Below are 56,547 nucleotides of genomic sequence, written 5' to 3'. Positions count from 1 at the left end.
TGGTCTACGAGACGCACGTCAAGGGCCTCACGCACACCCACCCCGACGTGCCCGAGGAGCTGCGCGGCACGTACGCCGGGCTCGCGCACCCCGCCGTCACGGGGTACCTCAAGGACCTCGGCGTGACCACGGTGGAGCTGCTGCCGGTGCACCAGTTCGTGCAGGACTCCCACCTGGAGGAGAAGGGCCTGCGCAACTACTGGGGCTACAACTCCATCGGGTTCCTCGCCCCGCACGGGGAGTACGCCGCGGCCGGGGACGGCGGCGGCCAGGTGGCCGAGTTCAAGCAGATGGTCAAGGACCTGCACGCCGCGGGCCTCGAGGTGGTGCTCGACGTCGTCTACAACCACACCGCCGAGGGCAACGACCAGGGCCCCACCTTCAGCCTCAAGGGCATCGACAACGGCTCGTTCTACCGGCTGGTGGAGGGCGACGAGGGCCACTACTTCGACACCTCGGGCACCGGCAACAGCCTCAACGCCTCCCACCCGGCGGCGCTCGGGCTGGTCATGGACTCGCTGCGGTACTGGGTGCAGGAGATGCACGTCGACGGGTTCCGCTTCGACCTGGCCACCACGCTGACCCGCCAGGGCGGCGAGATGGACGTGCACAGCGCCTTCCTCACCCTCGTCCACCAGGACCCGGTGCTCGCGCCGGTGAAGATGATCGCCGAGCCGTGGGACACCGCCGGTTACCAGGTGGGGGGCTTCCCGGCGCGGTGGAGCGAGTGGAACGGCAAGTTCCGCGACGACGTGCGCGACTTCTGGCGCGGCGAGGAGGGCGTGCTCGGCGCCTTCGCCCACCGCCTCACCGGCTCCGGCGACATCTACGGCGGCGCCCCCGGCAGCGGCGGGCGCGACCCGCTGTGCAGCATCAACTTCATCACCGCGCACGACGGCTTCACGCTGCACGACCTCACCAGCTACGACGCCAAGCACAACGAGGCGAACGGCGAGGGGAACAACGACGGCGAGAGCGACAACAAGAGCTGGGGCTGCGGCGCCGAGGGCCCCACGGACGACGACGGCATCAACGAACTGCGCACCCGCCAGCGCAAGAACCTGCTGGCCACGCTGCTCCTCTCGCACGGCGTGCCGATGGTCCTCGGCGGTGACGAGATGGGTCGCACGCAGGGCGGCAACAACAACGCCTACTGCCAGGACAGCGAGATCTCCTGGTTCGACTGGAAGTCCGTGGACGGCGACCTGGTCGAGTTCACCAAGGAGCTCACCGCCCTGCGCCGGGAGCACCCGGCGCTGCGCCCGCGGCACTTCGGCGACGTCGACGTGGAGATGCGCCGCGCCGACGGCCCCGAGATGGGCGACGGCGACTGGGCGGAGCCGCTCAACAAGGCGCTGACGGTCCACCTCACGGGTCCGCGCTCGGACGGCGCCGACGACGTCGAGGAGTTCATGCTCATGGTCAACGGCTCCGAGGGCGTCGTGGAGTTCACGGTGCCCACGCGCACGGACTCCGGCACCGACCCGGAGCCGGAGGAGCTGCCCGGCTGGAAGCTGGTGCTCTCCACCGACCCCGAGCAGCACGTCAAGAAGCGGGGCCTGGCGCCCGGGCAGCAGATCCTCGTGCGGGACCGGTCCCTGACGCTGCTGCACCGCGTCGACTGACCACCCCCTGCGCAGCCGAGCGTCCGGTCGCTCGGCTGCGCAGGGCCCGCCGCTGCCGGGTCAGACGTGCGAGCCCCGGGCAGAGCCCGTCCACGTCGACCCGTCGGCGGTCTCGACGAGGCACTCGACGGGGTTCGACGCCGTCCAGTCACCCTCGACGGGAGCGATGGTGGTGACGTCCCACGACGAGTCGTCCTAGGCCGTGCCGACGTACGCCTGCAAGGCCGGCAGGCAGGTGGCCCGCACCCACGCCTCCATCTCGTCGTCGCTGGGGTAGTGCGACGTGGTCATGGTGCCGGTGGCGAAGACCTCGCTGACGTGGGCCTGGCTGCAGGGCACCAGCGGCACGTCGGTGAAGCCGTCCTCGTCCTGGGAGACGGTGGAGACGCAGTCCCCCACGTGCAGCGACGTCGCGTCACCGGTGCCCGCGCTCACCACGGTGCCCGACGCGTCGCGGTCGGCCGGTGCGATGAACGCGTTGTACCCCAGCACGCCCAGGACCGCCGCGGCCGCCACCGTCCCGAGCCAGGGCCCGGGACGCCGCCACGTCGTGGCGTACGAGGCCGGACCCGGCAGGGGCGTCACGACGTCCGGGTCGCGGGTCAGCCCGGTCGGGACGGCAGCGCGGTGGCGGTGGAGCCGGACGGCGTTGGAGACGAGGGCGACCGCGTTGACGACCGGGGCGACGACGCCCCACCAGCCCGCGGCGAGGTTGTGGCTCTGCGCGTCGTGGAACGCACGGTCCGCGCACAGCCGGCACAGCCCGGGGACGTCGGTGACGCTGGTGCGCCACAGCAGCACCATCCCCGTCACCCGCCGGAGCCTGACGGGGGCGGCGGGGGCCCATCCGCACAGGACGCACTCCCCCTCGCGGGCGGGCCGTCCCGGGGCGGTGCCCGGCGAGTGGTCAGGGGTGTCGGTGCTCGTCACGGAGCGGATCGTGGAGGGTGGCGGGCACGCGCGGTAGGCCCCGGCGCCGAGGCGGACCCGGACGGCCGGTCGACAGGTGGGCCGGGCGCCCCGGACCGCCACGGTGCGTGACCGCGCCCGTCCCGGACACCCCGCCGGCTCCCACGGCCCCGCCCTGTCCGCCGAACGTGCGCATCTCGTGGCCCGGGGAGCGCGCTCGCCGGGGAAAGTGCGCGAAGGGCGGGCAGGCTGGGGGACGTGCAGCTGCCCGTCATGCCGCCCGTCGCGCCGATGCTGGCCAAGGGCGTGAAGGACGTCACCACCGTCCCCGAGCCGAGCTCGGTGGCGGGCGGGCTCCTCTACGAGCCGAAGTGGGACGGGTTCCGCGACCTGGTGAGCGGCGATCCGTCGTCGGTCGCAACCGGCCAGCTCCTCGATGCGCTCAACCTCGTCCGCGGTCAGCCCTCCGTCGGCGTCCACCCCAATCGCTAGGCATGGGCCGACGTTCCGAAGCAGGACAAGATCAAGCTCGTCGTCGACGTACCCTGGAGGTCACTGGACGAACCCTCGGGGACGGAGACGCGGCGCAAGCTCGACGGGCCGCCGCCATCCGGCTGCAGGCCGAACTGGTCTCGGAACAGCTGTGGCGAACCGCCATACGTGAGGAGCACCTCGCGGGCGCCGAGGAGCTCTAGATGTACTGCCCAGACACGTTGGTCGAGCCCGTGCAGCCGTGAGGACTGACCCCGACTGACACAACGAGGACCTCCCGGGTGCGAAGTGGGACTGCTGAAGGTTCCGCACCACAACATCAGGACGTCCTCGTGACCCACGCTAATGCCGCCCTGACCCCCAAGGCCCGCCTCACCCTGGCCCGCCTGGTCATCGACGAGCACTGGCCGATCGCCCGCGCCGCGGAGCACTTCCACGTCGCCTGGCCCACCGCCAAGCGCTGGGCGACCCGCTCCGCCGCCATGGGCGAAGCCGGCATGAGCGACCGCTCCTCACGGCCGCACCGGTCGCCGAACCGCACCCCCCAGCACGCGGTCAAGCGCGTGGTGCACCTGCGCTGGAAGCAGCGCCTGTCACCGCTGGCGATCTCCTCCCGCACCGGGATACCCGCCTCCACCGTCCATGCGGTGCTGACCCGCTGTCGACTGAACAAGCTCTCCCACGTCGACATCCGCACCGGGGAGCCGATCCGGCGCTACGAGCACCAGACCCCCGGATCGTTGATCCACGTCGATGTGAAGAAGCTCGGCAATACCCCTGACGGGGGCGGGTGGCGCTACGTCGGACGAGCTCAGGGCGAGCGCCTTGGGCACGGTGGTCATCCTTCCAGTGAGGACCGCAGTCCTCACAGATCAGGAGTCAACCGGAGCAGGGGCAGTCCCGGCTCCCTGCCGGTGTGGCGGGGAGCCCTCAGCGCGCTCGTGGTGCTGTGCGGCCTAGGGCTCACCTGGCCAGGTTGGCGCTGATCGCCTCGTAGGCCTTCTCGGTGATCACCTTCTTGCCGCCAAAGGCGACCAGACGCGTGGCGCCGGTCTCGGCTACAGCACGGGTGGTCATCACCGGTACCTCGTCGACACCGGTGGCGGTCAGCAGCAGCGGTCCACCGAGGGCTGCCATAGCTGCCGCGCCAGGAAGGGCGTCCGGCCAGGAGGCACCACCGGCGAGGCCCACCGAGGAGATGTCACCGGATGAAGCGCGCATGGCCGCTGCCAGCTTCGCCGACGTCTCGAAGCGGTCGATGCCGGTGACGGCCCGGTCGGCGGCGCCGTCAAGACCGGCCTTGACGGCAGCCGCCTTCGCAGGTCCGCCGATCGCGACGGCACGGTCGCCCTGGGGGTCGTGCCTCCCGAGGTAGTCCGCCGTAGCTCTCGGCATTCGGTCGCCGTCGGTGAGCAGGACCACACCACCCGTCGACTGGGCGAAAGCCGCCACCGAGACGCCGTCGGCGAAGTCGCGTCCGGTGACGAGGTAGATGGGCCCGACGTCGCCAGCCCGCTGAGTCGTGGCGGCGGCGATCGCGACGGCGGTGGCGTAGCGGTCAGCACCTCCGGCGCGCACTACCGTGTCCCCCTGAACAAGCTCGTTGACCGCCTGTTCAACGCCCTCGGAGATGGCGGCATCCCCTCCGAGCAGGTACACCGTGCCACCCGCTCTGACAAGGCGACGGATCTGCCCAGCGGTCTCCGGGCTCAGCCGGTCGCCATCGGTCAGCAGCAGGGGACCGCCGATCTGACCGGCCAGACGGGCGCCCGCCAGCGAATCGGCATACAAACCCGCACCGCTCAGCACCACATCATGCGAGCTGCCAAGCGTGGGGGTGCTGAAGACCTCTTGAGCCACGCCCGCCGAGGTCGCGATGCGATCCGGACCTGCAAGGCGCCGAGGCCCGGAGGGAAGAGCCGAGGTGGTGCTCTCGGGAGTCGTGATGGTCACCGACAGGGCCTGGGAGGCCGCTGCCCTGGTCTCCGTGGCTGCAGCGTTGATCATGATGGAGCACGTTCCAGGAGCCAGCGCCGTGATGACACCGGCTGCGTCAACGATGCACACCGAGGGGCTGGACGAGGAGTAGGTGACCTTGCCGGCGGCGATGACGTTCAAGGCGGCCGTACGTGCCTTCAATGGCAGCATCTTGGGTGCGTTCGCCGTCAGCACCTGCGGAGGCAGGCCACTGCTCGAGGAGCCGCCTCCGCCGAGGGCCGCCGGAGTGGTCGGAGCCGAAGGGGTCGAGGCCGGCCCTGCCCCGGCGCTGTTGGCGGCAGTCACAGTGAAGGTGTACGGGATGCCGTTTGTCAGTCCACTCACGGTGCAGGGTGCAGTCAAGGCTGCGCAGGTCGCTCCCCCGGGCGTGGCCGTGACGGTGTAGCCGGTGATGGCCGCGCCGCCGTTGCTGCTCGGAGCGGACCACGTGACGGTTGCAGAGGTGTCCCCCCCAGCGGCTCTCACACTAGACGGGGCCGCGGGGGTAGTGATGACGGGGTTGACGGTGAGGTTGACAGTCTGCTCGTCGTAGCCGGCGCTGTTCGTGGCCCGCACGGTGAAGGCGGGGACGGGGCCCGTGGAGGCGGGGGCGTTCCCGGACAGGACCCCCGTGCCCGCGTTCAGCGAAAGCCACGAGGGCAAAGCCCCGGAGGCCACCGTCCAGGTGGGGGAAGGGACTCCCGAGGCGGTCAGCGTGGTCGAAAAAGCCGTGCTGACGGTGGCGCTGGTGGGCGCGGACGAGGTCACGGTAGGAACGGATCCGGCGGGCAGCGTGATCGCGTGGACACGGTTGTTGAACGTGTCGGTGGCGTAAAGCACCCCACCGGTTCCGACGCTGACGCTGTTCACCGAGTTGAAGCTCGACGCCGTGGCGGGCCCGGCAGTGGGTGACCCGCTGCTACCGGTGCCGGCGATGAAGCTCAGGTTGCCGGACGTGTCGACCTTTTCGATGCGGTGGTTGCTCGTGTCGGCGATGTAGACGTTGCCCGTCCCGTCGACCGCGACACCCTGGATGGAACTGAGGTTCGACGACAGCGCCGACCCGGCAGTTGCTGCGCCACCGGTGCCGGTACCTGCGACGAACGTGAGGTTGCCAGAGGGACTGATCTTGTAGACGCGCTTGTCCGTGCCGCCTGAGTAGATGTTGCCTGCACTGTCGATGGCGATGGCAGCGGGTGTGTTCAGCGGTGACGAGGTCGCCGCCCCAGCAGTAGGTGCGCCGCGGGTGCCATTACCGGCCACGGTCGTCAGCGTTCCGCCGGTGTCGATCTTCGCGATGCGGTGGTTGCCGGAGTCGGCGAAGTAGACGTTGCCTGCGCTGTCCACGGCCAGCGACCGCGGGAAGTTGAGGTTGGAGGTGGTGGCCGCCACGTTGCTGGTCGCCGTTGCTGCGGTTCCTTGCGTGCCCGTCCCGGCGATGACCGTCAGGTTGCCCGAGCTGTCGACCTTCTCGATGCGATGGTTGTTCGAGTCCGAGATGTAGAGGTTGCCCGAGGAGTCGGTAGCCACGCCAGAAGGGCCATTCAGCGGTGACGAGGTCGCAGGGCCCGAGACGGGGGCGCCGCTCGATCCGGTTCCGGCGACGAACGTGAGGTTGCCGGAGGTGTCGACCTTCTCGATGCGTGCGTTGTTGGAGTCGGCGATGTAGACGTTGCCGGCCGTGTCCACCGCGGTGCTCTTGGGCCACCACAGGGTCGATGACGTCGCAGGCCCCACGACGCCGGGACCTTGCACGCCGGTGCCGGCGAAGAAGGACAGGGTGGCCGGCGCGGGAGTGGGTGCAGCCGTGGACGTTGTCGTGGTCACCGGCAGCAACACGGCGACCAGCGCCCCGACGCACGTCACGGTGGCGACACGGCGGCGCCGCGACGGACCAGCAGCGGCGGGAGCTTGCGGATCCGCTTGCGCGGGAGGCGGCGTGGAGATGAGCACCCGATCATGCTGGCCCGTAGTGGATCACCGGCGGCGGATTTGCCACAGCGTGTCGTCCTCGCCCGCAGTGGGCGACGAGACCTCCGCTGGCACATCCCAGTCGCCTACTTGCTGGGCAGCCTGCTGAGGCTGTCGTACGCGTCAGCCGTGATGACGCAGCTGCCACCGAAAGCGGTCATCCGCTGTGTTCCCCCTGGCCCATCATTCCGATGGTCGCGCTGGGGACGACGTCTGACCCCGTGGGGGTCACCAGCAACGGGCCGCCCAGAGCGGCCATGGCCGCCGAGCCGGACTCGGCGTCGGGCCAGGAGTGCCGCCGGCCAGAGCGGCTGAGGCGACGGTACTGCCACTGCTCGCCTTGAAAGCGCTGGCGAGCTTGGCGGAGCTTTCATATCGGTCGGCCCCACGACAGCGCGCTCGACGGACCCGAGAAGCCCCGCATCTGCTGCGGCGGCCTGCGCTGGGCCGCCGATGGCCACGCCACGTTCCCCGCTGGAGTCGTGCGCCTCCAGGTAGGCCGATGTCGCCACGGGCATCCTCCGCCGTCGGTGAGCAGGATCACGCCGCCGGAGGACTGGGCGTCGGCGCTCATAGAGACGTCGTCCGCGAAGTCGCGAGCCGTGAACAGCCAGATCGGGCCAACGTCGCCCGGAGCGTCTGACTGTGGCGTCGGTCAAGACGGCTGCGGTGGCGCAGCGGTCGGCACCGCCGACGCGGATGTCGCTGTCGCCGGTGATGAGAGCGCTGCCGTCAGCCTGCAGGGAGGCGGGTGGGGCGTCGTGGCCGCCGAGCAGGTACACGGTTCCGCCTTTGGCGACCAACCGCTTCAGCTCAGCAGTCGTGGCGTGGTGTCGCTGAGCTGACGCCTGTCAATCAGCACCAGCGGTCCGCCGATCGGACCGACATGTCGTGCACCGGCCAAGGCGTCGGCGTAGGAGCCGGCAGCGGTGATGACGACGTCGTAGGAGCTGCTGGCTACAAGGGGCAGGGATTGTCTCCTTCGCTACGGCGGCCGAAGTGTCCACTCGGTCTGCTACGGCAAAGCGTCTCAGCCCAGCAGGCAGTGTTCTCGCTGCTGACCCGGCGCTGGTCCTGTTGTCGCACAGCGCTGAGGGCTCCCCACCGGTGTGGCGGGGAGCCCTCAGCGTGTTCGCGGTGCTGTGTGGTGCGGCGTGCTACTTGGCCAGGTTGGCGCCGATCGCCTCGTAGGCCTTGCCGGTGATGACCTTCTCGCCACCGAAGGCGACCAAGCGCTCAGCGGCGGTCTTGGCCACCGCCTCGGTGGTCACCGCCGGGACGCTGTCCGCCCCGGTGGGGGTCAGCAGCAGCGGACCACCCAGAGCGGCCATAGCCGCCGATCCGGAGAGTGCGTCGGGCCACGAAGAGCCGCCCGCCATGCCGACGGAGGTCACCTTGATGCCGTTCTTGTCCGCAGCGGCCTTGAGCTCAGCAGCCAGCTTGGCGGACGTGTCGAACCGGTCGGCCCCCACGATGGCGCGCTCGACGGCACCGGGCAGCCCCGCCGTCGCAGCAGCGTTCTTGGCGGGACCACCGATGGCGATGGCGCGGTCACCCTTGGGGTCGTGGAGCTTCAGGTAGGTCGCCGTAGCCTCGGGCATCTTGTCCCCGTCGGTCAGCAGCACCACACCCCCGGTGGACTGGGCGTAGGCACCCACCGAGACTCCGTCGGCGAAGTCACGAGCCGTGACCAGGTAGATCGGCCCGACGTCACCAGAACGCTTCACCGTGGCATCCGCGATGGCCGCAGCGGTCTCATAACGATCGTCACCAGCGACTCGGACGACGGTGTCGCCGTCGATGAGGGCATTGATGGAGTTCTCCACGTCCTCGGAGACCGCGTTCTTGCCGCCGAGCAGATAGATGGTGCCCCCCTTGGCGACCAGGCGCTTGAGCTGGTCAGCGGTGGACTCACTCAGGGTGCGCCCGTCAGTGAGCAGTAGCGGGCCACCAACCTGGCCAGCCAGGCGGGCACCAGCCAGGGAGTCGGCGTAGAAGCCGGCGGTGGTGACCACGACGTCGTAGGAGGTCCCGGCCGCGGGGGTGGGGAAGACCTTCTCGGCGGTGGCCGAGGAGGTCGCGACCCGGTCATTGCCGGCAAGGCGCTGCGGGCCGGCGGGCAGGGTCGCAGCAGCCGAAGCGGCCACGGAGACGCTGACCGTGGTCGAAGCTGCCGCACCGGTGGTGGAGGCGGCAGCGTCGACCTTGACCGAGCAGACCCCGGCCTTCAGGGCGGTGACAACCCCGGCGGCATCGACCGAGCAGATGGAGGGGGTGGCGCTGGTGTAGGTGAGCTTGCCAGCGGCCGAGGCGGTGGCGTTGATGGCCACGGTGCGGGTGTTCAGGGGCAGGGTCTTCGGAGCGGCGGTGATGATGGTCTGCACTCCCAGACCCGCACCGCCACCGAAGGACCCACCACCACCACCACCACCACTGGGGGCAGCGCTGACGTTGAGGGTGATGGTCTGCTCGTCGTACCCGGACGCATTAGTGGCCCGCACCGTGAAGGTCGGCTGTGCGCCAAGGGTGGAGGGAACGGGCCCAGAAAGAACACCGGTGGAGGAGTTCAGCGTCAGCCAGCTGGGGAGGTTGTTCGACGGCACCGACCACGTCGAGGCGTTCCCGGAGGCCGCAAGCGTGGCACTGAAGGCAGAACCAGCGGTGGCAGCGGTCGGCGCCGCAGAGGTGATGGTCGGCAGAGTGCTGTAGGGAAGGGTGATCCGGTCGATCCGGGAACCCACTCCCTCGCTCAACAGCAGATGCCCGGAGTTGTCGATCGAAAGACCGCGGACTCCTTCCAATGAACTGCTCGAGGCTAGTCCTGGAGTAGACGTCCCTGCAGCATTGGTAGGAGACCCGGCGATACGGGTCAGCATTCCGGTAGTAGAGACTCGAAGGATCTGACTAGAACCGTTGTTCCTGTCACTGACATAAACGTTGCCCTGGGCATCTACCGTGATGGCCGCCGGATCGAATAAGGGACTGGAGACGGCCGGTCCAGGTACAGCGGTAGCCTGAGTACCGTTACCGGCGATGATGGACAGCTGCCCTGTGCTGAGAACGATCTTTGCCACTCGGTCAGATCCGTACTCGGTGAAGTACAGGTTGTCGTTCGCATCGACCACCACATCGCCTGGCGATGCGGTCCGAGACGCGGCGACCGGGCCCGGAACGAGCACACCAGCTGTGCCGTCACCGAGGAGGTTGGTGAGCTGCCCAGAGGTGTCAATCTTGACGATACGGTGACCGCTCGTGTCTGAGACGTAGGCGTTTCCGGCACTGTCGAAAGCCATCTTCGTCGGGAACCGCAGACTGGTCGCCGTGGCGAGTCCAGTTGGCGCAGTGCCAGTCGCCGGAACATTGCCATCACCCGCGAAGACACTGAGCTGACCAGAGGCGTCGATCTTGTAGACGCGCTTGGCGTTGATTGAAACCACGAAAAGGTCGCTGCCCTTCCGGGCCAGCCCGGAAGGATTGGCGATAGGTTGACCGGCGGCCGCACCAGGCGAGGGGTCCGTGTTGGCTCCGGTGCCGATGACGGTGGTGACATTCCCTGTTGATGCGTCGATTCTTCCGACGCGGTTCCCGGCAGATTCGCCGAAGTAAATATTCCCAGCCGAATCACTGACGATAGCACCAGGGTAGACAAGGTCAACCGAGCTGGCGGCTCCCGTCATCGGGGTGCCGCCGACCGTTCCACGGGTCCCACTGCCCGCGATGTACGAGAGCACCGGGTCATACGCGGGAGTCGGCGTGGCGCTCGCCATGCTGGCGGCGAGGCAAGGCAGCACTGTGGCCGCAACGAGGCTGATGCCAAGGCTCCGCGTCGCGCGCCTGCGACGCGACGGGCGGACGAGAGGGGCGGGGGACGCCAGCGTGTTGCGGCGCTCAGTCAGGGGAGACATGCCGCCATGGTGGCGCGACGATGATCAAAAGTGGTGCATTGACCACGGCGTGTTGACCTTGTGGCTGAGTCGGTCCTTGAACTACATGCGCTGAACGGGTCACCATGGGCGTGCGGCCTCAAGGGCTCGACGTTGGGCCCCGAGGGACCTTGTTGGTTGAGCCCACTCGGCGGCGCCGTTGCCGGGAGCTTTTGCGCATGCATCTCGGGGTCGCTGGCGTAGCCGCGAGCCTGGCGAGAGTCATGGCCCGTGAAGTGGTGTAGATCCCGGAGCCGCTGCCGGTGATCGACGCGGTCGTCCACGTTGACGACGGCGCAGCGATCAAGTTGAGCGGTCACCGCGCGATGTCAGTGAGACCTGCCTAGGGAACGCACCGAAGGACACCACGCGATGACCGATGACCACTCTGCCCTGCTGACCCTGCTCGCCGAGCTGCACGACACGGCAGAGTCCGACCGGATCCGCCGCATCACCAAAGACGCCCTGCAGAAGCTCATCGACGCCGAAGCCGGCGCGGTGATCGGCGCCGGACGCTACGAGCGCACCGAAGAGCGCCTGGCCCACCGCAACGGCACCCGCCCCAAGACCTTCTCCACCACCGCCGGGGACCCGCAGCTGCGCATCCCCAAGCTGCGCACCGGCTCCTTCTACCCGAGCCTGCTCGAGCGGCGCCGTCGCATCGACGTGGCCCTGTTCGCGGTGGTCGCCGAGGCCTACGTCCACGGGGTCTCCACCCGCAAGGTCGACGATCTGGTGGCTGCCTTGGGTGTTGCCAGCGGGATCTCGAAGTCGGAGGTGTCCCGGATCTGCGCCGATCTGGACGTGGAAGTCGCGGCGTTCCGCGACCGGCCACTGGGTGAGCACGTCTACCCGTACGTGTTCTTGGACGCCACCTACTGCAAGGCCCGCGTCGTCAGTCGCGCGGTGGTCATCGCCACCGGAGTCACCGCCGAAGGTCACCGCGAGGTCCTCGGCGCCGACGTCGGTGACTCCGAGGAGGAGGCGTTCTGGAAGGCGTTCCTGACGTCCCTGAAGCGACGTGGGCTGTCCGGGGTGCAGCTGGTCATCAGTGACGCCCACGAGGGCTTGAAGAAGGCCCTCGCCAAGGCCATGTTGGGGCGTCCTGGCAGCGGTGTCGGGTGCACTTTGCGAGGAACCTGCTGGCCCATGTGGCCAAGGCTGACGGTGAGGTCGTCACCGCCGCCTACCGCACGGTGTTCGCCCAGCCGAGCGCGGCCGGTGTCGCCGCGCAGTGGGACTCCGTCGCGGCCACGTTCCAGGGCACGCACCCGAAGGTCGCCGCGGTGATGGACACCGCCCGTGAGGACGTGCTGGCGTTCATCGGCTTCCCGCCCAGCCACTGGAAGAAGATCTGGTCGACCAACCCGCTAGAGCGGCTGAACAAGGAGGTCAAGCGCCGCACCGACGTGGTGGGGGTCTTCCCCCACGACGCCGCCTTGCTGCGCCTGACCAGCTGTGTGCTGATCGAGGCCCACGATGAGTGGGCCGCCGGGGAGCGGCGCTACCTGTCCGAGGCCTCGATGGCCGCGCTGAACGGCACCAACGTCACGACCCTGCCGGCCATCGCCGGAGCTGTCACGGTCGGCGGCACCGGCGTCGACACCGGAGCCGCGATGACGGCATGATCCCCACCAGCTGACCCCGCACGGTGAGAACGATCTACATCACTGCAGGGGACGTGACCCTGGCGAGGCACGCTCCCACTCGACCGAACGGGTCGAGTTGCACCTGTGCGTAATGATCAAATGGCTGATGGTGCCGCACGGACGTTGGCCTGGCCGCACGGGTTTGCCGAAGGTGTGCGTGCTGCTCACCCGGTGGCACTTCGGGATACCAACGTGATGTGGAGCCTGCGTGGCACTGTCCCCGCCTTTGACCCGTTCCCGACGACGGGCGCTCGCACGAGTCACGGGAACCTCGGAGAACCACCCGCAGGCCTCGGCGGCGACGATTCCCGTCCTGGCGACAGCAGTCCTGCTGGTCCTGCCCTCGGTGGTGCTGCCTCAGCTGACCACGTGGTCGTTGCTAGCGGCCATCACGGGGCAAGCCCTGCTTTTCGTCGTCCACGTCGAGCTGCTGCAGGAACGCATCACCCGCCAGCTGCCGGGGTGGTGGGCTGAGGGTGCAGCGGGAGTCCTCGCAGCATCGGCTCTCCTGGTCACGTTCTTCGGGCAGTGGCTGCAGTCGTCTACAGCGATGGGTGCACTGCAGAGCGCGCTGCTGCTGACGCTCCTGGCCTGCGGTTCGGCGAGCACGCACTTCGCCCTACTGCTGGTGGGTGTGTGCGGCCGACGCGCGGACCGTCGACCGCTGACGCTCTTGGCGGTGGATGCACCGCTGTTCGCGGCGCATCTGCTCGCGCTGGGCCGTGTCACGACCGGGCAGGACTGGCTGCCGCCTGTAGAGGTCGTGCTGTGGGCGGGTTCAGCCGTCAGCTGCGCGGCGGTCTGCTGCCTGCGTCCGCGCGTTCAGCCCCCGCAGGTCGACCTGGGACGCTGGAAGGATGCACTGAGCACGGTTCCGTCTGTCGCCATGGTCATGGCGGTTCCCGTGCTGGGGTGGTTCATCGATGTTCCTCGCGAGGCAGCAGTACTCGCCTTTCTCGCCGGCCTGGCGCTCGTCACCAAGGTGGCACTCCTCGTCCGAGAGCTCATCGCGCTGCAGGACTCCCACGAGGCGGCCTTGACCGACGACCTGACGGGCCTGCCGAACCGCCGGGCGGCCATAGCGCACCTGAGCACGTTGGTCGAGGGAGGCAACCGCGGCGTCGCCATCGTGCTGCTCGACCTGGACCGCTTCAAGAGCGTTAACGACGCGCTGGGGCACTCAGCCGGTGACGAGTACCTGCGGCAGACCGCCAACAGCCTCAAGGGGGCCGCGCCGAAGGGGGCGCTGCTCGCCCGCGTTGAGGGCGACGCCTTCGCCATCGTGACAGCGCGTCTCCCTCTCGAGCGGGTCTTGCGCGCCGTTGCGACGACGCGTGAATCCGTAGCGGTGCTGACTGACTCCGAAGGACGCCACTTCACCATGTCTGCCAGTGCTGGAGTGGCGCTCGCCAACTACGACAACCCCGGAGGGGATACGGAGCACGTCACCGCTATCGACGGACCTGCTGAAGCGATGGATCTCCTCAGGCGAGCCGAGTCCGCGCTCCACGCCGCCAAGTCGGAGCGGTCGGGCGTTGTTCTCCACCACGACGGACTGGACGCCGAGGAGCGCCAGCAGCTGGAGCGTATAGAGGACTGGCGGCGCGCGCTGACAGAGGGCGAGCTTGAGATGCACTTCCAACCCCAGGTCGACATCGCTTCGGGTCGCACCTGTGGAATGGAGGCGCTCGTGCGCTGGCGTCACCCCCGCCGCGGCCTGCTCTACCCCGACGCTTTCGTCGCATGGGCAGAGAAGTCTGGCCTGTCCAGCGGTATGACGCGCGTGGTGCTGCAGCAGTCCGTGCGCGAAGCAGCTCGGTGGCATGCACGGGGTCATGCCGTGCCGGTCTCGGTCAACCTCACTGCGCGAGACCTTGTAGCGGACCTGGTCGAAGAGGTGGCGCAGCTCCTGGTCGGGCACGGGCTGCCCGCGCACCTTCTCGTCCTTGAAGTCACCGAGACGAGTCTGGTGGAGGACCTTCGCGGAGCAGCCGCGGTGGTGCGAGAACTGCGCCAGGTCGGTGTCCACGTCAGCATTGATGACTTTGGAACTGGTTTCTCCTCGCTGGCACTCTTGCTTAACGTGCCGTTCTCCGAGGTGAAGATCGACCGGTCTTTTGTCGCGCGGCTCGCCTCTGGCGACGTCGCCGGGACGCTCGTCGTGCGAAGCACCATCGAGCTCGCGCACGAGCTGGGAATGCGCGTGGTGGCCGAGGGGGTCGAGGACACCGCGACCCTTGCGCTGCTCGCCGATCTCAAGTGCGACATCAGCCAGGGCTACCACCACGGTCGACCCGCTCCCGCCACTGAACTGCAACCATTCTTGGTGGGCGCCTCAGGAAGTGACGGGTCACTGCCATCTCCGAGCTCTCCTGTAGCGCGGCATCCTCTTCCCGCTCAGCACTGCCACCACGACTGATCCTCGTCGCGATCGCCCGGCTCACGTCCCCTGGAGCGGTGTAGTTCATTTTCACCGTGCGGGGTCAGCTGGTGGGGATCATGCCGTCATGGCAGCTCCGGTGTCGATGCTGATGTCGATGCTGATGTCGCCAGTGGTGAGGCTTGCCCGCAGCTCGGTGATGTTGGTGCCGTTCAGCGCGGCCATGGACGCCTCGAACAGGTAGCGGCCATCCCCGGCGGCCCACTCGTCGTGGCCTCGATATGCACACAGCTGGCCTTCGGGCGGGTCATCACCGGCGTCGCTGCCCAGCTGCGCGAGGTCCGCGACGAACGCGCGGCGCTGGTCGTCGAGCTCGAGGCGCGCCTGGAGGCCCACCCTCTTTCCGAGGTCCTGACCTCGATGCCCGGCGTTGGGGTCAGAACCGCCATCAAGATCCTCACCATCGTCGTGGACGGCAGCTCCTTCGCCAGCGCTGCGCCCCCGGCCTCCCACGCCGGGCTGGCGCCGGTGACCCGCCGGTCAGGCTCGTCGATCAAGGGTGAGAGCCACTCCCAGCGCGGGCACCACGCGTTGAAGTCAGCGCTGTTCCTATGCGCGTTCGCGGCCATTGTCAGACCCCGCCAGCCGGGCCTACTACGACCGCAAGCGCGCTGAGGGACGTCGCCACAACGCCGCTCTGATCTGCCTGGCCCGCCGCCACATCGACGTCATGTTCGCGATGCTGCGCGACCACCAGCCCTATCGGCCGAGGACGAGTCCGACGACATCGCAGGTGGCCCTGGCGGCTTGACGCCGCCATAGGGACCCCCCGGCGAGCAGCTCGGCTGCTCCCACCAGGTCAACACACAACGCCTCTTGAGGATCTGCCTGGCTTCCGCACCCCAAGCCGCAGACGATGGCGCCGTGAAGCTGCCCGTCATGCCACCGGTCTCCCCCATGCTGGCCAAGGCCACCACCATGGAGAAGGTCGTTGAGCTGCTCGAACGCGGCGACGTAAGAGTTGACCCGAAGTGGGACGGGTTCCGCTGCATCGTGTTCAAGGACGGCGACGAGGTCGAGCTCGGCAGCCGCGGCTCCAAGCCCCTCACCCGGTACTTCCCGGAGCTGGTCGAGCACCTGCGCGCCCAGCTGCCCGACCGGTGCGTGGTGGACGGCGAGGTGGTGGTCCGCCGCGGCGAGCCCGGCGCCGAGCGCCTTGACTGGGAGGCCCTCGCCCAGCGCATCCACCCGGCCGCGAGCCGCATCAAGACCCTGTCCGAGGCCACGCCCGCCTCGTTCGTGGCGTTCGACCTCCTGGCCGTCGGCGACGACGACCTCACCGCCCGCCCCTTCTCCGACCGGCGCGCCGCGCTCGAGCAGGCCCTCGGCACGGTCACCGCGCCCGTCCACCTCACCCGCACCACCACCGACGCCGCCCTCGCGCAGGAGTGGCTGCAGACCTTCGAGGGCGCCGGGCTGGACGGCGTGGTGGCCAAGCCGCTCGCCGCCCCCTACTCCCCCGGCAAGCGCGTCATGCTCAAGGTGAAGCACGCGCGGACGGCGGACGTCGTCGTCGTCGGCTACCGGGTGCACAAGTCCGGCACCGGCGTGGGCTCCCTGCTGCTGGGCCTGCACGACGACGACGGCCAGCTGCGCCAGGTGGGCGGGGCCAGCGCGTTCACCGACAAGGTGCGCCTGGAGCTCGAGCAGGAGCTGCAGCCGCTGGTGCTGCGCGACGCCGACGGCGCCCCGCGCCGGCAGGCCGGGGAGAAGAACCGCTTCGCCGCCGCCGACAAGGACGCCAGCTGGATCCCGCTGCAGCCCGACCTGGTCGCCGAGGTGAGGTACGACCAGCTGGAGGGCGACAGGTTCCGCCACACCGTGCAGCTGGCGCGCTGGCGCCCGGACCGGGACCCGGCCTCCTGTCGGTTCGACCAGCTCGACGTACCGGCCGACTACGACCTCGCGGAGGTCCTGACGGGCGGATAGCGTCCGGGGCGTGCCAGAGATCGGGTCCCCCGTCGTCGTCGTCCTCACCGAGCAGCCGGTGGAGGGCCCTGACGCGGAGCGGGTCCTCGCGCTGCACGAGGGCGAGCAGCTGGTCTACCGGGTGCTCGTGCCGGCGGACACGAAGCGGTCCGTGCTCACCGAGGTGGTGGACGCCCTCAGCCTGGCGCACTGGCGCGAGGCCGCCGCGGCGCTGCGCGAGGGCAGCCACCGCGACGGGCAGCTGGCGCGCACGGAGGCCGCCACCGTGCTGGCGACCACGCTCGCGGCGCTGCGGGCGCTGGGCCGCGACGCCGACGGCGTCATCACCGACGACGACCCGGTGCCCGCCCTGGAGGCCGCCGTGCAGCAGCACGGGGCGCGCGAGGTGGTGGTGGTCACGCGGCCGCACGCCGTCGAGGAGACGTTCCACCGCGACTGGGCCAGCCGCGCCCGCGAGGTGCTCGGCGTGCCGGTGCTGCACACGTACGCGGGCACCGGCCAGGTCGGCTGACCCGGTCCGCACGGGAACGCGTCGTCCGCGACGGGTGTTGGACGGGACATGACCACGCAGAGCACCGGCAAGTACCCCGTCACGAAGTCCGACACCGAGTGGCGCCAGCAGCTCTCCCCCGCCGAGTACCGCGTGCTGCGCGAGGCCGGCACGGAGCGCGCGTGGGTCGGTGAGTACACCGACACCGAGACCGAGGGCGTCTACCGCTGCAAGGCGTGCAGCGCGGAGCTGTTCCGCTCCACCACCAAGTTCCACTCCAACTGCGGGTGGCCGTCGTTCTACGCGCCCTCGGAGTCCGACGCGGTGGAGCTCATCACCGACAGGTCGCTCGGCATGGTCCGCACCGAGGTGCGCTGCGCCTCCTGCGGCTCCCACCTCGGCCACGTCTTCGAGGGCGAGGGCTTCGACACCCCCACCGACCAGCGCTACTGCATCAACTCCATCAGCCTCGACCTCGAGGCCGGCGCGCAGGGCTGACCCGCCGCAGCAGGGCCCGGCCGGCCAGGCCCGCCGCCAGCACCGCCAGCCCGGCGGCCACGGCGGCGGGCGGCAGCGCCACCACCAGCCCGAGGCAGCCGAGCAGCCCGAGCGCGGCAACCGGTCGCTCCCACGCGCGCCGGCCCGGGTCACGGCTGGCGCGCGCCCACGCCGCGAGGTTGGCCACGGCGTAGTAGACGAGCACCCCGGTGGAGCTGGCGGCGATGGCGCCGCGCAGGTCGGTGGTGAGCACCAGCACGACGACGACGGCGCCGACCACCAGCTGCGCCACCGCCGGCGCGCCGGTGCGCGGGCTGATGGCGGCCAGCGGCGCCGGCAGCTCGCGGTCGCGCGCCATGGCGAGCGCCGTGCGGCCGACTCCGGTCATGACGGTGAGCAGGGACCCGAGCGCCGCGAGAGCCGCCCCGGCGGTCACGAGCACCGCGAGCTGCGGCGCGGGCCCGGCGGCCACGGCGTCGCGCAGCGGGAGAGCGCTGGACGCGGTCGTCGTCGTCCCGAGCGCCCCGAGGACCACCACGACGACGGCGGCGTAGACCACGAGCACCACGGCCAGCGCGGTCGCCACGGCCCGGCCGATGGTCCGCTCCGGGTCGCGGACCTCCTCGCCGAGCGTGGCGATGCGCGCGTACCCGGCGAAGGCGAAGAACAGCAGGCCCGCCGCCTGCAGCACGCCCCGCGGGGTGACCGGTCCACCGCTGGTGAGGGCGGCGAGGTCGAGCCCGCCCCCGGACGCCGCCACGAGGGTGATGACCAGCACCGCGAGGACGACGACGACGAGCACCGCCGTCACGCGCGCCGTGCGCTGCACGCCCGCGCACGTGAGGGCGGTGAACAGGGCCACCGCGACGGCAGCGGGCACGCCAGGGTGCTGCGGCCAGACCGCGGCGCCGGCCACCAGGGCGATGGCGGCGCAGCTGGCGGTCTTGCCGACGACGAACGCCCACCCGGCCGCGAAGCCCCACCACTGCCCCAGCTCGCGGCGGCCGTAGGCGTAGGCACCGCCGGCGAGGGGGTGCAGGCCGGCCAGGCGCGCGGTGGAGGTGGCGTTGCCGGTGGCGACGAGGGCCGCGAGCGCGAGGGCGGCGAGCAGGCCAGGCGCCGAGGGTCCGACGGCCGCGGCGGCGGGGCCGACGGCGCCGAAGACGCCCGCGCCGAGCATGGCGCCCAGCCCGACCACCACCGCGTCGCGCAGGCCGAGGTCGCGCCGCAGCCCAGGAGCGCTGGCCGAGCCGGAGGTGGTGCTGGTCACCGCCCGACCCTGCCCGGGCCAGGTGAACACCTCGTGACCCGCGCCCCCTCCTCTCGACGATCACGCGCCTCCGCGCCACATCGCGGAGCGACCCGTTCCGACCGTGGACGCTGTGTCCCGGTACGAGGCCTGGTACCGGGACACAGCGTCCACGGTCGGTCCGCGGTCGGTCCACGGTCGTCGAGAGCGCGCGGGCAGACAGGGTCACCCCGGCGCCGGAGGTCGAGCCCGGGCACCAGCGTCAGCAGCGCCGCCACCAGCGCGAACCCCGCGACCGCCTCGTGCACCGACACACCGGCGAGGCTAGTGGGGCGGGTGCCGCAGGATGGGCGGGTGACCGACGCTGCTCCGAGCCGTCCGACCGTCCACCGCTCCACGTGGCGCGACCTCGACCCCGCGCTCGCCTACGCCGTGCTGAGGCTGCGGGTGGACGTCTTCGTGGTGGAGCAGGAGTGCGCCTACCCAGAGCTGGACGGGCGCGACCTCGAGCCCGACGCCGACCACCTGTGGGTGGCCGGACCGGGCGGCACGGCGGTGGGCGCCTACCTGCGGGTGCTGGCCGGCCGGTCCGGTGAGCACGCCGACCCTGAGGGCACGCGCCGGGTCGGCCGCGTGGTCACGGCGCCGAGCGAGCGCGGACACGGCCTCGCCGGGCTGCTCCTCGACGACGTGGTCGCGCGCGAGGGCGACCGGCCGCTGGTGCTCGACGCGCAGGCGCACCTGGAGGGCTGGTACGCCCGGTGGGGCTTCGAGGTCAGCGGGCCGGGCTTCCTGGAGGACGGCATCCCCCACGTGCCGATGACCCGCGCTCCCCGCTGATCACGCCGGCACCGAGGGCCCCAGCGGCGCGCGGTGGGAGGCGTCTCAGCGGTAGACGTGCTCGTCGCGGCCGAGCCGGATCAGCTGCGCCTCGCTGACGCGCACGCGTGCGGTGGAGGGCTCCACCCCGCGAACCTGCCGGGCGAGCGCTGAGGCGTCCCAGGAGCGGCGACGGCGGCGCGCAGCTCGCGCAGCAGCTCCTCGAACGGCGCGGCGGGCGAGGCGGGGAGCAGCACCCCGCCGCCGTGGACGACGGCCGGGCCCAGCTCGACGTCGAAGGGCGCGAGCGCCGCCAGGCGGGTCCGAGCGACCGCGACCACGCGCTCGACGTCGTCGTCGTCCACCTCGTCGGTGCGCTCAGCGACCATGATCACGGCCCGTCGTGTGCACAACGCCCATGATCACGGCCGGGCGGTCAGGGGAGGAGGGCGACCAGCTCGCGCAGCTCCACGCGGCGGCCGGTGAAGAAGGGCAGCTCCTCGCGGACGTGGCGGCGGGCCTCGGTGTTCCGCAGGTCGCGCATGAGGTCGACGATGCGGTGCAGCTCGTCGGCCTCGAAGGCGAGCAGCCACTCGTAGTCGCCGAGGGCGAACGCGGAGACGGTGTTGGCGCGCACGTCCGGGTAGGGGCGGGCGGCCAGGCCGTGGTCGCGCAGCATGGTGCGGCGCTGGTCCTCGGGGAGCAGGTACCACTCGTAGGAGCGCACGAACGGGTAGAGGTTGAGGTACTTGCGGGGCGCCTCGCCGGCCATGAACGCCGGCACGTGGCCCTTGTTGAACTCGGCGGTGCGGTGCACGCCCACGCTCGACCACACCGGCCGCAGCAGGCGCCCCAGCGCCGTGCGGCGCAGCCGGCGGTAGGCCTCCTGGACCACCTCGACGTCGGAGGCGTGCCACCAGACCATGAGGTCGGCGTCGGCGCGCATGCCCGACAGGTCGTAGAAGCCGCGGACCTCCAGGTCCGGCCCGCCGTCCTCGGCGGAGCCGGCGCCCAGGGAGCGCAGCAGCGCCTCCACCTCGGAGGTGGCCGCGGTCCGGTCGGCCTCTCCGCCGAGCCCGCCGCCGGTGTGCGCCGACGGGTCGAGGGCGAAGACCGACCACATCGTGTATCGGATGGTCTGGTTGATCTCGTCGGCGACCTGCCGCGCGGTGCGCCCGTCCGGCAGCTCGGTGGCGGTGGTGGTGGCCGTGGTGACGGCGGCCTCCGGGGCGCTGGAGGCCGGTGAGTGCTGCAGCGACGTCATGGCTCCATCCTCCCCCCGGCCGGCGGCCGGCCAGCCGTGAGGTCCGCCACCACCGCGGCCGCCGCCCGGCGGGCCGCCGCGATGCAGGCAGGCACCCCGACGCCGTCGACGGCGGCGCCCGCCACGGCCAGTCCCGGCAGCGAGGCCACGTCGGCCTGGACCGCGGCGACCCGCGCGGCGTGCCCGACGTCGGGCTGGGGCAGCGCCGCCGGCCACCGGGTCACCAGGGACGCCAGCGGCTCCAGGCGGTGGCCGACGAGCCCGCTGCCGTCCTCCACCACCGCGGCCAGCAGCTCCGCGTCCGGCCGGGCCAGCACGGCGCCCTCGCCGCGGCGCCCGACGGAGAGCCGCAGCACCTCGGTGCCCTTCCCCGCGGCCTTCCCCGCCGCCTGCGCCACCCACGCCCACTTGCGGCTGGAAGCGGTCACCGCCTTGACCAGCCGCCCCTCGGACGGCGGGACGAGCAGCCCGGACAGGGGCTGGCCGTCCTCGTCGACCAGGGCGTCGAGCGAGCCGGGGGGCAGCAGCAGCGTCACGAGCGCGAGCCCCGCGTCGTCCACCTGCGCCATCGCCGCGGACGCGTCCGGGGCCTCGCCGGCCAGCAGGGCCGAGGCGGCGGGCGGCGGCACCGCGAGCACCACGCCGTCGGCGCGCTCGGCGCGGCGCAGGCCGGTCCAGCGGTCCTCGACGTCCACCTGCCAGGCGCCATCGGCCCGGCGGAGCCGCCGCACGCGCGCGGACGTGCGCACCTCGGCGCCGCGGGCGGTCAGCGCGGCGGCCACCGCCGCCGGGAGGCGGCCGACGCCGCCGCGGACGCCGGCGAACACCCCGCCACCGGCGGCGGTGCCCACCAGCCCCACCGCGCCCTGCGCGCCGCCGCCCCCGCCGCTGCCCCCGCCGCTGTCCCCGCCGCTGGCGGCCCCCGCCTGCGAGGCCCGCGCCGCGGCGCGCACCGCTTCCAGCAGGGGGGCGCCGTCGCGCGCGGCGGGCCACAGCGCGGGCAGCACCGACCGCATCGACAGCCCCGATGCGCGCCCCGCGTAGACCCCGCCCAGCAGCGGCTCCACCAGGGCGTCCACCACGGCGCTGCCGAGGCGGGCCGCGACGAAGGAGGCGACGTCGACGTCGCCGTCCTCCCCCAGCGGCCCCGTGAGCCGCTCGTCGGCGGCGCGGGCGACCTCGGCGGCGGTGAGCAGGCCGGCCATCGACGACGGGTCCGCCGGGACGCCCATGACCGTGCCGCGCGGCACCGGGTGGCGCTCCCCCCGCAGGACCACCGCGGCGCGCGTGGTGGCCGGCTGCACCAGGTCGCGGCCCAGGCCCACCTCGCGGGCCAGGTCGACGGCCTCGGGGCGGCGCGCCAGCAGCGACTCCGCCCCGACGTCCAGGACCACGCCCCCCAGCTCGGCGGTCTGCAGCGGGCCGCCGAGGCGGGCGGAGGCCTCCAGGAGGACGACGTCGACGTCCTCGGCGCCCAGGGCCCAGGCCGCGGCGAGCCCGCTGACGCCTCCCCCGACGACGACGACGCGGGGCCGCGCGCTCATCGAGCGGTGCGCTCGTGCACCCGCTCCACCACGCGCAGGAGCGCGTCCGGGTCCGTGGTGGGCGGCACGCCGTGGCCGAGGTTGAAGACGTGCCCCCCGGCGGCCGGGCTGCCGACGGCTGCGGCGGCGTCGTCCAGGACCGCGTCGACGGCGGCCTCGAGCACCGCCGGCGGGGCGCCGAGCAGGGCAGGGTCGAGGTTGCCCTGCAGCGCGCGGGGCGTGCCGTCGGCGCTGGCGCGGGCGGCGGCGTCGCGCAGGCTCACGCGGTAGTCGACGCCGACGACGTCCGCGCCGGCCTCCCCCATGGCTCCGAGCAGCTCCCCCGTCCCCACCCCGAAGTGGATGCGCGGCACGGGCAGGCCGTCGGCCCCGCGCAGCGCGCCGACCGCGGACAGCACCGACGCCGAGGCGGGCATCGCGTGCTCGCGGTAGTCGGCCAGGGACAGCGCGCCGGCCCAGGAGTCGAACAGCTGCACCACCCGGGCGCCGTTCTCCACCTGCACCTGCAGGAACGTCGCCGAGGTGCGCGCCAGCTTCTCCGCGAGCGCTCGCCACAGGCCGGGGTCGGTGTGGATGAAGGTCTTGGTGGCGGCGTGGTCCTTGCTGGGACCGCCCTCCACGAGGTAGCTGGCGAGGGTGAAGGGGGCGCCCGCGAAGCCGATGAGCGGCACCCCTCCCAGCCCGTCCAGCTCGGCGACCAGCTGGCGCACCGCCTGGGCGACGGGCTCGAGCTGGTCGGGGTGGAGCTCGGGGAGGGCGTCGACGTCGGCGGCGGTGCGGACGGGCTTCGCGACGACGGGTCCCGTGCCGGGGACGATGTCGAGGTCCACGCCGGCGGCCTTGAGCGGCAGCACGATGTCGGAGTAGAGGACGGCCCCGTCCACGCCGTAGCGGCGGACCGGCTGCAGGGTGATCTCGGTGACGAGGTCGGGCGTGGTGCAGGCCTGGAGCATGGGGATCCCCTCGCGGACCCTCTTGTACTCGGGCAGGGAGCGACCGGCCTGCCGCATGAACCACACCGGCGTGCGCGCGACCGGCTCCCGGCGGCAGGCGGCGACGAGCGGGGCGACGGGGGTGCTCACCTCCCCATCATCGCCGCTGCGGCGGGCCGGAGGTGCTGGTGGCGGACCTGGTGGGGAAGGATGCCCGCATGGACGCGCGCGGTGGAGGGCCCGGCCCCGGGGGCCAGGCGGCGGCTCCCCCGGCCTTCGCCGCGGCGGTGCAGCAGGTGCGGGCCACCGCGCTGCGCCCCGAGATCGTGGTGGAGGAGGGCCCCGGGCCGCGGTCGATGGCGCCGCACTCGCTGGCGCTGTCCGCCGACGTGCTCGACGAGTCCGGGGACGAGGTGGCCGAGGGCCGCTTCGTGCTCCTGCACGACCCGGCCGGCCAGGAGGGGTGGGACGGCCCGTGGCGGGTGGTGGTGCTGGCGCGCTGCTCCCCCGCCACCGAGGACGCCGACGACCCGCTGCTGGCCGACGTGGCGTGGAGCTGGCTGGTGGAGGCCCTGGAGGACCACGGCCTGCCCGTGCGCACGCTGGGCGGGACGGTCACCACCTCGACGTCGCGCTCCTACGGCCAGCTGGCGGCGCGGCCCGTGGACGGCGAGCTGGAGGTGCGCGCGTCGTTCAGCCCGCGCCCGGCCGAGGTGCCCGAGGCCGTCGGGGACGCCGTGCTGGCGTGGGCGCAGCTGCTCGGCGCGGCCGCGGGCCTGCCCCCGCTGCCCGACGGCGTGGTGCGCCTCCCCCGCCGCTGACCGCGTCCCCCTGCGCCGTCCGCCGGAAGGGTGGACAACTCCTGCTCCGAACGTGTCAAGGCACCCCCTCGGACGCCCGATACCCCCTGCAGGACGCACCCGGCCGGGTGCATGAGCAGGAGGTCAGGGATGACGACCATGGCGGAGAGCGCACTCGCTCGGGCCCCGCGCGCGGGTGCCGTGGCGCGTGGACGCCGCACCACCGCGCTCGTGGCGGTGCAGGACCTCGCCGCGCGCGAGGTGGCGGTGCGGGTGCTGCGCGCCCTCGGCGCCAGCGACGTGGTCGCGGCCAGCTCGGTCACCGAGGCGCGCCGCGCCGCGGTGCACCACCAGGGCGACCTGTGCGTCATCGAGGCGGGCCTGCAGGACGGCGCCGGCGTGGCGCTGGCCCGCGACCTGCGCGCCGCGGGCTGGACCCGCGCCGTGGTGGTCTCCACCTCCGAGGACCCGTGGACGGTGCGCTCCGCGCTGTCCTCGGGGGTGCGCTGCTTCCTGTCCACCGCCGCGCGCGGCACCGAGGCGCCCTTGGTGCCGACCTCTCCGGACGGGCTGTCCACCCTGTCTGCCCGCGAGGTCGAGGTGCTGCAGCTGGTGGCCGACGGCCGCTCCAACCGCGAGGTCGGCGAGGAGCTGGGCCTGTCCGCGCTCACGGTGAAGAGCCACCTGGCGCGCATCGCCCGCAAGCTCGGCACCGGCGACCGCGCCGAGATGGTCCTCATCACGCTGCGTGCGGGCGTCATCTCCTGACGTCAGCGCTGTCGGCGCTGCGGTGCAGAATGGGCGGCTGACATGAGCAGATCGCCCAGCAGCACCCCATCCGGACACGGCACGGCCCCGGAGACCCCTGAGGTCCCCGGGGCCGTCGCCGCGCCCGAAGCCCCCGAGCTGCCGCTGCTGGCCGCCCCCGCGGACGGGCTGCCGCCGCTGACGGACACCCCCGAGGCCCTGGCCGCCGCGGTGGACGCCCTGGCCGCGGGCACCGGGCCGGTGGCCGTGGACGCCGAGCGCGCCTCGGGCTACCGCTACGGGCAGGACGCCCAGCTGGTGCAGCTGCGCCGCGCGGGCGCCGGCACGGTGCTGGTGGACCCCCGCGCCCTGCCCGACCTGTCCGCCGTGGGCGAGGCCCTCGGGAGCGCCGAGTGGGTGCTCCACGCGGCCAACCAGGACCTGGCCTGCCTGGCGGGCGTGGGGCTGCGCCCCGGCGGTGAGCTGTTCGACACCGAGCTGGGCGGGCGCCTGGCCGGGTACCAGCGCGTCGGCCTGGGCGCCGTGGTCGAGCGGCTGCTGGGCGTCCGCCTGGCCAAGGAGCACTCCGCGGTCGACTGGTCCGCCCGCCCCCTGCCCGAGCCGTGGCTGCTGTACGCCGCGCTCGACGTGGAGCTGCTGGTGGACCTCCGCGACGCGCTCGCCGCCGACCTCGCCGCCCAGGGCAAGCTCGAGTGGGCCCGCCAGGAGTTCGCCGCCGTGCGCGACGCCCCGCCGGCGCCTCCCCGCACCGACCCGTGGCGGCGGACCTCCGGGCTGCACGCCGTGCGCCAGCGCCGCCAGCTGGCGGCCGTGCGCGAGCTGTGGCTCTCCCGTGACGAGCTGGCCCGCAAGCGCGACACCGCGCCGGGGCGGGTCCTGCCCGACCGGGCGGTGGTGGCCGCCGCCCAGGCGATGCCCACCTCCACGCGCGAGCTGGCGGCGCTGCCCGTCTTCTCCGGGCCGGCCAACCGCCGCCTGGGCGCCCGCTGGCTGGAGGCCATCGACCGCGCCCGCGCGCTCCCCGAGTCCCAGCTGCCCCCGCACTCCCTGCCCACCGACGGCCCGCCGCCGCCCCGGGCCTGGAAGGACCGGGACCCGGAGGCCGCCGAGCGCCTCACCCGCGCCCGCGCCGCGCTGACGGAGCTGTCCGAGGAGGTGGACGTGCCGCTGGAGAACCTCCTGTCCCCTGACGCGGTGCGCCGCCTGTGCTGGGAGCCCCCGGCCGACGCCGGCACCGAGGGCGTCAGCGCCTGGCTGGCCACCGCCGGCGCACGCCCCTGGCAGCGGGAGCTCACGGCGGAGCTGCTGGCCCGCGCCCTCGCCGGCTGATCCCGCGGTCCGCCGACGGGGGCGCCTGTGACGAGGCGCACGGCGGCGTCGCAGATCCTTTACCTGCTCTTGACCGACACCACGATCGGCATGAGGTTAGGCTCGCCTCACACGGCGCCGACCACGGCGTCGCGCCCGGCGAGCTCGAAGGACCCGGTGTGATCGCCAACTTCCTGATCGGCCTCCGCGAGGGGCTCGAGGCCACGATCATGGTCTCCATCCTCGTGGCGTTCCTGGTGAAGACCGGCCGTCGCGACCGCCTCGGCGCGGTGCGCTGGGGCGTGGCCGTGGCCGTCGCCCTGCCGGTCGCGATCGCCGTGGCACTGGCCGTGGCCGCCAAGGCCCTCACCTTCGAGGCGCAGGAGCTGCTCGGCGGAACCCTGTCGATCGTCGCTGTCGCCTTCGTCACGTGGATGGTCTTCTGGATGCGTCGGGCCGGGCGCTCCCTGGCCTCCCACCTCACGGACAAGATGCGCGCGGCCGTCGGCGTCAGCGCCTTCGCCGTGGGGCTGACCGCGTTCCTCGCCGTCGGGCGCGAGGGCCTGGAGACGGTCTTCTTCGTCTACGCCGCCGGCCAGGCCACCGGTCAGACGTGGCAGCCGCTGGTCGGCGCGGTGCTCGGCCTCGCCGTCGCCGTGGTCCTGGGCTGGGCGCTGTACCGCCAGACCGTGAAGCTCGACCTGCGCCGGTTCTTCACCTGGACCGGCGCGGCGCTCGTCGTCGTGGCCGGCGGGGTGCTCGCCTACGGCGTCCACGACCTGCAGGAGGCCGGCGTCCTGCCCGGCCTGCACAGCCTCGCCTTCGACGTCAGCGCCCAGGTGCCGCCGTCGAGCTGGTACGGCGAGTTGCTCAAGGGCGTCCTCAACTTCTCCCCGGCCACCACGTGGGCGCAGGCGATCGCGTGGACCGCGTACGTGGTGCCCGTCCTCGCTCTGTACCTGCGTCCCCAGCGCCGCCCGGCGGCGCCCGCGGCCTCCTCCTCGGAGGCGCCGCGGCTGCGCGCCGTCCGCTCGGACGCCCACGCCGCCTGACCACCCCGCTCGCCGACCGCGACCACGGCCGGCCGGCCGGCCACCCGAACACCTGGAGCTCCCGTGCCCTCGCGCGCCCGCGCCCTCGTCGTCCTGCCCCTGGCCTCCCTCGCCGCGCTGTCCCTGAGCTCGTGCGGGGCCCTCGTGGACGCGCCCTCGTCGTCGTCGTCGGCGGCCGCCTCCGCGGGTGCCTCCGACGCAGCCGCGGCGTCGGTGGCCATCAACGCCTCCGACAGCGCCTGCCAGGTGGCGAAGACCGACCTGCCCGGCGGTGTCACCACGTTCTCCATCACCAACACGGGCAGCCAGGTGACGGAGGTCTACGTCTACGACGGCGACCGCATCGTCACCGAGAAGGAGAACATCGGGCCCGGCACCAGCTACGACCTCACCGTGGACCTCACGGAGGGGAAGTACCAGGTGGCGTGCAAGCCCGGCATGGTCGGCGACGGCATCCGGCAAGCCATCGCCGTGACCGGCGGCACCTCCCAGCTCACCGCCGCCGAGCAGACCGCCGTCGACGCCTACCGCTCCTACGTGCAGCAGCAGGCCGACGCGACCGTGCCCCTGGTGCAGCAGCTGCGCGACGCCATCGCCTCCGGCGACCGCGCGAAGGCGCAGTCGCTGTACGCGCCCTCGCGCGTCGGGTGGGAGTCGGTGGAGCCGGTGGCGGAGAGCTTCGGCGACCTCGACCCGCGCATGGACGTCCGCGAGGCCGACCTCGAGGCGGGCCAGCAGTTCACCGGCTGGCACCGCCTGGAGAAGGCGCTCTGGACCGGCGAGGACCTCGCGACCGTCGTCCCCGTGGCCGACCAGCTGCTGGCCGACGTCAAGGAGCTGTCCCAGCGGGTGCCGAACGCGGCCATCACGCCCACCTCCATCGGCAACGGCGCCAAGGAGCTGCTCGACGAGGTGGCCACCGGCAAGATCACCGGCGAGGAGGAGGCGTTCAGCCACACCGACCTCGTCGACTTCAAGGGCAACGTCGACGGCGCCCAGAAGGCCTTCGAGGTGCTCACGCCGGTGGTGCAGGCCAACGACCCGAAGCTCGTCACGGAGCTGACCACGCAGTTCGCCGCGGTGCAGGCGGCGCTGGCGCCCTACGCCGACGCGGAGGTCCCGGGCGGGTACGTCTCCTACGACACCGTGACGGCCGACCAGCGCCGCGAGCTGGCCCGGGTGGTCGACGCCCTCTCCGAGCCGCTGTCGCAGCTGGGTGCCGCGGCCGCGGGCCAGGCCTGATGGCCGCCGTCTCGCGCCGCGGCCTGCTCGCCGCCCTCGGGTCGGGCGCCGTCGGTGCCGGGCTCGTGGGCGCGGGCGTGGTGGCGGCCGAGGCGTCCGGGCGCGCGTCGTCCTCGGGGCCGTCCGGCGGTGCCGAGGCGTCGGCGGTGGTGCCGTTCCACGGCGAGCACCAGGCCGGCATCGCCACGGACGTGCAGGCCAACCTGCACTTCGCCGCCTTCGACGTCACCGCCACCTCCCGCGACGAGCTGGTCTCGCTCCTGCAGGACTGGACCACCGCCGCGGTGGCGCTGACCGCCGGCAAGGAGGTCGGCGAGGGCGGAGCGACCGGTGGGAAGCCGCTGGCCCCGCCGTCGGACACCGGTGAGGCCGTGGACCTGCACGCCAACCGGCTCACCCTGACCGTGGGCGCCGGGCCGTCGCTGTTCGACGGCAGGTTCGGGCTGGCGGGTGCGCGTCCGGCCGCGCTGGTGGACCTGCCCGCGTTCCCCGCCGACGCGCTGGTGCCGGAGCGCTCCGACGGTGATCTGTGCGTGCAGGCCTGCGCCGACGACCCGCAGGTGGCCGTGCACGCCATCCGCACGCTCACCCGCATCGCCGCCGGGCGCGCCGCCGTCCGGTGGGCGCAGCTCGGGTACGGACGGGCCGCGACGGTCGACCCGAGCGCCCCGACGCCGCGCAACCTCTTCGGCTTCAAGGACGGCACCGCCAACCCGCCCGCCTCGGACGCGAAGACGCTCGACGAGCAGGTGTGGGTGCAGCCCGGCGACGAGACCGGCGCTGCCGCCTGGGTGGCAGGTGGCTCCTACCTCGTGGCGCGGCGGATCCGGATGCACATCGAGACCTGGGACCGCACGTCGCTGACCGAGCAGGAGCAGGTCATCGGCCGCACCAAGGCCGCCGGCGCCCCGCTCGGGCACGCCGGCGAGCACGACGCCTTCGACGCGCGGACCCTCCCGGCGTCCTCCCACGTGCGGCTGGCGCACCCGTCCATGAACGGCGGCGCGCAGATGCTGCGCCGCGGCTACAACTTCACCGACGGCACCGACGGGCTCGGCCACCTCGACGCGGGGCTGTTCTTCCTGGCCTACCAGCGGGACGTGCGCAAGGCGTTCATCCCGATCCAGACGGCGCTGGCCCGCCAGGACGCGCTCTCGGAGTACCTGGAGCACACGGCGTCCGGCGTCTGGGCCGTCTTCCCCGGGGTGCCGCAGGGCGGCTACCTCGGCCAGCAGCTCCTCGGCGCCTGACCCACCCACCCCTCCTCGACGATCAAGCGCCTACGCGCCACATCCGCCGGTCAGTGGGGAGCCTGGAGCCCGGTGGGCAGGCTGAGGTCCGTTCCAGCGCCCGGACCCGGGCCTCACGCTGCCCACCGGCCCTGGGCCTCCCCACTCACCCGCGACGATCATGCATGTGAGCGCCACTTCCTGGGTCGTGGAGAGGGATGTGACGCGGACCTTCGTGATCGTGGTGGCGGGGAGGGGTCGGCGACGACGACGGCGAGCGCTGCCAGCGACGCGCCGCGGTGCGCCCGGCGAGCTCTTGGCGTGCGCCGACTGCTGCACCGACGCTCACTCGGCGGAGGCGCCGCCCCAGCCGTGCCAGCGGTCCAGCTCCACCCAGACGAGGACGCGGGGGCTCGTGCGGTTCGGGTAGTCGCTCCCGGTGTAGTGGCGGCTGATCCTGTCGATGCCGGCCAGGCACTCGTCGTCGCGCACCTCCACCACGCGGCCCTGCACGCTGACGTGGGTGTACCAGTCGCCCTCGGCCAGCGCCGTGAGCGAGACGCGGCCGTCGTCGGTGAGGTGCTTGAGGCGGGCGCGGCTGGCGTCGAGGCCGAGCAGGAGGCGGCCGTCGTCGTCGAGCAGGTACCAGGTGGCCACGGTGACCGGGCGGCCGTCCTTCGCCACGGTCGCCATCACTGCCGGGTTGGGCTTGCGGAACAGCTCGAGGACGTCGGCGGGCATGGGCTTCTCGGAGATCTTCGGCACGCCTCCACCCTGCCTCGCCCGGAGCCTCCTCGCAGTGTCAGCGGTAGGCGGGGGCCAGCGCCAGGGGCCGCTCACCCCACGCGCTGACCGCCGCCGCGTGCAGCCGCTCGCACCAGTCCGCGAGTGCCGGCCACGCGCCTCCCTCGGCGGCACGCCCTGCGGCCACCCGGCTGCGGTGCTGCAGCAGCGCCCGCCGGCGCGGCACGAGGTGGTCGCGCGCCGGGTCGGGGGTGCCGTGGTCGCCGTCGAGGGCGCTGGGGAGGAACCACGCGGCGGTGACTGCGGTCCAGGCGACGACGGCGGCGTCGACGTCGGCGGCCAGGTCGGCCGCGCTGCACGACGCCGGGACGGCGGGGGCCACGGCCTCCCGCCACGCGGCGAGCGCCGCCTCGACCGCGGGCTCCGGCAGCCGCCAGCTGCACCAGCACGACGGCCAGGGCAGCGCGAGGTAGGCGGCCTCCCACGCGACGTGCCGGTGCGCGGCCCCTTCGAAGTCCAGCAGGCGGACGCCGTCGGGCGCCCCCTCGCCCCGCCCCACGAGCAGGGCGTTGTCGGGGCAGGTGTCGCCGGGCACCAGGCCGCGCGGCGCGCCGTCGCGCTCGAGGTGGTCGACCAGCGCGGTGAGCTCGTCCGCCGCGGCGTCGTCGAGCGCTGCGCTCTCGCCCAGGCGCGGCAGCTCGCGCCGCAGGACGGCGACAGCGTCGGTGACCCCGTCACGCACCCCCTGCGCGTCAGGGGCGCCGAGCGGCGAGGCCTGCGCGAGCGCGGACTCGAAGGCGGGTCGCGCGCCCGCGGTGGCGGCCTGCAGCCTCCCCACTGCCGAGCCCCACGCCACGAGGGCGTCGGTGGCGGCCGCGGGGTCGGCGCCGAGCAGCCTGTCCGCCAGGGTCGGCGCGGCCCCGAGGTCGTCCAGGACGAGCACCAGCGGGTCGTCCCCCACGCCCAGCAGCGGCACGACGCCCGGGGCGCTGGTCCCGGCCGCCACCCGGAGCGCCGCCTCCTCGCGGGCGGCGGCCTCCGGGTCGGTCAGCGGCAGCTTGAGGACGACGGGACGCCCGTCCGCGGTGGCGCGGAGCACGAGGGAGCGCTGCGAGCCCCCCAGCTCCTCGCCCAGCACCACGCCGCCCGCCAGCCCGAGCGCCCGGGCCGCGGACCTCGCGAGGCGTTCGCGGTCGACGTCGGGGCGGCCGGGCGGATGCGTCACGCCCCGATCCTGGCTCTCCGTGCGCCGCAGCGTCAGGTCCGGGTGCCACGTCAGGACCCGGAGGCCGGGTCCGGCCTCGAGGGTCTCACCGTGGCCCCGGGCATGGCGCTGCGGTCTCCCACCAGCCCCTCGTAGAACGCCTCGTGGGCGGCGGCGGCCCTCTCCCAGCCGTACCCGGCGGCGACCGCTCGGCCCAGTCCCGCGCTCGGGGCGCGTCCGTCCAGGGCAGCGGCCAGGGCGTCGGCGAGGTCCGGCACGCCACCGGCGAAGAGCGCCGCCTCCCCGAGCACCTCGCGCAGCACCGGCAGGCCGCGGGCCACCACCGGCACGCCCGCGGCGAGGGCCTCGAGCGGCGCCATCCCGAACCCCTCCTTCGTGGAGGGGAAGGCCACGGCGTCCGCGGCGGCCACGAGGGACGGCAGCGCGTCGTCGTCGACAGGTCCCAGCACCACCGGCGCCGCGCCCAGCTCGCGGGCCAGCTCGGCGGAGCGCGCGTCGAACGCCTCCCGGTACGGGCGGTGGTCGAAGAGGGTCTCCCCGCCGGCGAGCACCAGCGCGACGTCGCGCAGGTCGAGGCGGTGGCGGCGCAGCAGCGCCCACGCCTCCAGCAGGTCGAGGCTGCCCTTGCGCGGCTCGACGCCGCCCACCGCGAGCACGTACCGGCCCAGCCGGGACCGCCAGGCCCGGCGGGAAGCGCTCGCCGCGGCGTCGTCGCGGCGCGCGGCGGCGGCGAACCGGCCGGCGTCGACGGCACCCGGGATCACCGCCGCCTCCAGCCCGTAGCCGGCCCGCACCTCGGCCGCCACCGCCGCGGAGACGCAGACGAGGGCGTCAGGCTCGCGGACGGCGGCGTCGTGGCAGGCCACGAGCTGCGGGGTGGTGAAGGCGTCGAGGTGGTGGACGGTGCGGACCAGCGGCACGCCCGCGGCGCGCACGGGGGCGAGCGCCGCGTTGGCGGAGATGCAGTCCTGGGCGTGGACGACGTCCGGCAGGGGCGGCCCGGGGGCCAGCAGGTGCTCCGCGAGCGCCCCGCCGAGCACGTCGATGGACCGCACGATGCGCGCGCCGACGTCCTCACCGTCCACCGGGGCGAAGCGCACCGCCTCGACGCGCACGGCGGCGTCGACGGGCCGGAAGAAGGTCGTGTCGCCGCCGCGTCCGAGCGTCCAGACGGTGACGTCGTGGCCGCGGGCGGCGAGCGCCTCGGCCAGCCCGAGCGTGTGGACCACCCCGCCCCGCGGCTTGGTGGAGTACGTGGCGAGCCAGACCCTCACCGGTCGCCTCCCCCCTCGTCGTCGTCGGGGGCGTCGGGGAAGGGGCGGTCGCAGTCGTAGGCGGACAGCACCCTGTCGCGCAGGTGGTGGACCCGTCGCCGCGCCCGCGCGACCCCGTCGGCCACCCGCGCCGGCGCCACCGCCATGCCGCCCTGCGTCCAGGTGCGCGCCACCACCTCCCCCGCCGGGTCGACCACCTTGGCCTGGCCGAGGAAGCGCAGGCCGCCCTGCACGCCGGTCTGGTTGGAGGAGACCAGCCAGACCTGGTTCTCCGCGGCGCGGGCGGCGTCGTAGAGGTCGAACAGGCGGGCCTGGCGGTCCAGGCGGATCCGGTCTGCGCGCTCGGTGGCGCTCGCCGGCCACGCCGACAGGCACGCCAGCACCTGCGCCCCGTCGAGCGCCAGCGTGCGGGCGCTCTCGGGGAAGGTCTTGTCGAAGTCGACGAGCATCCCCAGCCGGCCCACCGGGGTGTCGAACGCGCAGAAGCGGTCACCGGCGCGGTACGCGCGCGACTCCCCCAGCGGCAGGTGCACCTTGCGGTGCACCCCGAGCACGCGGCCGCGGTGCACGCAGACGGCGGTGTTGTGGCGGGCGGCCCGTCCCGGCTCGTCGCTCGCGGCGCGCTCGCTGATGCCGAAGCACACGACGAGGTCGCCGGCGAGCTCCGCCACCCGCGCCACCTCCGGCCCGTCGAGGTCGACGGCGGGCGGCAGGGCGCCCTCCCCTTCGAGGGCGGGGTCCACGAGGTCGTCGACGTAGCCGCCGATCGTCGCGTCCGGCAGCACCAGCAGGTGCGCGCCGGCCGAGCGGGCCGCACCGACCACGCCTTCGAGCTTGAGCAGGGTCCTCCCGACGTCGCGACCGAAGTGCCCCGCGACCGCGGCGAGCACCACCTCGTCGGCCACCCCCGCGCCGTCCCTCACGCGGCGCGGCTGGGCGCCGCGCGCCGCACCACCTGCTCGGCGAGGTGTTCGGCGTCGCGCGCCACGCCCGCGAAGCGCCCCGACCCCCACGTGTGCAGCCAGGGCAGCCCGAGGAAGTGCAGCCCCGGCACGGCGGTGGTGCCGCGGCGGTGGGTGGGCGCCCCGGTGCCGTCGAAGACCCCGACCTGCACCCACCGGAAGTCGGCGCGGAACCCGACCGCCCAGACGACGGCGGAGACGCCCGCGGCGCGCAGGTCGAGGTCGACGTCCTCGTCCTGCGGCGACGGTGGGCGCCACACCGGGACGTACCTCGGCTCCGCCGGCGCGTCGATGCCCTGCCGGGCGATGTACCTGTCGATGTCGTCCTTGATGGACTCGGCGACGGCGTCGGCGGCGTCCAGCGAGGCCGCCGTCGTGCGGGTGAAGCGCAGCGAGGCACCTCGCACCCGCTCCAGCCGCCCGTGCAGGTGCATCCCTTCGCGAGCGAAGGCCCGCAGGTCGATGTCGCGCCCGCCGTCACGGCCCGTGACGTAGTGGTTGGTCGACTCGCGCTTCGACAGCCCGCCGGCGTGCGCCTCGATCCCGACGTCGTAGACGCCCATGTCGTGCAGCCACGCCACGCAGTCGCGGCCGCGGTAGCGCCGCGCCACCCGGGGCGCGCTCCCCAGCGCCAGGTGCACGTCGCGGCCGGCCAGGTGCAGGTCCTCGGCGATCTGCGCGCCGGACTGCCCCGACCCGACCACGAGCACCGCGCCGTCGGGCAGCGCCTCCGGCGACCGGTAGGCGGCCGAGTGGAGCTGGACGACGTCGTCGGGGAGGCGCTGGGAGACGGCCGGCAGCACCGGCTGGTGGTAGCCGCCGGTGGCGACGACCACCTGGTCCGCGGTCAGCTGGCCCGCGGTGGTGGCCAGGGTGAAGCCGCCCCCGGGCCGCTCGCGCAGCGCCGTCACGGCGACACCCTCGTGCAGCGGCGCGCCGAAGGTCGCGGGGTAGCGGCGCAGCCACGCCACCACCTGGTCGCGGGTCATGAAGCCGTCGGGGTCGTCGCCGTCGTAGCCGTACCCCGGCAGCTGGCACTGCCAGTTGGGGGTGACCAGCGTGAACGCGTCCCAGCGGCGGTCGGCCCAGTCGTGGCAGGCGGTGCCGCGCTCCAGGACGACGTGCTCCACGCCCGCCCGCACCAGGTGCCAGCTCATCGACAGGCCCGCCTGTCCTCCCCCGACGACGACGACGGGCAGGTGGCGCCCGTCGAGGTCCCCGCTCATGAGACGCCCCCCGGCAGCGGCGGCTCGATGGACAGCACCCGCACGACGCCGTCGGCCGAGAAGCGCGCGGCGCGCGAGCGCACGCCGGCGGCCGTGGCGGCTGCGGAGGTGCACGCCATGCCGTACCTGGCGCGGACCCGCTCGGACGCCTCGTCCATGGCCGCCCCGACCCTGGCGGCGAAGTCGGCCACCGGGTACTCCGCGCCCGGCGCGAGGTGGTCGTGGACGACGAGGCTGGGCGAGTAGCAGGCGTCGGTGCTGCCGTCGGGCCAGCGGACGCGGAACGTGGCCTCAGGCACGACCGGCCCCCTGCCGCAGGCCCGAGGCAGCTGCCCGCTCCCAGACCGGCTCGGGCAGCGGTGCGGGAATGGCCGACACCGCAGCGCCGTAGGCGTCGGGGCGCCGGTCGCGCAGGTGGTACATCCCGCCGCGCGCGGCGGTCAGGCCGCCGTCGAGGTCGATGGTGGCCACCGCCGTCCCGGGACCGGTCCCCGTGTGGGCCAGCACCGCGCCGCCGGGGTCGACCACCTTAGCCGACCCGACGTAGCGCAGGGAGCCGAAGGTGCCTGCCTGGTTGGAGGCCACCCAGAACAGCTGGTTGTCGAGCGCCCTGGCCCTGTCGAGCAGGTCGAACCGGTGGGTCCAGCGGTCGTCGGCGAGCACGGCTGCGGCCCCGGTGCGCGAGGCCGGCCAGGCCGACATGCTCACGACCAGCTGGGCCCCGTCCAGCGCGAGCGCGCGGGCCGCCTCGGGGAAGGCCTTGTCGTAGCAGATCTGCATCCCGATCCGTCCGACCGGCGTCTCGACGGCGCCGAAGCCACTGCCCGCGGCGTAGGAGAGATGCTCTCCGAGGGGCTGGTGGACCTTGCGGTAGGCGCCGAGCACGGCGTCGCCGGTGAGGCAGACGGCGGTGTTGTACCGCGCTCCCCCTCCGTCGGCGCCCGGCTCGTCGGGGGCGAGCTCGCACAGGCCGACGCACAGCACGAGGTCTCCGGCGATCGCGCGCAGGCGCGCCACCTCGGGACCGTCGAGGCGCAGCGCGGGCGGCTGGGAGCGGGACGGACGGGTGGGGTCGGCGACGTCGCCGTGGGAGCCGAGGGTCGACAGGTAGCCGCCCATGGCGGCCTCGGGCAGGGCGAGCAGGCCGACGCCGCGCTCGCGCGCTTCGGCGACCAGGCTCTCGACCTGCGCGAAGCAGGCGTCGAGGTCTCGGGTGAAGCCGGCGGAGACCGCCGCGACGGTGAGCATCAGGGGTTCACCTCCAGGTGGGGGGCTGCTGGGGTGGCAGGACCGAGCCCGGTGGCGCGGCCGTCCGGGGTCGTGCCGGGGGTGGTCTCGCCGTCGGGCCAGCGCAGGAGCACGCCCGATGAGCCGGCGGAGGGGTCGGTGAGCTCGCCGCACCGCTCGAGGCGGAACCCCTCGGCCCGCAGCAGGTCGGGGACCGCGGCGGCCAGGTCGGCGGACGCGTCGTCGGTGAGCAGGAAGCCGGTGCCGGGGAAGCACGTCAGCCAGTCCCCCGGGGTAGCGCCCGCGGGCCGGGGCACGGCGGCCACGTCGAGCACCGCGCCGGTGCCGCTGGCCTCGGCGAGCATCGCCAGCGTCCCGACCACGCCGGCCATGGAGACGTCCTTGGCCGCCGCGGGCCGGACCCGCCCCACCACGGCGGTCAGCGCGCGCAGCACCTCCGGGGCGCGGGACGTGGTGGAGTCCCACTGGCGCCCGGCGTACCCGCGACGCCAGCCGCCGGCGGTGTCGACGGCGAGCCACACCGCGTGCCCGGGGTGACCTCCACCGCCCGGCACGGGCTCGCAGCCGGTCGGGACCCGGCCGAGCGCTGTCGCCGACAGCGCTGCGGGCACCCCGAGCTGCGTGTGGCCGCCGAGCAGCGGCACCCCGTACGCCTCGCACGCGGCGCGCAGCCCGGACAGCACGCGGGCGGCGAAGGAGGCGTCTCGAGCGCCGACGGAGTCGAGCAGCCCCACTGGCACAGCGCCCATCGCGGCGACGTCGTTGACGTTGACCAGCGCCGCGCACCAGCCCGCCCACTCCGGGTCGCGCTCGACCATGGACGGAACGACGGCGTCGCACGCGGCCACGAGGTCGCTGCCCGGCACGGGCGCGGAGTCGTCACCGAGGTGCGCGCCACCGGTCAGCAACCCCGCCAGCAGCCCGCCGAGCGGAGCCTTGGTGGCCTCGAGCAGGGCGGCGGTCCTGCCGATGGGCCACCGCACCAGCACGTGCGGCACCGCCTCGGCCCCGGGGACGACGACGTCGCGCACGCGCTCCCAGCCGAGCCTGCGGAACATGGGCTCGGCGGCGGCCTGCACCGTGGCGTCGAACCGCAGCGCCCCGGTCGCCTCGGCGTGCGCGCAGGCGGCCCGGACGAGTGCGGGTCCGATCCGCGAGGCGCGGGCGTCGCGCGCCACCGCGAGCCGCGAGCCGGCCCACCACCCGACGTCGACCCCACCGGTGAGGTGCTGGCCCGCGGGAGCCAGCCGCACGCCGCCGAGCACCCGACCCGGAGCACCGTCGGAGGTCACCTCGCGGGCCACGAGGACGACGGCGCGCGGGTCGTCGTCGACGTCGTCGGTCTCCGTCCGACCGGCGCCGGCCCCGAAGAGCCCCTGCTCCGCGACGAACACCTCGCGCCGCAGCGCGCGGTGGGCGGCGACGCCCGCAGCGTCAGCCACCCCGATGCACCACGACGGCGCCTGCGCGCGGGCCGGCGCGGGCACGGCGCCCAGCAGGACGCTGCCGAGGTCGGTCGTGCTGTCGACGACGCTCACGCCCCGGCCGCCTGCAGCGCGCTGCACGCCCCGCACGCCGCGCACCCGGCCTTCTGGCCGCTGCTCAGCATCCCGCGGGCGCGCAGGTCGGCAGCCACGCGGGCCGTGACGTCGGCGAGCACCTCGGGGGCGGGCGGGCGGGCGCCGTCGACGTCCACGGCGAGCGTCCCGGCGATCGGCCGGAACGGGACGACGAACGGGTAGACGCCCATCGCCGCCAGCTCGGAGGCCCCGGCGACGAGCTCGTCAGGATCCTCCCCCAGCCCGAGGATGAGGTAGGTCGAGACCTGGTTGCGGCCGAACAGGCGCACGCCCTCGGCCCACGCCTCGCGGTAGCGCTCCAGCGAGACGGTGGCCTTGCCGGGCATCCAGCGCCGGCGGACGTCGTCGTCGAGGGACTCCACGTGGATGCCGAGGGAGTCGGCCCCGGCGTCCCGCAGCTCGGCGAGCGCGCCGAGGTCCTCCGGGGGCTCCACCTGCACCTGGACGGGCAGGCCCGGGACGGCCTCCTTCACCGCGCGCACGCAGCGGGCCACGTGGCGGGCGCCGCGGTCGCGCCCGTTGGACGTGCCGGTGGTCATGACCACCTGCCGCACGCCGTCGAGCCGAACGGCGGCCTCGGCCACCTCCGCCAGCTGCTCGGGCCGCTTGACGGCGGTGGTGGCACCGGCGCGCAGCGACTCCTCGATGGAGCAGAACCGGCATCGCTGGTCCTCGGCGTACCGGATGCACGTCTGCACCACCGTGGTGGCGAGCACGTCGGCGCCGTGCAGGCGGGCGAGCTGGTCGTAGCGGACGCCGTCGGCGGTGGTCAGGTCGTAGAAGCGCGGCCTGGCGACGGCCTCGGCCTCCAGCCCGGTGTCGACCCACAGCTCCTCGGTGAGGCCACCGGTGGAGCGCAGCAGCCGTCCGTCGCGGACGAGGTAGGGGCTGGTCGGGTCGATCGGCAGCGCGGCGCCGCGGCCGCCGAGGCGGACGTGGCCGTCGTCGCTGGGGCCTGCGCCCCCGCGGCGGTTCACCGGAACGCCGGTGGCGGTGCGCACGCCGCGGATGGCGACGGCGACCCTCGTGTCCAGGCTCACGGGAGCAGTCCCATCAGTCAGCCTCAGACCATGTAGGTGCTGTTGATGATGGCGCCCTTGCTGGCGTAGTGGATGAGCGCGTCCTGCACGTCGAGCGGGTGGCAGGGGATGACGCCGGCGATGAGGTCCTCCTCGCGCAGCCCGTGCAGCGACAGCCCGAAGCGGCAGCAGTAGACCGTGCCGCCCTCGGCGATGAACGTCTCCAGGCTGTTGTTGATGTTGTGCTCGCCGGGGAAGGCGGAGTCGCCGGTCGTCGGGAAGCCGCGGGTGGCCATGCAGTTCATCGAGCCGGGCCCGTAGAAGTACAGGACCGAGTCGAAGCCCTTCCGCAGCGCGCGGGTGGCCTGGAGGATCGCCACGAAGCTCACCGACGACTCGTGCGCGATGCCGTGCACGAGCGTGAGGTAGCTCTGGCCGGGCTCGGCCTGGTAGTCGGGGAAGATCTTGGTGGAGCCGTACAGGCTGCTGCCCTTCTCCAGCGAGGGGTGCTGGATCTCGGCCTTCGACTTCTCGGCGGCCTCCTTGATGGCGGCGGCGGTCTCGTCGGACGTGGCGGCGGCGGTGGTGGTCATCTCGGGCTCCTCGCTGGGTGGGGTGGGTGGGGTGGGTGAGGTGGTGGTCGCTCAGCCGTAGAGGGCTGCGGCGTTCTCGGTGAGCCACAGGCGGGCCAGCTCTCCGTCTCCGGCGGCGGCGCGCAGGCGCGCCAGCTCTCCGGCGGCGTCGCCCCAGGGCTCGTCGGAGGCGTAGAGCACGCGGTCGTGGCCGGTCCCGCGGCGCTGCACCTCGGCGGCCAGCCAGCGCGGCGCGAAGCCGATGGCCCAGGAGGTGTCGGTGTAGACGCGCTTACCGGCCGCGATCCAGTCGAAGAAGCGCGAGCCGATGAGCTTGATGTGGCCGCTCATCCCGCCGCCGAGGTGCACGAGGTGGATCGCCACGTCGTCGCCGTAGCGCTCCACCAGCTCGCCCACCTCGTCGACGTCGGAGGCCGCGCCCGGGCTGGTGTGGACGTGGACGACGAGGCCGTGCTGGCGCGCGGCCTCGAAGACGGCGTCGAGCTGCGGGCGGCAGGCGTCGTCGGTGGCGCGCCCGCCGAGCAGGAACGACGTCTTGAGCGCGACGACGCCGCTCTCCCCCGCGAGCGCCAGCGCCTGCGCGGTGAGCGCGGCGTCCTGCGGGCGGGGTGAGACCCACAGGCCGGCGCGGACCCTGTCGTCGCGGGCGGCGGCCTCGAGCACCAGCTCGTTGAGGGCGAAGGAGGCGCTGACGTCCGGGACGCCGTAGTTGGGGATGACGAGGGCGCGCTCGACGCCCTCCTCGTCGAGGGAGCGCAGCAGCGCGTCGACGTCGGCGACGGCGGAGGTGTCGGGGTTGACCGGCGGACCGCCGTAGAAGGGGTGCGCGGGCAGCACGCCGAGGTGGCGGTGGGCGTCGTGGACGCCGCTCCCGATCCCCCGGCGCCCTGCGGCGCCTCCCGCTGCCATGCCAGGGAGTCAACGAGCGGGGTGTTTCCGGCTGGTCACATCCGTGGCAACCACCCGTTGCCAGGTCCTCACCTCGATCGACTGCGTCACCCCACGAACCGCAACCAGGCGCTCGGCTGCGGTGAGGTGGGCTCAGCCGAGCCAGGCGCGGTGGCCGCCGTGGGAGACCTCGGGCCAGATCTCCAGGAGGTCGGCGCGCAGCACGCGCACCTCGGCGCGCTGCGCGGCGTGCAGGGACCCGAGGGCGAAGCCCACCTTCGCCGCGGCGGCAGCGCTGCGCGGCAGGTGCAGGGCGCGGCTGCGGTCGGTGGCGAGGTGCGCGAGCACGTCGGCGGCCACGGCGGCGTCCTGGTGCTGGCCCAGCAGCTCAGTGACGCGCTCGACCTGCTTCGCGAACTTCTTGGCCGGCTTGCCGAGCGCCGGGGCGACGGCCTCCGCGGCGTACCGGACGCGCTTGGCGGTCTTGCGGGCGTCGTGCCAGGAGTCGTCGCCGCCGGCCATGCGCAGCGCCCCCACCTCCCGCGCCAGCTTCTTCCACGCCTTCTTGACCAGCGGCGGGAGGACGTCGCGGCACTCGCCCTCGGCGGCAGCCGTGGTCGGCGGGGACGACGCCGCGTCGACCAGCCGGTCCAGCAGCGCCGCGTACCGCTGCGACCCGAGCGCGGCGAGCGCGACGGCCTCGCCGTCGCGGTGCTGCTCGGCCAGGTGGGCCTGCAGCAGGCGCGCGGCGTCGGCGGCGTCCACCTCGGGGGGCAGCGCCGCGAGAGCCAGCGACAGCCGCTCGGCGAGCACCTCGCCGTCACGGGCGGCCCCGAGCTCACCGGCGAGCCACGCGAGCTCTCCGCGCAGGTCGTCGGCCCAGGCCCGGTCGAGCAGGGGGCGGAACACGCGCAGGCCGCTGCGCAGGCGGCGGGCGGCCACGCGCATCTGGTGCACGGCGTCGTCCTCGCCGCGGCGCACGCCCAGGTCGTGCGTGCGCAGCGCGCGGACCTGCTGCGCGGTGTAGGCGCGCACGAGGTCGGCGGCGGACGAGCTCGGGCCCACCTCGTCGGGCTCGGGCACGTCGGACAGCCCGGTGGCCGGAGCGCCGAGGGCCCGCTTGGCCTTGGACACCTGCGCGCCGAGCACCGCGCCCGCCGCGACGAGGGCGTCGGAGACGGCGTCGAGGTCGGTCTCGTCGCCGTCGTCGAGCAGCTCCACCTCCAGCTCGCGGAAGCGCCCCGGCACCACGCCGGACGAGCCGTCGCCGGCGCCGGCGGGGACGGCCACCTCGACGTCGTCGAGGGCGGCCTCGGCGAGCGCGCGACCGTCGGCGTCGCGCAGCACGTGGACCTCCCGGTGGGTGCGCAGCTCAGCGACCGGTCCGAGCGGGGAGACCCTCACCAGCGCCGTGACCAGCGCGGTCAGCGCGGCCGGGACGGTCGGCGGACCGCCCTCCTCGCGCGGGGCGCCCCCGTCGGACAGGGGCACGGCCAGCTCGTCGCGGTCGGAGCTGGAGCCGACGGGGAGCTTGAGGTGCCAGCCGTCGTCGGAGCCGCCGTGGCGGCGGCGCAGCGTGACGCCCTCGCGGGCCAGGCGCAGGTCGGCGGTGTCGTAGTAGACGGCCACCATGTCGTGGGTGACCGCGTCGTCCACGGAGGCGACGCGACCGGCGCCGACCAGGTCGGGCAGGGTGGCGTCCTCGCCGAGGGTGAACTTGCGCTCCGACTCACGAGAGGTGGCGACACCCCCGGACGCGCTTGCCGCCGAGCCCTCGACCGACTTCCTCGCCATGCCCGTCGACCCTACTGATGATCACCGGCGGCCGCCCGTCGCGGGAGCCGTCGAGTTCTGGGAGCCGGAGCGCTGTCGGACAGGGCTCCGGTCTGCCGCAGCCATCCGGAAACCCCGTCGCGGGAGCGACCTCGGCCCTGACAGCCTGCTCTGCGTGGACGACCCTGCCCCCGAGCGCCCGCCGCTGCCCGAGCCGCCGCCCCTGGACGCCGGCGACGGCGTGCTGCTGCGCCGCCACCGCCCCGAGGACGCCACCGGGGTCTTCGAGCAGGGCACCGACCCCGCCATGCAGCGCTGGACCACGGTCCCCGTGCCCTACGAGCGCCACCACGCGGACGAGTTCCTCGAGAAGGTCGCCGCCGGCTGGGCCGACGGGACCATGGCGGCGTTCGCCATCGAGGTCGACGGGCGCTTCGGCGGCACCGTCGACCTGCGCCTGGGCGAGGGCGGGTGGGCCGAGATCGGCTTCGGCCTGCACCCGGCGGCGCGCGGGCGCGGCGTCATGACGCGTGCTGCCCGTACAGCGCTGCGGTGGGGGTTCGAGGAGCTGGGCCTGGTGGGCGTGCACTGGCGCGCCGTCGTGGGCAACCGCGCCTCGCGGAGCGTGGCGGAGAAGTGCGGCTTCACCGTGGAGGGCGAGGTGCGCGGTCTGCTCGTGGCCCGCGGTCAGCGCGACGATGGCTGGATCGGCTCCCTGCTCGCCTCTGAGCTGCGCTGACGGGCGACCGTGGACGCTGCGTCCCGGTGTGCGGCTCCAGACCGGGACGGAGCGTCCACGGTCGGCCCGGGGCCGCTCGCTCGACGTCACCGGGACAGGAGAGCAGCATGCGGGGGCATGCGGACCACCGGACTGACCATCGCCTTCGACGCGAGCGACCTCGCCGCCGAGAGCAGGTTCTGGGCCGACCTGCTGGGCGGTGAGGTGGTGCGCACCGACGACGACTGGCACACCGTGCGCACCCCGGGCCTGCCGGACGTGTGCGTGCAGCTCTCCCCCGACCACGTGCCGTCCACCTGGCCCGACCCGGCGGTGCGCCAGCAGGTCCACCTCGACCTCGACGTGGACGACGTGCGCGCCGCCGAGGCCGACGCCCTGGCCGTGGGCGCGCGGCTGCTGGAGGAGACCCACCCGCTGGACGCCGCCGAGGGCTTCCGCGTGTACGCCAGCCCGGCCGGGCACCCCTTCTGCCTGTGCTGGGGCGACTGATGCGCCCGCGCCACCGCCTCGTGGTCTTCGACGCGGCCGACGTGGCGGCGGAGAGCGCGTTCTGGGCGGACCTGCTCGAGGGCGAGGTGGTGGTGCCTCCGTGGTCGGACGGGCAGCGCTGGCACAGCGTCCACGTGGACGGCGAGCCGGTGGTCGGCGTGCAGCTGGCCCCCGACCACGTGCCGCCGACCTGGCCGGACCCGGAGGTGCGCCAGCAGGTGCACCTCGACCTCGAGGTCGACGACCCGCGCGCCGCCGAGGCGGAGGTCCTCGCGAAGGGCGCCCGGCTGCTGCTGGCGGCCGACGACCTCGACGCCCCGGCGGGCTTCCGCGCCTACGCCGACCCCGCCGGCCACCCCTTCTGCCTCACGTGGGGCGAGCAGGCCTGAGCGGCGTCCGGCCCGGCGCGGCCCTAGCGTCGGCGCATGGCTCGCGCGGACGACGACGTCGAGGTGGTGGAGGGCGTCGAGCTCAAGCACCTCGACGCGGAGCTCTTCGACGGGGCGGGCGCCACCAAGAGGGACCTCGTGGAGCACGTGCGGGCGCTGGCCGGGCCGCTGGTCGCCGAGCTGCATGGGCGGCCGCTCACGGTGACGCGCGTGCGCCCGGGGCAGCGCCCGTTCGTGCAGAAGAACCTGCCGGCGTCGGCACCGGACTGGGTGCGCACCGCGGACGTGTGGGCGGAGGCGTCGCAGCGGACCGTGAGGTACCCGCTCGCCGAGGACGCTCGCACGCTCGTCTGGCTGGCCGGACAGCGAGCGGTCGAGCTGCACCCGACGGTCCTGTCCGGCGAGGGGAGGGTCACGCACCTCGTGCTCGACCTCGACCCGCCGCCCGGAGCGCCCTTCTCCGCCGTGGTGGCGGCCGCCCGGCTGGTGGAACGGGCCCTGGGGGACGCGGGGCTCGCGGCAGCGGTGAAGACGAGCGGCGCGAAGGGGCTGCACGTGGTGGTGCCCGTGCGCGACGTCGCCGTCGACGACGCCGCGGCGGCCACGCGCGCCCTGGCCGCACGGGCCGAGCGCCTCGGGCCCGAGGTGGCCACCACGGCGTTCCTCCTGGCCGACCGCGGCGGCCGCGTGTTCGTGGACCCCACGCGCGCCGGCGGCGGCAGCCTCGCCTGCTGCTACAGCCCGCGCGTGCGGCCGGGCGTGCCGGTGTCGTTCCCGGTGCCGTGGGACGCCCTCGACGACGTCGTGCCCGGCGACGTGACCGTGCACAACGCCGCGCGGCTGGCCGCCGCCGCTGCGCCGGACAGCGGCGACCCGTGGCGCGACGCGCTGCCCGCCGCGCAGGTCCTGCCGGAGGTCCTGGTCAGCGAGGGCCAGGAGATCCCGGTGCCGCGGGTGGCGGCGATGCACGAGGGCAAGCGGCGGGCCCGCGCCCGCCGGGACCAGGGGTAGCGGCCCAGGGGCGCGGGTGGCCGCGGTCGCGGAGACTGCACGACGTGGGAGCGGCGGAAGTCCTGGCGGCGGCGCGGGCCCGGCTGCAGCGCCTGACACCGCACGAGGCGGCCGCCGCCGTGGCGCGCGGAGCGCTGCTGGTCGACACCCGGACCCCGGCGCACCGCGCCGAGCAGGGCGAGCTGCCCGACGCGCTGGTCATCGACAGGACGGTGCTGGAGTGGCGGCTCGACCCGGCCTGCCCGCACCGCATCCCCGAGGCGACCACCGACGACGTGGAGGTGGTGCTGGTCTGCCGCCACGGGTACAGCTCCAGCCTGGCGGCGGCGTCGCTGCAGGCCGTGGGGCTGCACCGGGCCACGGACGTCATCGGCGGGGTGGAGGCCTGGAAGGCGGCGGGCCTGCCCGTGCACACGGGGCCCGCGGACGTCAGGCCCTGAGACTGCGCACAGCGCCCATGATCACGAGGGGTCGTGCGCACAACGCCCATGATCACGGTGGGTCAGCGGTGGGTGGTCTTGTACAGCCGGCCCTGGCGGTCGTACGTGGCCCACTCCCCCACCGGCTCGCCGTCGGTGAAGTGGCCCGAGCGCAGCTTGGTCCCGTCGAGGCGGAACCACTCCCAGTAGCCCTCCGGCTTGCCGTCAAGCACGGGGCCGCGGGCGCGCACGGAGCCGTCGCGGTGGCGCTCCACGTGCACGCCGTCCCCGCCGAACTCCTCAGCCCCGATCAGCCCCGCCACGCCGGGAGGATGCCACGGCCCCGGGCGCGGCGGGCAGCACCGGTGGCAGACCGCCTCAGGCTCCGCGCTCCGCGGCCAGGAGGGCCCGCTTGACCTCCAGCCCCCACCGGAAGCCGCCCAGGCCGCCGTCCGAGCGCACCACGCGGTGGCACGGGGTCACCAGGGCTGCGGGGTTGGTCGCGCAGGCCCGGGCCACCGCCCGCACCGCGGTGGGGCGGCCCAGCTCCGCGGCGACCTCGGCGTAGGAGCGCGTCTCGCCGGCGGGGATGCGCCGCAGCGCCGCCCACACCGCCGCCTGGAACGCGGTGCCGCGCACGTCCAGCGGCAGCGGGGCGCCGCCGCCCGGGGCGCCGCTCCCGGTCCCGCGGGCCAGGGCCGCGACGGCGGCCACCACGTCGATGAGAACCTCCGGCTCGTGGTCGAGCTCGGCGAGCGGCAGCTCGGCGGCCACCTCGGCGAGCAGCGCGTCGTCGTCGTCGCCGATCCGGACCGCCACCACCCCGGTCAGCGAGACGACGACGAGCACCCGGCGCCCCTCGACGCCGCCCACGTCGGCCGGCCCGGCCGACCACAGCAGCCGCTCGCCCGTGCCTCCGGCGGCGTACTGCGACGGCGTCATGCCCAGGCGGGCGGCGCCCTGCTCGTAGAAGGCGCGCACCGAGCCGTACCCGGCGGTGAACGCCGCGTCGAGCACGGTGCCGCCCTCTGCGCGGCCCTCCCGCAGCGCCGGACGCAGCCGCTGCGTGCGCAGCGCCTCGCCGTAGGCGCGCGGGGAGGTGCCGAGCACCTCGGCGAAGCGGCGCCCCAGCTGCCGCGTGCTCCACCCGGCCAGTGCCGCCAGATCCTCCAGGGGCAGAGGCCCGCCGGCGTCGTCCATCGCGCGGCACGCCCGCAGCACGCGCTCGCGCGCTCCGCCGTCGTCTTGGACGTCGTCACTGCCGGCGTCACGGCCGCCGCCTCCGCGACCGGCGGGCCGGGGACCAGCGGGGACCGTCATCTCGAGCACCACACCGCGACGCTAGGCGCCCGCACCCGGGCGCGGCACTCCGCTTGCGGACGCCCCGCAGGCCCGTGCGGCTTCCGCTTCCACTCGGTCGAGGAGGGGTTCATCACGTAGCGTCGGGGGGTGACGACCCACTCGGGGGCGGCGGCCGCCGCCCCGGGGCCGTCGGCTCCGCAGACCGAGACGCCGTCGCCCGCCCCGTCCCCCACGGCCCCCGCGACCCCTGCGACCTCCGCGACCCAGGGTGCGCGGCTGCACGGCCTGGACGCGCTGCGCGCCGTGGCGCTCGGGCTCGGCATCGTGCTGCACACCCTCTCGCCCTTCCTCCCGGGCACCGTCTGGTTCCGGCCGGACCCGGTGTTCGCTCCCGCCGCGGACGCCGCGACCACTGTGATCCACCTGTTCCGCATGGTGCTCTTCATGATGCTGGCGGGGTACTTCGGGCGCCTGGTGCTCAGCCGCCGCGGCGTCCGCGCCTACGCCACGGACCGCGCCCAGCGGATCCTGCTCCCGCTGGCGGTCTTCAGCCCGCTGGTCCTGCTGTCGATCATCGGCATCGAGGAGCTGGCCCGGCGCCTGCGCGGAGACCCGGAACCGCTGCCGCCCCTGCCCTCCGGCATCCCGTTCTGGCTGTTCAGGGACCCGGCGCACCTGTGGTTCCTGTGGGTGCTGGTGCAGGTCATCGTCATCGTGCTGGTGGTGAGGGCCCTGGTCGTGGCCTGCGCGGGCCGCGAGCGCGCCGAGCGCTGGGCGGACCGCACCGGCGCGGTGCTCGTGCTGCCCGGGGGCGTGGTGCTGGCCGCGCTGCCGTACTGGAGCGCGCTGCTGCAGCAGGGCTCGGCGCGCTACGGGGTGGTGCAGCCCTCCCACCTCGACGTCCTGCCGTCCACCGTCACCGCGTACACGGGGGCGTTCGTGGTCGGGTGGTTCCTGCACGCCCGTCCCGACGCGCTGTCGAAGCTCGTCACCAGCTGGCCGGTGCACCTCGGTGCGGCGCTGGTGCTGACGCCGCTGGTGGTGCTGCTGGAGGACACCGCTCCCCTCGGCCTGAACGCCCCCCTGTCGGCGCTGGCGGGGTGGTGCTGGTGCTACGGCCTGGTGGGCCTGTTCCTGCGGGCGCTCGCCGGCGGGTCGCGCGTGGTGCGGTACCTGGCGGACTCCTCGTACTGGGTCTACATCGCGCACCTGCCGCTGACCGCGGTGGTCCAGCTGCTGCTCGCCAAGACCGGCTGGTGGCCCTCGGTGCAGCTGGTGGGCGCGTGGGTGGTGGCGGTCCCGCTGCTGCTGCTGAGCTACGACCTGCTCGTGCGCGGGACGTGGGTGGGCGCGTGGCTCAACGGGCGCCGGCACGAGCCGGTGCTCCGCCGCCGGCGGCGCGCGGCGGTGGGCTGACCGGGGTTCACCCGCGGTGAACGCGGCTTGACGACGCGGGCCGCCGGCGGGCCTGCTGGTCCCATGCGGCTGCTCGTGCTCGGTGGGACGCGCTTCCTGGGGCGCCACGTGGTGGGCGCCGCCGTGCGCCGCGGCCACGAGGTGGCCACGTTCACGCGCGGCCTGTCCGGCCGTCCGCCGGAGGGCGTGCTGGCCCTGCACGGAGACCGGGACGACCCGAGCTCGCTCGCCGCGGCCCTGGGCGGAGCGGCGCAGCGGGGCTGGCGGCCCGACGTCGTCGTCGACACCTCCTGCCAGAGCCGGGCGGCTGCGGAGCAGGCGGCTGCCGCGCTGGCGGACGTGGGCGCCTACGCCCTCGTGAGCAGCCTCAACGCGTGCGCGGCGTGGCCGCCGGGACCGCTGCCCACGGACGACGAGCCCGCCTGGCCCGAGGTGCCCTCCGACGGCGCGGACGCCGACGCCTACGGCCCGGTGAAGGCGCACGCCGAGCGGGTGCTCACCGCCGCGGTGCGCGGGCCGGTGCTCCTGGCGCGCGCGGGCCTCATCGCGGGACCCGGCGACGACGTCGGCCGCCTGGCGTGGTGGCTGCGCCGCCTGGCGCGCGGCGGGCGCGTCGTGGTGCCCGGCGACGGGGCGCTGGAGCAGCCGGTGGCCCTCGTGGACGCGCGGGACCTGGCGGACTGGCTCGTGCGCGGTGCGGAGTCCGGCTGGGCGGGCCCGGTCAACGCCACCGCGCGCGCCGGGACGACCACGCTCGGCGGGCTGCTGCGGACGTGCGCGCAGGTGGTGGGTGCGGCGGCGGAGCTGGTGGAGGTCCCCGAGGAGCGGCTGCTCGCCGCCGGCGTGCAGCCGTGGGTGCACCTGCCCTACTGGCTGCCGCGGGAGGTGGCCGCGACGGCCTGGGACGTCGCGACCGTCCGCGCCCAGGAGACCGGGCTCGTCCAGACGTCGGTCCACGACACGGTGGCCGACACGTGGGCGTGGCTGCGGAGCGCCGACGACGCGCCCGAGCCGAGGGCGGACCGGCCGGTGCCGGGGCTGCCGGAGGACCTGGAGCGCCAGCTGCTGGACGCCGCCACGGCCGGGAGCCCGCGGTGAGCCGCGCGCGGACGCCGCGGGCCGAGCGCCTGCTGCACGCCGTCCCCGCGGACGCACCGCCGAGCGCGGCGCCCCTGCTGCGGCAGGTGGTCGGTGCGCGGCTGCGGCGGGCGAGGACGGCGCAGGGCAGGTCGCTCAAGGAGGTCGCGACCTCCGCGGGCGTCTCCACCGGGCACCTGTCGCAGGTGGAGCGCGGCCTGGCGGAGGCGTCGTCGGAGGTGCTGCGCGCGGTGTGCCGCTCGCTGTCGCTGCCGCAGGCGGTCCTGCTGCGCGCCGTGGCCGCGGACCTCGCCCTGGCCGAGCCGGTGGTCAGCCTCGCGCCGGTCGCCTCTCCCGCCGTCGTCCAGGCCCTCGCCGCCTGACCGCCCCGTCCCCCCGCGCCGGCGACCGGCCCCGAGCCCGGTGTCAGGCCCCGGCGGCGGAGTGCGTGGCCGCGCTGCGGTACTCCGTGTACTGGTAGGGGTTGTCGAGGATCTCGGTCTGCGGCACCTCGGGGTTCATGCCCGCCTGCCAGACCTCCTCGCCGAGGGAGGAGCGCAGGTGCTCGACCGTGCCCTCGGCCGCCGCCCGCAGGCCGGCGAGGTCGGCGCCGACCAGGCGGCCGTCGCGCTTCACCACCGCGCCGTCGACGAGCACCGTGTGCACGTCACCGCGGCCCACCTGGAAGACGACGTGGCCGTAGGGGTTGAGGACCGGGAACATCGACGGCGAGTGGTCGTTCTTGAGCAGCACCAGGTCCGCCTTGAGGCCGGCCTTCACCTGGCCGACCACGCCGTCCAGGCCCAGCGCCCGCGCGCCGCCGCGGGTGGCCCACTCGACCACCTGCTCGGCGCGCAGGTGCGAGTGGGTCACCGTGGCGCCGGTCTCGTGGGCCCTGGTGTGCTCCCAGGAGCGGTCGGCGCCGAGCGTGGAGCGCATCGCGGCGAACAGGTCGGAGGAGAACCACACGCTGGTGTCCACCGACAGCGAGGCCCCGATGCCGTGCTCGCGCACCTTCATGGCGGGCGGGTAGCCCTGGCCGCAGCTCTGCTCGCTCTCCGTGGACAGCGAGATGGTGCCGCCGGTGGCGGCGATGCGCTGGTAGGAGTCGTCCGAGAGCGTCGCGGCGTGCACGTACACGTCGCCGGGGCGCAGGAGGCCGTGCTCGTGGGCGAGCCGGATGCCGTCGTCGTTGGTGGCGCCCCACACCCCGGCGTGCGTGGTGACGGACAGGTCCATCTCGCGCGCGGCCTCGTAGGCGGCCTTCTCGGGGAACGCCGGGTCACCCGTGACGTCGAACGCCAGCTGGAACCCGATCCGGGGGTGCGCCTCGCGGTGGCGGGCCATGAAGGCGCGGAAGTCCGCGCTGTTCGCCCACTCCCACGGGGCGCCGAAGATGTTGCCGGGGGCGAAGACGAACCGGCCCGGTGACGCCGCCAGCGCGCCGATGGCCGCTTCGGCGTGGTCGGTGGTGCGCAGCCCGTGCGACCAGTCGACGGTGGTGGTGACCCCCGCGTCCAGGGCGTCGAGGGCCGACAGGGCGTTGCCGGTGGCGACGTCCTCGGGGCGGAAGGCCACGCCGTGCTCGAGGTAGTACCAGACGAAGTACTGCGTGAGCGTCCAGTCGGCGCCGTAGGCGCGCATGGCCGTCTGCCACAGGTGGCGGTGGGTGTCGATCATGCCCGGCATGAGGATGCCGCCGCTGCCGTCGAGCTCCTCGGTGCCCTCGGGCACCGACAGGCGCTGGCCGGGCCCGCCGACCTCGGCGATGCGGTCGTCGACGACGAGCACGTCGGCGTCCCGGAGCACGGTGTGGGCGTCGTCCATGGTGAGGACGAGGGCGTGGCGGACAACGGTGGCGCTCATGGACGGCTCCTTCGCCGGCGGTGCTGGGGGTGGGGTCGGGGCGTGGCTGGTGCGTCAGAGGGCGACGCTGGGGTGCTCCCTGCCGGTCCAGGCGGAGAGCTTGGCGGCGTACTCGCGCTGGAAGCTCAGCGGACCGGAGCGGGCGGCGTACTCCTCGTCGTAGAGGGCGATGAAGATCGTCAGCATGAGGAAGAAGTGGGCCCCCATCTCGAAGAGGGCCACGTAGTCGTGCTCGACGAGCGCGCGCCGCTCGGCGTCGGTGAGCGAGATCCACGAGGTGCGCTCCACCGTGCGCGCCCCGGTGCCCAGCCAGGGGCCGATCTCGGTCTCCCACCGGGCGACGAGCGCCGCCGGGTCGGCCTTGTACTCCGCCAGCAGCGCAGGGTCGCCGTCGACCTGGTACAGGAACTTGTTCACGGCGTACTTGCTCACCGCGGGTCACCTCCGGGGTACCAGGTCATGTACATCTCGCGGGTGTGGAACAGGTCGAGGTCGTCGACGTAGGCGGCTCTGGTCGGCCCCGCGATCCCGAGCATGAGCACCAGGTCGAGGTAGCCGGGGGTGGCGTTGCCGGCCGCCGTCATCGACTCCCACGTGACGTCCTCGAGGATCGCGTCGACGTCGCCCTCGGCCAGCCAGCGGATGGCCTGCAGGTCCCACTCCGGGTCCGGGCCGTGCTCGCCGAACATGCGCGGCCCACCCAGCTCCAGCGACAGGTGCCCGGAGCCCACCGCGGCCACCGTGAGGTCGCTCGGCCACTCGTCGATGATCGAGCGGATCGCCCGCCCCAGGTCGTAGAAGCGCTTCGCGCTCGGCAGCGGCGGGGCGAAGATGTTGGTGTAGACCGGCACCACCGGCAGGTCGGCCTGCGGCCGGGTGGTGATGATGGGGCAGATGATCGAGTGGTCGATCTTCAGCTCGTGGCTGATGGAGAAGTCGAACCCGCGGTCCAGCAGCCCCTGGAACATGAAGCCCGACAGCTCCTCGTGGCCCTCCAGCTCGTAGGTCGGCATCGAGAACTCGCGGACCTCGTTGTAGAAGGTCGCGTCGTAGCGGGCCTGCTTGCCGATGAGGAACGTCGGGTAGTTGTCGGCGAAGAACTGGTGGAAGTGGTCCGAGCCGACCATCACCAGGACGTCGGGCTGCGCGGCGGTGAGGGTCTCGCGGTAGGCGAGGACCTTGCGCTTCCACTCCGCGGCGAACGGCGGCTGCTCCTCCGGCGGGGTCAGCTCGGTGATCTTGTGGAAGAACGGGTGGTGCGTGGTCGCGAGCACGGCCGAGAGCCGGGCCATGTCGTCTCCTTCCTTGACCGACGTCGTCGTGGGCGGGCGCGTGCGTGGGGCGGGCTACAGCTGCTGCTCGGGCAGCGGGTCGGGCGGCACCGAGCGGTTGTTGAGGTCGACGGCGAGGAACACGTCGTTGCCCACCGGGTGGCGCAGCTCCTCCGCGAGCTGCCCGATCAGGCCGGCGGTGCGGGCCAGCAGCGCGAAGCCGCGCAGCAGCTCCAGCGGCAGGCCCAGGTCTGCCAGCACCGCCCCGCAGGTGCCGGCCCCGTTGAGCGGAAGCGTCTTGCCGAGCACCTCCGGAGCCACCCGGCCGATCGCGGTGAACAGCGCCAGGTGCGGTCCGACCAGCCCCTCCTCGGCGGCGACCTGCTGCAGCCGCGGGGTGCGGGGGTCGCCGTCCTTGTGGACGTGGTGGCCGAGCCCGGGGATGCGCCGCCCGGCCCCGTGCTCCGCGGTCAGCGCCTCGCGGGCGAGGGCGTCCCAGCCGGCGTCGTCGCCGCTCGCGGGCAGCGGGCCGTCCGCGGCCGCCCGGACCAGGGCGGCGCGCAGGAACCGGCCGCAGTCCTCGGTGACCCCGAGGAAGCGCGAGCCACCGCCCAGCAGGCCGGCGGCCAGCGCGCCCTGCACCGAGTCCGGTGCGGACAGGTACGTCAGCCGCGTGACGATGGCCGTGGGCGTGAAGCCGTGGTCGGCCAGGGCCGCCAGCACCGCCTCGAAGAGCCGGGTCTGCCCCGGGGTGGGGCGGCGCTGCGTGGCCAGCCAGTAGGCCAGCTCCCCGAAGCCGACGGTCCCCATGACGTCGCGCGCGAGGTCGTGGCCGAGCAGCGTGATGGTCTCCCGGCTGGAGGCGCCCAGCGCGGTCTCGTACACCGGCCGCTCGCTCACCGGCCCTCCCCCGGTCGCTCGCCGAGCGGGGCCTCGGCCGGTCCGGCCAGCCACGCGCGCACGGCGTCGTCGTCGGCGCCGAGGGCGGGGGGCGGGGTGCGGTAGGTGGCCGGGGTCCGCGACAGCCGGATCGGGTTGCGGACCACCGGCACCGCGGCGTCTCCCTCGCCGACGTGCACCACCGGGTCCAGGCCCAGCTGCTCGGCCAGCGCGACCCCGCCGTCGATGGTGTTGATGGGCCCGCACGCCACCCCCGCGGCGGTGAGCACCTCGAACCACTCCTGGCTGGTGCGCTGGGCGAGGGCCTGCAGCAGCAGGGGGCGCAGCTGCTCGCGGTTCCGGTTGCGGTCCTCGGTGGCCGCGAAGCGGGGGTCCGCCACCAGCTCCGGCACGCCCAGCGCGGCGGCGAGCTTGGCGAACTGGGCGTTGTTCGCGGCCACCACCACCAGCTCGCCGTCGGCGGTGGCCAGCGGCTCGTAGGGGAACAGCGAGGGGTGGGCGTTGCCCATCCGGAACGGCACCTGACCGGCCGCGATGAACGTCGAGGAGTGGTTGGCCATCGCCGACAGCGCCGTGGAGAGCAGGTTCACCTCCACGTGCTGGCCCTGCCCGGTCGCCTCCCGGTGCCGCAGCGCCGCGAGCACGCCGATGGTGGCCTGCATCCCGGTCATGATGTCGAAGACGGACACCCCCGACCGGTACGCCTGCCCGTCGGGGTCTCCGGTCAGGCTCATGAGACCCGAGGCGGCCTGGACGATGAGGTCGTACCCGGGCAGAGCGGCCCCGCCGGCGCTGCCGAAGCCGCTGATGGAGGCGTAGACGACACCGGGGTTGGTGGCCGCGGTGCTCGCGTAGTCGAGGCCGAACTTGGCCAGGCCGCCGGGCTTGAAGTTCTCGATGACGACGTCGGCGCGCCGGGCCAGCTCCTGGGCCAGCGCGCGGTCGCCGTCGTCCCGGAAGTCCAGGACGACGTCGGCCTTGTTGCGGTTGATGCCCAGGTAGTACGTGGACACGCCGTCGCGCTCGGGCGGCGCCCAGCCGCGGGTCTCGTCCCCCGCGGGGGCCTCGACCTTGACCACGGTGGCGCCCAGGTCGCCCATGAGCTGGGTGGCGTAGGGCCCGGCCAGCACGCGGGAGAAGTCGGCGACCAGCAGGCCCTCCAGGGCACCGCGGGCGGTCGTGGCGTCGGTCGTCATCGACCCTCCGAGCACTCGAGCATCAGCGGACGAGTGTCCGCTGTGCGGACAGACCCATGCTGCACCCGCAGCGCCGCCCGGTCAACGGGCCGCTCCACCGCACCCTCCAGCCGGGGCGCGGCGAGGTGCCATGCTGCTGCGACGACCCCAGGACGACGGCACCGGACGACGAGGAGGCACGGCGGCGTGCGCGAGACCGGACGGCACCGGACCAGCCCCGACTTCGTCGAGGCGGTCGCCCGCGGCCTCGACGTCATCCGGGCCCTGGGCACCGGCGCGCCCTCGCTGGCGCTGAGCGAGGTGGCCGAGCGCGCCGGCCTGGCCCGCCCCACGGCCCACCGCATCCTGCTCACCCTCGCCGACCTCGGGTACGTGCGCGCCGAGGCCGGCGCGTTCTCCCTGACGCCGCGCGTGCTCGACCTGGGGCTGGCGTACGTCACGGCGAGCGGCGTGTGGGACGCGGCGCAGCACCACCTGCGCCAGCTGGTCGACGCCACCGGGGAGTCGTGCTCGGTGGCGCAGCTGGACGGGTCGGACGTCGTGTACGTGGCCCGGGTGGCCGTCCCCAAGCTGGTGACGCTGCGCGCCGACGTCGGGACGCGCTTCCCGGCCGCCGTCACGTCACTGGGCAAGGTGCTGCTCGCCGACCTGCCGACCGACGAGCTGCGCCGGGTGCTCGCCGCGCCGTCCCGCTCCGGCGTCACCACCGCCGCCCCCGTGGACACCGCCGCCCTCGAGGAGGAGCTGGCGCTCGTGCGCGACCGCGGGTGGGCCACCACCGACCAGCAGCTCGCGCCCGCGGTCCGCTCGGTCGCCGCCCCCGTGCGCGGCGCCGCGGGTCGCGTGGTGGCGGCTGTCAACGTCAACGCGCACGCGCTGGAGACGTCCATGGAGACGCTCGTGGAGCACCACCTCCCGCTGCTGCTGGAGACGGCCGCCGCCATCAGCGCCGACCTGGCGCGGCTGCAGGCGGTGCCCTCCGAGCTGCGCGTCCCGAGCGCCCGGCGATGAGTCCCGCGAGCGAGGAGGGTCAGCACGGCATGAGCGGCACCACCTGGACCAGCGGCACCCTCGACGTGCCCGGCGCGCACCTGCACCACGAGCTGGCCGGCCCGGACGGCGCACCCGTCGTCGTCCTCGTCGGCCACCCCGCGGGCGCTGACGACTTCCGCGACCTCGGCGCGCACCTCGCCACCGACCACCGGGTGCTCCTGCACGACCCGCGCGGCTTCGGCGCGAGCCCCCTGGACGACCCCGACGACGACGCCGACCCCGACCGCCTCGCCGACGACGTCGCAGCGCTGCTGGACGCCGTGGCAGGTCCGGACGCCCGCGCGGACGTGTTCGGCTCCAGCGGCGGCGCGGTGACCGGCCTGGCGTTCGCGGCGCGCCACCCGGACCGGCTGCGCATGCTCGTGGCCCACGAGCCGCCGCTGTTCGGCGCGCTGCCCGACGGCGCGGAGCGCCGGGCGGACGCCGAGCGGGTCGTCACCACCCTGCACGCCCAGGGCGTCTGGCCCGCCATGGGGGCGTTCATGGCGCTCGCCGGCTTCGAGGCCCCCGAGGGCAGCGACCACGCCACCGACCCCCACCCGCCGGCGGACCCCACCGACCAGCACGTGGTGGCGATGACGCGCATGCTCGACAAGGGGCTGCTCACGGTCTGCGGGTACGACGTCGACGTCGAGGGCCTGCGGGCCGCCGAGGCCGCCGGCGCGCGCGTCGTGCTGGCCGCGGGGCGCGAGTCGGGGCGGCAGCTGGCCCGCCGCGGCGCCGAGGGGGTGGCGGCCCTGCTCGACCGGGAGGCGGCGATGGTGACCGGCGGCCACG

General features: G+C 74.2%; 50 protein-coding genes and 4 pseudogenes (2 of these 54 only partly in view). 26 read left to right on the top strand and 28 right to left on the bottom strand.

Translation table 11 applies throughout. The annotated features are described in order from the left end of the window. A protein-coding gene (gene glgX, locus H7K62_RS09345; protein WP_186717954.1) for a glycogen debranching protein GlgX crosses the window boundary here: on the top strand, positions 1-1,625 show its 3' portion. It extends 445 nt beyond the left edge of the window; 1,625 of the gene's 2,070 nt are visible here — the last part of the coding sequence; the start codon falls outside the window, past its left edge; the stop codon is at positions 1,623-1,625. A gap of 195 nt (positions 1,626-1,820) precedes the next feature. Here glgX and H7K62_RS09340 read toward each other — a convergent pair whose 3' ends face one another. Beyond that, on the bottom strand, positions 1,821-2,555 hold the full coding sequence (locus H7K62_RS09340) for a septum formation family protein (protein WP_186717679.1): 735 nt from the start codon (positions 2,553-2,555) through the stop codon (positions 1,821-1,823). Positions 2,556-2,792: 237 nt separating this feature from the next. On the opposite strand from H7K62_RS09340, the pseudogene H7K62_RS21545 reads away from it, so the two are divergent. Beyond that, positions 2,793-2,960: pseudogene (locus H7K62_RS21545) on the top strand (ATP-dependent DNA ligase); the annotation flags it as partial. Between the two features lie 398 nt (positions 2,961-3,358). Then, a pseudogene (locus tag H7K62_RS09330) lies at positions 3,359-3,850 on the top strand (leucine zipper domain-containing protein); the annotation flags it as partial. Positions 3,851-3,989: 139 nt separating this feature from the next. On the opposite strand, the gene H7K62_RS09325 reads toward H7K62_RS09330, so the two are convergent. Further along, positions 3,990-6,956, bottom strand: coding sequence for a cell wall-binding repeat-containing protein (locus tag H7K62_RS09325; RefSeq protein WP_186717677.1), 2,967 nt, complete (start codon positions 6,954-6,956; stop codon positions 3,990-3,992). Between the two features lie 1,175 nt (positions 6,957-8,131). Continuing rightward, positions 8,132-10,879 carry a cell wall-binding repeat-containing protein gene (locus H7K62_RS09320; RefSeq protein ID WP_186717676.1) on the bottom strand — a complete coding sequence of 916 codons (2,748 nt, stop codon included), beginning with the start codon at positions 10,877-10,879 and terminating at the stop codon, positions 8,132-8,134. 390 nt (positions 10,880-11,269) lie between these two features. Between H7K62_RS09320 and H7K62_RS09315 the strand changes: the two are divergent. Next, positions 11,270-12,525: pseudogene (locus tag H7K62_RS09315) on the top strand (IS256 family transposase). Positions 12,526-12,754: 229 nt separating this feature from the next. Further along, complete coding sequence (locus H7K62_RS09310) at positions 12,755-14,965, top strand: putative bifunctional diguanylate cyclase/phosphodiesterase (RefSeq protein ID WP_186717675.1); 2,211 nt, start codon at positions 12,755-12,757, stop codon at positions 14,963-14,965. Between the two features lie 78 nt (positions 14,966-15,043). Here the strand turns inward: H7K62_RS09310 and H7K62_RS22335 are convergent, their stop codons facing one another. Further along, a complete protein-coding gene (locus H7K62_RS22335; protein ID WP_255480108.1) occupies positions 15,044-15,322 on the bottom strand; it encodes a hypothetical protein in 279 nt (92 codons plus the stop codon). On the opposite strand from H7K62_RS22335, the pseudogene H7K62_RS09305 reads away from it, so the two are divergent. From H7K62_RS09305 to msrB, 4 genes and pseudogenes are all read left to right on the top strand, one after another. Then, positions 15,257-15,737: pseudogene (locus H7K62_RS09305) on the top strand (transposase); the annotation flags it as partial. The gene H7K62_RS22335 and the pseudogene H7K62_RS09305 overlap by 66 nt on opposite strands. A 128-nt stretch (positions 15,738-15,865) precedes the next feature. Then, a complete protein-coding gene (locus H7K62_RS09300) occupies positions 15,866-16,915 on the top strand; it encodes an ATP-dependent DNA ligase (RefSeq protein WP_186717953.1) in 1,050 nt (349 codons plus the stop codon). Positions 16,916-16,925: 10 nt separating this feature from the next. Beyond that, positions 16,926-17,426 (top strand): hypothetical protein, encoded by a 501-nt coding sequence (locus H7K62_RS09295; RefSeq protein WP_222437325.1) that lies wholly within the window; start codon positions 16,926-16,928, stop codon positions 17,424-17,426. 48 nt (positions 17,427-17,474) lie between these two features. Further along, complete coding sequence (gene msrB / locus H7K62_RS09290; RefSeq protein WP_186717673.1) at positions 17,475-17,903, top strand: peptide-methionine (R)-S-oxide reductase MsrB; 429 nt, start codon at positions 17,475-17,477, stop codon at positions 17,901-17,903. On the opposite strand, the gene H7K62_RS09285 is transcribed toward msrB, so the two are convergent. Beyond that, positions 17,869-19,173, bottom strand: a complete 1,305-nt coding sequence (locus H7K62_RS09285; RefSeq protein ID WP_186717672.1) for an APC family permease — start codon at positions 19,171-19,173, stop codon at positions 17,869-17,871. The two genes, msrB and H7K62_RS09285, sit on opposite strands and share 35 nt — an antisense overlap. A gap of 333 nt (positions 19,174-19,506) precedes the next feature. Here H7K62_RS09285 and H7K62_RS09280 point away from each other — a divergent pair, with 333 nt between their 5' ends. Then, entirely contained in the window at positions 19,507-19,992 is a 486-nt protein-coding gene (locus H7K62_RS09280; RefSeq protein WP_186717671.1) for a GNAT family N-acetyltransferase, read from the top strand. A gap of 80 nt (positions 19,993-20,072) precedes the next feature. Here H7K62_RS09280 and H7K62_RS09275 read toward each other — a convergent pair whose 3' ends face one another. From H7K62_RS09275 to hemE, 4 genes are all read right to left on the bottom strand, one after another. Continuing rightward, entirely contained in the window at positions 20,073-20,360 is a 288-nt protein-coding gene (locus H7K62_RS09275; protein ID WP_370591713.1) for a 2'-5' RNA ligase family protein, read from the bottom strand. A gap of 47 nt (positions 20,361-20,407) precedes the next feature. Then, a complete protein-coding gene (gene hemQ, locus H7K62_RS09270; protein WP_370591712.1) occupies positions 20,408-21,094 on the bottom strand; it encodes a hydrogen peroxide-dependent heme synthase in 687 nt (228 codons plus the stop codon). Positions 21,095-21,231: 137 nt separating this feature from the next. Continuing rightward, a complete protein-coding gene (gene hemG / locus H7K62_RS09265) occupies positions 21,232-22,779 on the bottom strand; it encodes a protoporphyrinogen oxidase (RefSeq protein ID WP_186717668.1) in 1,548 nt (515 codons plus the stop codon). After that, positions 22,776-23,861 (bottom strand): uroporphyrinogen decarboxylase, encoded by a 1,086-nt coding sequence (gene hemE, locus H7K62_RS09260; protein ID WP_186717667.1) that lies wholly within the window; start codon positions 23,859-23,861, stop codon positions 22,776-22,778. The genes hemG and hemE overlap by 4 nt, the downstream gene beginning before the upstream one ends. Before the next feature lie 68 nt (positions 23,862-23,929). Between hemE and H7K62_RS09255 the strand changes: the two genes are divergently transcribed. The 6 genes from H7K62_RS09255 (at position 23,930) to efeB (ending at position 30,131) form a co-directional block, all read left to right on the top strand. Further along, positions 23,930-24,532: a DUF3000 family protein gene (locus tag H7K62_RS09255; RefSeq protein ID WP_186717666.1), complete on the top strand. Its 603-nt coding sequence runs from the start codon at positions 23,930-23,932 to the stop codon at positions 24,530-24,532. 129 nt (positions 24,533-24,661) lie between these two features. Continuing rightward, entirely contained in the window at positions 24,662-25,279 is a 618-nt protein-coding gene (locus tag H7K62_RS09250; RefSeq protein WP_222437324.1) for a response regulator transcription factor, read from the top strand. Positions 25,280-25,321: 42 nt separating this feature from the next. Beyond that, complete coding sequence (locus tag H7K62_RS09245; protein ID WP_186717665.1) at positions 25,322-26,608, top strand: HRDC domain-containing protein; 1,287 nt, start codon at positions 25,322-25,324, stop codon at positions 26,606-26,608. A gap of 158 nt (positions 26,609-26,766) precedes the next feature. Continuing rightward, a complete protein-coding gene (efeU, locus tag H7K62_RS09240; RefSeq protein ID WP_186717664.1) occupies positions 26,767-27,639 on the top strand; it encodes an iron uptake transporter permease EfeU in 873 nt (290 codons plus the stop codon). A 63-nt stretch (positions 27,640-27,702) separates the two neighbouring features. Then, positions 27,703-28,881, top strand: coding sequence for an iron uptake system protein EfeO (gene efeO / locus H7K62_RS09235; protein ID WP_222437323.1), 1,179 nt, complete (start codon positions 27,703-27,705; stop codon positions 28,879-28,881). Next, on the top strand, positions 28,881-30,131 hold the full coding sequence (gene efeB, locus H7K62_RS09230; RefSeq protein WP_186717663.1) for an iron uptake transporter deferrochelatase/peroxidase subunit: 1,251 nt from the start codon (positions 28,881-28,883) through the stop codon (positions 30,129-30,131). Before efeO ends, efeB begins: the two co-directional genes overlap by 1 nt. Positions 30,132-30,455: 324 nt before the next feature. On the opposite strand, the gene H7K62_RS09225 is transcribed toward efeB, so the two are convergent. From H7K62_RS09225 to H7K62_RS09170, 12 genes are all read right to left on the bottom strand, one after another. Further along, positions 30,456-30,866, bottom strand: coding sequence for a TIGR03618 family F420-dependent PPOX class oxidoreductase (locus tag H7K62_RS09225; RefSeq protein WP_186717949.1), 411 nt, complete (start codon positions 30,864-30,866; stop codon positions 30,456-30,458). Positions 30,867-30,912: 46 nt separating this feature from the next. Then, entirely contained in the window at positions 30,913-32,079 is a 1,167-nt protein-coding gene (locus tag H7K62_RS09220) for a hypothetical protein (RefSeq protein ID WP_186717662.1), read from the bottom strand. A 50-nt stretch (positions 32,080-32,129) separates the two neighbouring features. Beyond that, positions 32,130-33,353: an MSMEG_0565 family glycosyltransferase gene (locus H7K62_RS09215; RefSeq protein ID WP_186717661.1), complete on the bottom strand. Its 1,224-nt coding sequence runs from the start codon at positions 33,351-33,353 to the stop codon at positions 32,130-32,132. After that, a complete protein-coding gene (locus tag H7K62_RS09210) occupies positions 33,350-34,276 on the bottom strand; it encodes a carbon-nitrogen hydrolase family protein (protein ID WP_370591687.1) in 927 nt (308 codons plus the stop codon). Before H7K62_RS09210 ends, H7K62_RS09215 begins: the two co-directional genes overlap by 4 nt. Beyond that, complete coding sequence (locus H7K62_RS09205; RefSeq protein WP_186717660.1) at positions 34,273-35,541, bottom strand: MSMEG_0569 family flavin-dependent oxidoreductase; 1,269 nt, start codon at positions 35,539-35,541, stop codon at positions 34,273-34,275. Before H7K62_RS09205 ends, H7K62_RS09210 begins: the two co-directional genes overlap by 4 nt. Beyond that, positions 35,538-35,840, bottom strand: a complete 303-nt coding sequence (locus tag H7K62_RS09200; protein WP_186717659.1) for an MSMEG_0570 family nitrogen starvation response protein — start codon at positions 35,838-35,840, stop codon at positions 35,538-35,540. The genes H7K62_RS09205 and H7K62_RS09200 overlap by 4 nt, the downstream gene beginning before the upstream one ends. Then, entirely contained in the window at positions 35,833-36,789 is a 957-nt protein-coding gene (locus H7K62_RS09195; protein ID WP_186717658.1) for a carbon-nitrogen hydrolase family protein, read from the bottom strand. The genes H7K62_RS09200 and H7K62_RS09195 overlap by 8 nt, the downstream gene beginning before the upstream one ends. Next, the gene (locus H7K62_RS09190) at positions 36,789-38,276 is read right to left on the bottom strand and encodes an MSMEG_0567/sll0787 family protein (RefSeq protein WP_186717947.1); all 1,488 of its coding nucleotides are present in this window, start codon (positions 38,274-38,276) and stop codon (positions 36,789-36,791) included. Before H7K62_RS09190 ends, H7K62_RS09195 begins: the two co-directional genes overlap by 1 nt. Before the next feature lie 47 nt (positions 38,277-38,323). After that, a complete protein-coding gene (locus H7K62_RS09185; protein ID WP_186717657.1) occupies positions 38,324-39,409 on the bottom strand; it encodes an MSMEG_0568 family radical SAM protein in 1,086 nt (361 codons plus the stop codon). 23 nt (positions 39,410-39,432) lie between these two features. After that, positions 39,433-39,981, bottom strand: coding sequence for an MSMEG_0572/Sll0783 family nitrogen starvation response protein (locus H7K62_RS09180; protein ID WP_186717656.1), 549 nt, complete (start codon positions 39,979-39,981; stop codon positions 39,433-39,435). 51 nt (positions 39,982-40,032) lie between these two features. After that, positions 40,033-40,890, bottom strand: coding sequence for an amidohydrolase family protein (locus tag H7K62_RS09175; RefSeq protein ID WP_186717655.1), 858 nt, complete (start codon positions 40,888-40,890; stop codon positions 40,033-40,035). Between the two features lie 132 nt (positions 40,891-41,022). Next, positions 41,023-42,663: a CYTH and CHAD domain-containing protein gene (locus tag H7K62_RS09170; protein WP_186717654.1), complete on the bottom strand. Its 1,641-nt coding sequence runs from the start codon at positions 42,661-42,663 to the stop codon at positions 41,023-41,025. Between the two features lie 154 nt (positions 42,664-42,817). On the opposite strand from H7K62_RS09170, the gene H7K62_RS09165 reads away from it, so the two are divergent. The 5 genes from H7K62_RS09165 (at position 42,818) to H7K62_RS09145 (ending at position 45,710) form a co-directional block, all read left to right on the top strand. After that, the gene (locus H7K62_RS09165; protein ID WP_186717653.1) at positions 42,818-43,381 is read left to right on the top strand and encodes a GNAT family N-acetyltransferase; all 564 of its coding nucleotides are present in this window, start codon (positions 42,818-42,820) and stop codon (positions 43,379-43,381) included. Positions 43,382-43,498: 117 nt separating this feature from the next. Then, a complete protein-coding gene (locus H7K62_RS09160) occupies positions 43,499-43,870 on the top strand; it encodes a VOC family protein (RefSeq protein ID WP_186717652.1) in 372 nt (123 codons plus the stop codon). After that, complete coding sequence (locus H7K62_RS09155; protein ID WP_186717651.1) at positions 43,870-44,259, top strand: VOC family protein; 390 nt, start codon at positions 43,870-43,872, stop codon at positions 44,257-44,259. Before H7K62_RS09160 ends, H7K62_RS09155 begins: the two co-directional genes overlap by 1 nt. 36 nt (positions 44,260-44,295) lie before the next feature. Beyond that, the gene (ligD, locus tag H7K62_RS09150; RefSeq protein WP_186717650.1) at positions 44,296-45,270 is read left to right on the top strand and encodes a non-homologous end-joining DNA ligase LigD; all 975 of its coding nucleotides are present in this window, start codon (positions 44,296-44,298) and stop codon (positions 45,268-45,270) included. A gap of 35 nt (positions 45,271-45,305) precedes the next feature. After that, positions 45,306-45,710 (top strand): rhodanese-like domain-containing protein, encoded by a 405-nt coding sequence (locus tag H7K62_RS09145; RefSeq protein ID WP_222437396.1) that lies wholly within the window; start codon positions 45,306-45,308, stop codon positions 45,708-45,710. 62 nt (positions 45,711-45,772) lie between these two features. Here H7K62_RS09145 and H7K62_RS09140 read toward each other — a convergent pair whose 3' ends face one another. Continuing rightward, the gene (locus tag H7K62_RS09140) at positions 45,773-46,012 is read right to left on the bottom strand and encodes a toxin-antitoxin system YwqK family antitoxin (protein ID WP_222437322.1); all 240 of its coding nucleotides are present in this window, start codon (positions 46,010-46,012) and stop codon (positions 45,773-45,775) included. A 55-nt stretch (positions 46,013-46,067) separates the two neighbouring features. Further along, complete coding sequence (locus tag H7K62_RS09135; RefSeq protein WP_186717648.1) at positions 46,068-47,021, bottom strand: methylated-DNA--[protein]-cysteine S-methyltransferase; 954 nt, start codon at positions 47,019-47,021, stop codon at positions 46,068-46,070. Between the two features lie 117 nt (positions 47,022-47,138). On the opposite strand from H7K62_RS09135, the gene H7K62_RS09130 reads away from it, so the two are divergent. The 3 genes from H7K62_RS09130 to H7K62_RS09120 all read left to right on the top strand — a co-directional run bounded on the left by H7K62_RS09130 (position 47,139) and on the right by H7K62_RS09120 (position 49,867). After that, a complete protein-coding gene (locus H7K62_RS09130; protein WP_186717647.1) occupies positions 47,139-48,407 on the top strand; it encodes an acyltransferase family protein in 1,269 nt (422 codons plus the stop codon). Positions 48,408-48,470: 63 nt separating this feature from the next. Continuing rightward, positions 48,471-49,505, top strand: a complete 1,035-nt coding sequence (locus H7K62_RS09125) for an NAD-dependent epimerase/dehydratase family protein (protein ID WP_186717646.1) — start codon at positions 48,471-48,473, stop codon at positions 49,503-49,505. Continuing rightward, positions 49,502-49,867: a helix-turn-helix domain-containing protein gene (locus H7K62_RS09120; RefSeq protein WP_222437321.1), complete on the top strand. Its 366-nt coding sequence runs from the start codon at positions 49,502-49,504 to the stop codon at positions 49,865-49,867. The genes H7K62_RS09125 and H7K62_RS09120 overlap by 4 nt, the downstream gene beginning before the upstream one ends. A gap of 43 nt (positions 49,868-49,910) precedes the next feature. On the opposite strand, the gene H7K62_RS09115 is transcribed toward H7K62_RS09120, so the two are convergent. From H7K62_RS09115 to H7K62_RS09095, 5 genes are read right to left on the bottom strand one after another with little or no spacing between them, the layout of a single operon-like run. Next, complete coding sequence (locus tag H7K62_RS09115) at positions 49,911-51,350, bottom strand: amidohydrolase family protein (RefSeq protein WP_186717645.1); 1,440 nt, start codon at positions 51,348-51,350, stop codon at positions 49,911-49,913. A 54-nt stretch (positions 51,351-51,404) separates the two neighbouring features. Next, positions 51,405-51,782: a hypothetical protein gene (locus H7K62_RS09110; protein WP_186717644.1), complete on the bottom strand. Its 378-nt coding sequence runs from the start codon at positions 51,780-51,782 to the stop codon at positions 51,405-51,407. After that, a complete protein-coding gene (locus tag H7K62_RS09105) occupies positions 51,779-52,642 on the bottom strand; it encodes a DODA-type extradiol aromatic ring-opening family dioxygenase (RefSeq protein WP_186717643.1) in 864 nt (287 codons plus the stop codon). Before H7K62_RS09105 ends, H7K62_RS09110 begins: the two co-directional genes overlap by 4 nt. 54 nt (positions 52,643-52,696) lie before the next feature. Then, entirely contained in the window at positions 52,697-53,521 is an 825-nt protein-coding gene (locus H7K62_RS09100) for a citryl-CoA lyase (RefSeq protein WP_186717642.1), read from the bottom strand. Then, a complete protein-coding gene (locus tag H7K62_RS09095) occupies positions 53,518-54,717 on the bottom strand; it encodes a CaiB/BaiF CoA transferase family protein (protein WP_186717641.1) in 1,200 nt (399 codons plus the stop codon). Before H7K62_RS09095 ends, H7K62_RS09100 begins: the two co-directional genes overlap by 4 nt. Before the next feature lie 186 nt (positions 54,718-54,903). Here H7K62_RS09095 and H7K62_RS09090 point away from each other — a divergent pair, with 186 nt between their 5' ends. Continuing rightward, on the top strand, positions 54,904-55,728 hold the full coding sequence (locus H7K62_RS09090) for an IclR family transcriptional regulator domain-containing protein (protein WP_186717640.1): 825 nt from the start codon (positions 54,904-54,906) through the stop codon (positions 55,726-55,728). A 29-nt stretch (positions 55,729-55,757) separates the two neighbouring features. After that, positions 55,758-56,547, top strand: the 5' portion of a protein-coding gene (locus H7K62_RS09085; RefSeq protein ID WP_186717639.1) for an alpha/beta fold hydrolase. The gene runs 71 nt beyond the window's last position; 790 of the gene's 861 nt are visible here — the first part of the coding sequence; it begins with the start codon at positions 55,758-55,760; its stop codon lies beyond the right edge, outside the window.

It is taken from the genome of Quadrisphaera sp. RL12-1S (assembly GCF_014270065.1).
In the GTDB taxonomy this organism is placed as follows: domain Bacteria; phylum Actinomycetota; class Actinomycetes; order Actinomycetales; family Quadrisphaeraceae; genus Quadrisphaera.
Note: the sequence above shows the minus strand (reverse complement) of the source record. Positions and strands in the feature narration are given on the sequence as shown.

What these genes read in the sequence shown, in the direction of transcription:
- ligD (WP_186717650.1), top strand. Translation starts at nt 44,296, where the DNA reads ATGGCTCGCGCGGACGACGACGTCGAGGTGGTGGAGGGCGTCGAGCTC.
- hemQ (WP_370591712.1), bottom strand. Translation starts at nt 21,094, where the DNA reads ATGTGGTCGGTCTTCGCCCTCGACCCGTCGGCGCACACCGGCGGCGGG.
- H7K62_RS09115 (WP_186717645.1), bottom strand. Translation starts at nt 51,350, where the DNA reads ATGAGCGCCACCGTTGTCCGCCACGCCCTCGTCCTCACCATGGACGAC.
- H7K62_RS09250 (WP_222437324.1), top strand. Translation starts at nt 24,662, where the DNA reads ATGACGACCATGGCGGAGAGCGCACTCGCTCGGGCCCCGCGCGCGGGT.
- H7K62_RS09300 (WP_186717953.1), top strand. Translation starts at nt 15,866, where the DNA reads ATGCCACCGGTCTCCCCCATGCTGGCCAAGGCCACCACCATGGAGAAG.
- H7K62_RS09255 (WP_186717666.1), top strand. Translation starts at nt 23,930, where the DNA reads ATGGACGCGCGCGGTGGAGGGCCCGGCCCCGGGGGCCAGGCGGCGGCT.
- H7K62_RS09125 (WP_186717646.1), top strand. Translation starts at nt 48,471, where the DNA reads ATGCGGCTGCTCGTGCTCGGTGGGACGCGCTTCCTGGGGCGCCACGTG.
- H7K62_RS09155 (WP_186717651.1), top strand. Translation starts at nt 43,870, where the DNA reads ATGCGCCCGCGCCACCGCCTCGTGGTCTTCGACGCGGCCGACGTGGCG.
- hemG (WP_186717668.1), bottom strand. Translation starts at nt 22,779, where the DNA reads ATGAGCGCGCGGCCCCGCGTCGTCGTCGTCGGGGGAGGCGTCAGCGGG.
- msrB (WP_186717673.1), top strand. Translation starts at nt 17,475, where the DNA reads ATGACCACGCAGAGCACCGGCAAGTACCCCGTCACGAAGTCCGACACC.
- H7K62_RS09170 (WP_186717654.1), bottom strand. Translation starts at nt 42,663, where the DNA reads ATGGCGAGGAAGTCGGTCGAGGGCTCGGCGGCAAGCGCGTCCGGGGGT.
- H7K62_RS09205 (WP_186717660.1), bottom strand. Translation starts at nt 35,541, where the DNA reads ATGAGCGGGGACCTCGACGGGCGCCACCTGCCCGTCGTCGTCGTCGGG.
- H7K62_RS09160 (WP_186717652.1), top strand. Translation starts at nt 43,499, where the DNA reads ATGCGGACCACCGGACTGACCATCGCCTTCGACGCGAGCGACCTCGCC.
- H7K62_RS09095 (WP_186717641.1), bottom strand. Translation starts at nt 54,717, where the DNA reads ATGACGACCGACGCCACGACCGCCCGCGGTGCCCTGGAGGGCCTGCTG.
- H7K62_RS09275 (WP_370591713.1), bottom strand. Translation starts at nt 20,360, where the DNA reads ATGGTCGCTGAGCGCACCGACGAGGTGGACGACGACGACGTCGAGCGC.
- H7K62_RS09180 (WP_186717656.1), bottom strand. Translation starts at nt 39,981, where the DNA reads ATGACCACCACCGCCGCCGCCACGTCCGACGAGACCGCCGCCGCCATC.
- H7K62_RS09175 (WP_186717655.1), bottom strand. Translation starts at nt 40,890, where the DNA reads ATGGCAGCGGGAGGCGCCGCAGGGCGCCGGGGGATCGGGAGCGGCGTC.
- H7K62_RS09245 (WP_186717665.1), top strand. Translation starts at nt 25,322, where the DNA reads ATGAGCAGATCGCCCAGCAGCACCCCATCCGGACACGGCACGGCCCCG.
- H7K62_RS09105 (WP_186717643.1), bottom strand. Translation starts at nt 52,642, where the DNA reads ATGGCCCGGCTCTCGGCCGTGCTCGCGACCACGCACCACCCGTTCTTC.
- H7K62_RS09320 (WP_186717676.1), bottom strand. Translation starts at nt 10,879, where the DNA reads ATGTCTCCCCTGACTGAGCGCCGCAACACGCTGGCGTCCCCCGCCCCT.
- H7K62_RS09195 (WP_186717658.1), bottom strand. Translation starts at nt 36,789, where the DNA reads ATGCTCACCGTCGCGGCGGTCTCCGCCGGCTTCACCCGAGACCTCGAC.
- efeB (WP_186717663.1), top strand. Translation starts at nt 28,881, where the DNA reads ATGGCCGCCGTCTCGCGCCGCGGCCTGCTCGCCGCCCTCGGGTCGGGC.